This window comes from uncultured Lentibacter sp. (assembly GCF_937123735.1).
GTDB lineage: Bacteria > Pseudomonadota > Alphaproteobacteria > Rhodobacterales > Rhodobacteraceae > Lentibacter.
Genome location: NZ_CAKZKL010000010.1, coordinates 55,681 through 111,804 on the forward strand (window position 1 = coordinate 55,681; position 56,124 = coordinate 111,804).

Genomic DNA, 56,124 nt, shown 5'->3' on the forward strand with positions numbered 1-56,124 from the left:
TCGCCCTCCAGCGCGAGCCGTGCCCAGGAGGCGGGGCTGACAATCTGACGATAGCCGGCGGCGCGCAGGGCCGGGTGCGGGCTTTCGGCGTTGATCAGCCAGACTTTGTTGCGGGCCAGCGCCTCATAGTGTGCGGCGCCCTCGGGCGGGCGGCTGGCCAGAGAGAGGCCGAAGCGGCTGAGCACATAGCAGCTCTGCGCGCCAACCGAGAGGCGGCGGACCGGCTGCCCGAGCCGCAGGAGGGCGGTGTTGAACAGCTCGGACTGTTGAAGGGCAGGGGCCGGTTGCATGGGGCTGTTAAGCCAAAAGAAACCTAATGTGTGGTTAATGGGGCTATGAAGAAGCGCCTCTCCTCCGCTGGCCGAACGGTGTTTGGCCAACACATCCCCGCCCCGCGGCTGACCCCTTTGGGGGCTGCGCTACTGGCGTTGGCCTTGGCGCTGCCTGTTGGCGGGGGGCTTGCGCTCTTGGAGGCCCTGTTTTTCTAGGGGCCCCGCACGGGGGCTCAGTTGCTGTTGGCAGCTTTTTTAATGGCCTTTTTTGCGGGCTGGGCCGGTTTGGCCGGGCTGGCGGGGGGCGCTGCATTGGCGTCGATAAAATCCAGCACGAGGGGGCGGATGTTGTTGCGCCAGCTCTTGCCTGCGAAGATGCCGTAATGGCCCGCGCCCGGCTCAAGGTGAGAGGCTTTCTTGCTGTCAGGCAAGCCGGTGAGCAAATCCAGTGCCGCCACACATTGGCCCGGGGCGGAGATGTCATCTTCTTCGCCCTCCACTGTTTTGACGGCCACGGTGGTGATTTTGCCGATATCGACCTTATGCCCGTCAACGACAAAGGCATTTCGGGCAATTTCACCTTCTTTGAAGATGCGGTGCACGGTGGAGAGGTAAAACTCGGCGGTCATGTCCATGACAGCGAGATATTCGTCATAGAATTTGTTGTGCTTGTCCTGCTCAGATGATTCGCCGCGCGCGACACGGGTGATCTGATCCAGGAAGGCCTGGGAGTGTTTTTCGGCGTTCATCGACATGAAGGAGGTGAGCTGCAACAGGCCGGGATAGACCTTGCGGCCTGCGCCTTTGTATTTGAAGCCGACCCGCTGGATCATGCTCTCTTCGAGCTGGCCCATGGTGACACGGCGGCCGAAGTCTGTAACATCGGTGGGGGTTGCGTCTGGGTCGATCGGGCCGCCGATCAGGGTCAGCGAGCGCGGCTGCGCGGCCGGGTCTTGCTCGGCGAGGTAGGCCGTGGCGGCGAGGGTGAGCGGGGCGGGCTGGCAAACGGCGATGACATGGGTGTCAGGGCCAAGTTCGCGCATGAAGTCGACGAGATAGAGGGTGTAATCCTCGATGTCGAATTTGCCCTCGGACACGGGGATGTCGCGGGCATTGTGCCAATCGGTGATATAGACTTCGCAATCGGGGATCAGGCTGCGCACGGTGGAGCGCAAGAGCGTGGCATAGTGGCCCGACATGGGGGCAACGATGAGCACCTTGCGCGGGGCCTTGGCGCGGCCTGTCACATTGAAATGAATGAGGTCGCCAAAGGGGCGCGCGACGGTCTTCTCGACTTTGACGATATGGTCTTTGCCATCATCACAGGTGAAGGTGTCGATCCCCCAGGCGGGTTTGGCCACCATACGCTCAAAGCTGCGCTCGGTCACTTCGCCCCAGGCGGCCATCCACTGAAAAGCAGGGTTTGGCGTGAGCGCAAAAGCAGGGTAGGATGCAAAAGACTGGGCGGTTGCCCCGAGCCATTGGTTGGCGTTGCGAAACGATTCCATGAAGTCGTAGCTGGCCATATAGCGCATGTGGGCGTCCTTTGTTAAAGCTAAGCTGACCTAGGGTCAGTCAATTGGTCGCGTTGTGTGTTTTCTTACGGTGATTATGCTGCACCGCAGAAAAAGATAAAGGAATTTTGTTAAGATGACAACAAAAGATGATGTCGCAGGTGAGAATCTTGACAAAATGCAAGCAAATTTGAAGCGGGTTGAGGCGCTTACGGAGCGTTTGTTGCGGGTGGTTGGGGCGCGCAAGCCGGTCAATCCGGTGTTGAGCGGGCCGGGGCCGGAGCTGTTTGCGCAGGCGGCTATTGGCTATTGGGCCGAGATGGTGGAGAATCCGCAGCGTATTTATGAACACCAGCTGGAATATTGGGGCAAATCGGTGCAGCACTTCATGGAGGCGCAGGAAGCCTTTGTGAAAGACGGCTTCAAGGCCCCTGCCGACCACACCGAGGCGGACAAGCGCTTTGGCCATCCCTTGTGGCAGAGCCATCCTTATTTCAATTTTGTCAAACAGCAGTATCTGATCAACGCCCAAGCCCTGCGCAAGGCGGTGGAAGATGTGGACGATCTGAGCCCGAAAGACCGCCGCCGGCTGAGCTATTTTTCCGAACAGATCATCGCCATGTTGGCGCCGACCAATTTTTTGGGCACAAACCCCGACGCGCTGGAGCGGGCGGTGGAAACAGAGGGCGAAAGCCTTGTGCGCGGGCTTGAAAACCTGGTGGCCGATATGGAGGCCAATGACGGTGAGCTTTTGGTGAAGCTCTGTGACGACAGCGCTTTTGAGCTGGGCCGCAATGTGGCGACAAGCGCTGGCTCTGTTGTCTTTCGCAACGAGATGATCGAGCTGATCCAATATGAAGCGCGCACCGAAAAGGTGCATAAGACTCCGCTGATCATCTTCCCGCCGTGGATCAACAAGTTCTACATTCTGGATCTGAAAGAGCAAAACAGCCTGATCAAATGGATCACCGAGCAAGGCTATACGCTGTTTGTGGTGAGCTGGCGCAATCCGGGGCGCGCCGAGGGCCATTGGGGCATGGCTGATTATATCGAAACGGGCTTTCTGGAGGCCATTCGCGTGGCCAAAGAGATCACCGGCGAGGCGCAGGTGAATGCGGTGGGCTATTGCATTGCGGGAACGACGCTGCACCTGACGCTCGCGCATCTGAAGGCGAAGGGGGATAGCTCTGTCAAATCGGCCACCTTCTTCACGGCGCTGACGGATTTTGGCGAGCAGGGGGAGTTCACACCTTTCTTGCAGGATGATTTTGTCGATGGAATCGAGGCTGAGGTGGGCCACTACGGCGTGCTGCGTTCTTTGATCATGTCGCGGACCATGAGTTTTTTGCGCTCAAATGATCTGATCTACGGGCCGGCGATCAAATCTTACATGATGGGCGAGACCCCTCCGACCTTTGATTTGTTGTTCTGGAATGGTGACAGCACCAATTTGCCTGGCACGATGGTGATGGAATATCTGCGGGGCCTGTGCCAGCAAAACGCCTTTGTGGGCGAGGGCTATGAGCTCATGGGGGAGCGGTTGCATGTTTCGGATGTGGAGATTCCGATTTTTGCGGTGACATGCGAGACCGACCACATTGCCGCCTGGCGCGACTGTTACCGCGGGTTCGGGATGACCGGATCGCAGGACAAGACCTTTGTGGTGAGCCAGTCGGGCCATATTGCCGGCGTTGTGAACCCGCCGAGCAAGAAGAAATACGGCCATTACACCAACAGCGATCTGCCAGCAGAGGCGGAAGACTGGTGGCAGGGGGCCGCGTTCAACGAGGGGTCCTGGTGGCCCCGTTGGGAGAGCTGGTTAAAGGCGCGCTCAGGGCCAATGCGCGCGGCACGCCCGGTTGGCGGGGGCACGCACAAGGCGCTTTGCGCGGCACCGGGCACTTATGTGGTGGAAAAGCCAGTCGTCTGAAGCGGGCGGCCCATGCCTCAAGCCGTGTTTCAAGTTATGCCTGAACCTGTGCTTCAGCGTGCCTCAAGAAATGACGCGGCGCAGCATTTTTTTGCCTCAAGCCGTGAAATCTGGTGCATCTAGCCGTTTTTCAGGCTATTTTTCATCGTAAAATCAGATAATAAGCCGCTTTTTCACTGCTTATGCTGCATTGCAGAAAAAACACTTGAAATTCTGCATTGCAGCATGTATATCTTGTCTCAGGAACGCAAAACCCTTCGGGAGATAAGACCTCTGCCCGAGCAACCCAAAGGACTTATACCATGGCTAAAGCACAAGATTTCACAGCGACTCTCAAAGACATGATGGGCGCATTCCCTGTTGACACGTCGGCCTTTGATGGCGCGTTCAAAAACCAAGCCGAACTCGGCGAGAAATTCACATCCGTTGCTCTGGAAGCTGCTGAAAAGTCAGCCGCCATTTCAACAAAATGGACAAAAGACACGCTCGCCAAACTGGGCGATATGTCAAAAGCCAAAGCCGAGCCTGCCGATTATGCCAAAGCCATGACAGATTTCGCATCTGCACAAGCCGAAGTTGCCTCTGAAAACATGGCGGCTTTCGCGGAAGTTGCAAAAAAAGTTCAGCAAGAAACTGTTGAATTGATGATGGCCGCAGGCAAATCCGCTTCAGAAGAAGCCTCTGCCGCCATGAAAAAAGCGACAGAAGAAGTGACAACAGCTGCGAAAAAAGCAACTGCACCAGCAAAATAAGCTGACAGAGCGCACGGGTCTCCTCCCTGACCTGTTGTGCGTCGAGCCAGAGCGGGCCCCTGCGGCCCGCTCTTTCTTTTTGTGACAGCCTCGCCTAAGCTGCGGTGCAGCACGGCTCATTTGGGAGGATCACGGCGTGGACAACACTCAGAAACCTTTGTTGATTAAGAGGTATGCGAGCCGCCGGCTCTATAACACCGAGACCTCTGATTATGTGACCCTGGATGACATTGCCACGTTCATTCGTGAGGGGCGCGAAGTGCAGATTGTGGATCTGAAATCCGGTGATGATCTGACGCGCCAGTATCTGTTGCAAATCATTGCAGATCACGAGAGCCGCGGCGAGAACATGCTGCCGGTTTCTGTGCTCAACGATATCGTGCGCAGCTACACCAATCAGGCAACCCAGATGATGCCGGAATTTCTGCAAGCCAGCTTTGATATGCTGCGCGAGGGGCAGGAAAAGATGATGCAGAACATGGGCACCATTTCACCGATGGGTCAGATGCCCGGATTTGAGGCGCTCAAGGCCCAGCAGGAAGCGTTTCTCAAGGCGATGACAGGCGGGTTTGCAGCCAGCACAGGGGCCGCTAAAGCGCCAAGTGCGGAGAGCCGCGCCGCGCCGCAAAGTGGCGAAGACCTGGACGACATCAAGGCCGAGCTGGCAGCGCTTCAGGCCAAGCTTTCCAAGATGGGCAAGTAACCCCCCATGGCCGAGAATGCGGGGCGGATCACGCTGTGGGGGGTCGAGGTGTTTATTGCCACGGCAGAAGAGCGCTCGATCACCGCTGCGGCGCGGCGTTTGGGGGCCAGCCCTTCGGCGGTGAGCCAGCAGCTCACCAACCTTGAAGGCGCGATGGGGGTGACCCTGTTGCAGCGCAATGCGCGCCCTGTCTTGCTGACCCCGGCGGGTGAGATCTTCCGCCGTCGGGCGCAGAATATCATGAATGAAGCCGAGCAGGTGCGTGCGGAGCTGGCCATGAGCGATCTGCGCGCGCTCACACGGATGCGCCTTGGGATGATCGAGGATTTTGAAGCCGATGTGACCCCGCAGCTGCTCACCCATATGGCGGGAGAGCTGACCACCTGCCAGTTCTTATTGGAGACAGGCGCGAGCCATTTTTTGCACGACCAGCTTGATGCGCGCGCCCTAGATGTGATCGTTGCGGCAGAAATGGGCGAGGCGCTCAATGGGCTTGAGGTGCATCCGCTGTTGCAAGACGGTTTTGTGGTGGCGGCACCGAAGGGCGCGGTGGATCGCAAGGGCGATGTGTTGCGCCAGCTCAAGCGGATGCCGCTTATTCAATATACCTCGCGCCACCATATGGGGCGTTTGATCGCCAATCATCTCTCGCGGCAGAATTTGCGCTTGTCGCACCGCTTTGAGCTCGACAGCTACCATGCCATTCTCGCCATGGTCGGGCAGGGCGCGGGCTGGACGATCCTGACGCCGCTCGCGCTGATGCGTGCGCGCCGGTTTGCGCCGAAGATTGATGTGATGCCACTGCCGTTTGAGCCGCTTTCGCGGCGGATCAGCCTCATGGCCCGTGAGGGGATCTTGCAAGAAATGCCCCGTGGTATGGCCACAAATCTGCGCCCGATATTGCAAGACAGCATCGTGGCGCCAGCTCTGGCCGCCTATCCCGAAGCCGAGGGCGTTATCAGCCTGCTTTGAGCGCGGCCACGGGCTTTACCTCTGCGATGGCCGCCAGCAGGGCCTCCGCCACCGCATCCAGCGCGTCGCGCTCCAGCCGGGCCGGCAGGCGCACATCACAGGCGCGCATAAGCATGGCGCGGGTGCGGGGCAGCTCTGGCAACGGGCCGGGCATGAACTGCCAGTTCCAGAAAGCGCGGGCGTTGTCTGTGCTCATGCCAAAGACCTGCACCTTGACGCCACGGCGGGCCGCAGCAAGCGCAAAAGCTGTGGTTTGCTCATCGGTGAGGCCAATGAGGTTGAACTGGAGGCTGTCTGGTGCGCGGGCCTCGGGCGCCAGCTTTTCGGGCACGGCCATCCAGGGGCTTTGCACAAGTTTGGCCGCGACATAGTCGTGGTTGCGCCGCCCCTTGTGCACCCGCTCGGCCACCAGCGGCAGCTGCGGGCGGATGACGGCGGCGGACAGATTGCTCAGGCGCAGGTTGTAAAGCGGCAGCCTGTTTTGCCAGCGCGCAAAGGCGGCTTCAAGGGCCGTGTCCATCGCGCCATGCTTGCGCCAGTTGTGCTCATAAGCCCCTGACATGATCACGGCCTGGGCCAGCAGATCAGCATCATCGGTGATGAGAATACCGCCTTCGCCGGCGTTCACAAGCTTGTAGGACTGGAAGGAAAAACAGCCGATGCGCCCGAGGGTGCCAATGTTTTTGCCATGCCATGTGGTGCCCAGGCTATGGGCCGCGTCTTCGATGACGGGGATGTTTCGCGCATCACAGAGCGCCATGATGGCGTCCATATCCGAGGTGTGACCGCGCATATGGGAGATGATCACAGCGGCGATTTCCTCATCAAGCCGGGCCTCAAAAGCGGCCATGTCGATGCGGTAGTTTTCGCCAACGTCGCACAGCACAGGCACGCAATCAGCGTGCACCACCGAGGAGGGCACGGCCGCGAAAGTGAAGGCCGGGATCAGCACCCGGGCATCCCGGGGCAGGCCAAGGGCCTTGAGCGACAGAAAGAGCGCAGCCGAGCAGGACGACACAGCCAGCGCGTATTTTGTGCCCAGAAGCTCGGCAAACTCGCGCTCCAGAAGGGCCACAGGCGCATCTTCGGGGGCGGTGTAGCGGAAGAGATCACCCGAGGCGAGCAGCGCATCAATGGCTGTGCGGGCGGCTGCGGGGATGGGCTCGGCGTCGTAAACGGAGGGGAGAGATTTGCTCATGTTCAGAATTCCCGAATTTACTTTTCGGTATATCTAAACGAATTTCAGAAAAAGCAAACCCCCTTATGGGCAAGCATCCCCCAATGGACAGCTTGTCGCAGCTATGGGCTTTTTTCTTGTGGTAAATATTCTAGGGGGGTGTGGGGGGACAAAGTCCCCCCACCGGGTCGGATTTGCGAAGCAAATTCGAAAACCTAGAGCTGCGGCACACGCAATATCAGCCCGTCCAGCTCCGGGCTGGCGATGATCTGGCACGACAGCCGCGAGCTGGCCGACCGATCGGCCTCGGTGGCGTCCAGCATGGCGTCTTCAAAGTCATCAAGCGGGCCGGTTTTGTCAGCCCAGGCCGGGTCAACATAGACATGGCAGGTGGCGCAGGCGAGGCTGCCGCCACATTCGCCGATGACATTGGGCACGCTGTTGGCGACGGCGGCCTCCATCATGTTGCTGCCGTTGCGCACCTCAGCGGTGATCTCGCTGCCATCGGGCAGTTTCCAGGTGACCTGCATATCTGTCTTTCCTCATATATAGTGGACATAGAAGTCGCGCAGCGCGTCGCCTTCCAGATCGCGGGTTTTCTTCACTTCCTGCTCTTTCATATAGATGTGGTTGGCGCATAGGAGTTCGCCCACCGCGGCGCAAAGCGTTGTGTCGGCTTTCAGATCGGCGATGGCACCTTTGAGGTCGGGGGCGGTGCTCTCTTTGGCGTCGGTCTTCTCAAAGCCGTCGCCGGTTTCCATCGCGGGCAGGGCGTAGCCGTTTTCCACGCCCAGAAGCGCAGCTTGCAGCACGGCGGCTGTGGCGGTGTAGGGGTTTGAGGAGGCATCTGCCATGCGGTGTTCAAGGCGCGCTTTCGCCCCACCTTCCGAGCTGATGCGCGTGGTGACATTGCGGTGGTCGCCGCCCCAGTTCTTCCAGAAGCCTGAAAGCGAGCCGGGCTGCAGGCGCTGGTAGCTGTTGGCCGTGGGGGCAATGAGGCCGGCAAGCCCCTTGTGGTGTTCCAGCAGGCCCGCAAGGCAGCCGCGCGCCAGATCGTTCATATGGTCAGGCCCGCCACGCGCGCCCGAGGACAGCGCATTCTTGCCATCCTTGTCTGTGAAGGAGAAGTTTATGTGCATACCCGAGCCACCCGCCTCGGCCAGAGGCTTGGGCAGGAAGCTTAGCAACACGCCATGCTCCAGAGCAATTTCGCGCGCCATGAGGCGGAAAAGCACGATATCGTCGACCGCTTTCACCGCATCATCAAATGTAAGAACATATTCAAACTGCGGGCTGTCATATTCGGAGGTGATGACCTCCATGTTAAAGCCGAGGCGGTCGGCTTCTTCCCAGATGGCATCATTAAAGCGCAGCGGGTCCGAAAAGGGGCCGGTGCCATAGACCACGCCGCCGGGCGCGTCGTAAGGCACAATACGCCCCGTTTCATCAAGTTGAAGCGCAAAGCATTCCAGCTCGATGCCCACTTTCGGCGTGAGCCCCTTGGCCTCCCAGGCCGCCACGGCCCGCTTGAGCGCGCTGCGTGGGCACATCGGCAGCGGCGTGCCGGCGTCGTCATAGAGGTCGCCCAGAACGATCTTGGTGTGTTCATCCCAGCTGTCGCGGATCTCTTCGGCTTTCCAGAAAAGCTCCATGTCCGGCAGCCCCTCCATCATCATGGCGCCTGGGGCGGGAAGCAGGTCCTTGTCGTAATGCACCCCGAAGGTGGAGCGGCAAAAGCGCGTGCTGGCATCGGCGATTTTGCTGTTGGGCAGGTATTTGCCCCGTAGGATGCTGAGGTGGTCGCAAAACAATACGCGCAATCTGTCTTTCATATCTGTGTCTCCCTGATGGGGCTTTGCCCCTTGTTTTATGTGGCCTCAGGCGCGTTTGATGCGCACGGGCAAAGATTTGATCCCACCGACGAAGTTTGAGCGCAGGAATTCATGTGCGCCGTCAGCTTCGATGTGAGAGAGGCGTTTGGCAAGCTTTTGAAAGAGCACCCGCACTTCCAGCCGCGCCAGCCACATGCCAAGGCAGACATGCGGCCCGCCTTGCCCAAAACTCACATGGCGGTTGTTTTCGCGCGCCAGGTTAACGCGCATGGGCGTGTCAAAGGCGCGCTCGTCGCGGTTGCCAGAGCTCCACCAGAACAAGACCTTGTCGCCCTCGCGGATGGTTTTGCCGTGGGCCGCGTAATCCTGCATCGCCGTGCGGCGGAAGTAGAGCGCGGGCGTGGCCCAGCGGATGATCTCATCGGGTGCGGTGGCCCAGATATCATCGTGCTGCATCTGGCCAAGCAGCTCGGGCTGGTGGCACATGGCCTGAATGCCAGCGGCGATGGAGTAGCGCGTGGTGTCATTGCCTGCGGCGACAAGCAGGCAGAAGAAATTGCGAAACTCTTCCTCGGTGATGGTGTTGCCGTCTTTATCGGGCTGCAAGATCATATGCAGCACGCCCTCTGTGTCGCCCGCCGCTTCTTTTTCTGCCATCAGGTCTTTGGCGTAGAGGTAAAGCTCGGCCCCTGCGGGGGAGTTGAAAGGCATCATGCGAAATTCATCGGTCTGCATTTTGTCGAGCACATGGTCGGTGAAGTCGGGGTCGGTGTTGGCGATGAGCGCATCGCCCTTTTCCACGAGCCAGGGCAGGTCTTTTTCGGGCAGGCCAAGGATGCGCCCCAGCATCCGCATGGGCAGCTCGCGGGCGATGGTTTTGGTGGCATCAAAGCTGTCGACGCTCAGCGCCTCTGTAAGGATTTCGTCGCAGAGCTGACCGATCTCTTCCTCAAAGCGGGCGATCACGGGTTTGGAAAAGGCCTTGGCAACCTTGATCCGCGTGTGCATGTGCTCGGGCGCGTCGGTTTCCTGAAAGGTGCGGCGCGCGAGGTATTCCTCATAGGACTGATCTTCCATGCGGATGCCACGGGCAGAGGAAAACACGGCCGTGTTGCGGTTCATTTCCAGAATGTCGGCGTGGCGGGTGATAGACCAATAGTCTTCGCCGCCTGCGTAGGCTGTCCAGCTCACAGGGTCTTCATCGCGCAGGCGCTTGAAAGTGTTGTGCGGCGCGCCTCGGGCAAAGGTGTCGTGGCTGGAAAGGTCGGCATTGCCGTCATCCGTGGGTGTCCAGACAGTCATCGCGGCAGCTCCCGATCAGTTTCACTTGTTAAGTATATTATTAGGCGATATAAATATGTAAAGTGGAATCTTTCAGGAGCGGGCCATGCATATCGCGGTTCTGGTGACCAATACGGACGAAAGCGCCTTTGCCCAAGCTTGGCCCAAGGACGGCGAGAAGTTCCCGGCCATGATGCGCAAAGTGCGCCCGAACTGGCGCTTTACCAGCTATCAGGTGAAGGACGGTGTTTTTCCTAAGAGCCTTGACGGTATTGACGGTGTGATGATCACGGGCTCGCCGGCCTCGGTCAATTCGGACGCCCCCTGGGTGGCGCAACTCTTTGAGCTGATCCGCGAGATCTATGCCGCCGAGGTCCCCCTGGTGGGGGCCTGTTTTGGCCATCAAGCCGTGGCCAAGGCGCTTGGCGGTCTTGTCAGCCGCAACCCGGGTGGTTGGGTGCACGGGCTGGTGGACGTGGAGATGGGCGCGGATGTGCTGCCGCTCTATGCGAGCCATATTGAGCAGGTGAGCAGGCTGCCTAAGGGGGCGGAGGTGATCGCCCGGGGGCCGGGCTGCCCCGTGGGAGGCTTTCAGATCGGGCGGATCATGACCACGCAGTATCACCCCGAAATGGAGCCTGAGTTCATGGCGGCGCTGGTGGAGGAACTGGCCGCCGATTTGCCCCAAGAGGTCACGCAAGCCGCGCGCGCCTCCTTGGTAAAGCCAGCCGATATGGTGGGCATGGCCGAGCGTTTTGCACTTTTTTTGGAAGGAAAATCAGCCTAGTGCGGCCAGAAGATCAAGCGCTGTGACATGGTCAAAGCTCACATGGCGCTCCATCATCGCTTCGGCGGCTTCGGCATCGCGCGCCATGATCCGCTCCGCAATCGCGCGGTGCTCTTTGGCGGATGTGGCGATGACGCCCCTGTAGTGATAGCGCGCGCGGTAATAGGCCATGAGCTTGCGCGCATTGGTCTTGATCAGCTCCAAGAGATAGGGGTTGCCCGCCGCTTCGGCGACAATGCGGTGAAAATCCATATTGAGCTGGTAATAGGCATCCGGCGCCCCATCTCCGTGCTCTCGGGCATGGGCTTCACAGGCGCTCACAGCGGTTTCGAGTTTGTCCGAAAGGGGCGCCGAAAGCCTGCGCGCGGCCAGCCCGGCTGCTTGCCCCTCAAGCTTGGCATGAACCTCCAAAATGGCGAGAAACTGCTCGAGCGTGGGCTTGAACACTACCGCCCCCTTGCGCGCCACCCGCTCCACGAGGCCCGCGGTTTCCAGCTGAATGAGCGCTTCGCGCACCGGCGTGCGCGACACATCGTGGCGCGCCATAATCGCCCCATCTTCGATAAAATCGCCCGGGCGCAGCACGCCGCGCTCGATATCATCTAAAATTGCACCAATGATGGTGTCGGTTTGTCCAGCCATAGCCGCAAACTGGCCCAATCAAGCCAAGTTGTCCAGTCTCAGAATATTTAGACACCCTCTAAATATGCTTCTTCTGGTCAAAAATACCTTGGGGGGTGCGGGGGGCTAGCCCCCCGCCGGGTCGGATGGCACGCAGTGCCATTCGAAATCAGAGGCGCGCGCGCCAGTGGCTCTCCAGATCGCGGATCGCTTTTGCAAAAACGCCCACATCCACGCCCACAGCGAGGAACTGCGCTCCCCAGGCGGCGTAGTCCTGCGTTGCGGCCTCAGTCACGCCAAGGATGCCAGCGGCTTTGTCCGAGGCTGCGATACGCCCGAGCATATCCTTGATGGCGGCTTTCACCGGCTCGGCTCTTGAGTTGCCCGGAAAGCCCATATCTGCGGCCAGATCGGCGGGGCCGATGAACACCCCGTCCACGCCCTCCACCGCCAGAATGGCGTCGAGGTTGTCCATGCCACGCTTCGTTTCAACCTGCACCAGCAGGCAGACTTCGTCATTGGCGGTTTGCACATAATCGGCAATGCTGCCAAAGCCCGAGGCCCGCGCACCAGCCGCGCCTGCGCCGCGGATGCCGTGGGGCGGGTAGCGCATGGCGCGCACAAGGCCGGCGGCTTCTTCGGCGGTGTCTACCATGGGCACGAGCACGGTTTGCGCGCCCGCATCAAGCACCTGTTTCACCAGCCAGTCGTTGCCCGTGGGGATGCGCACCACGGCGTGGCTGTGTTTGCCTTCCAGCACTTGCAGTTGCGCGGTGATGGTTTGCAGATCGTTGGGGGCGTGTTCGCCGTCGATCACCACCCAGTCAAAGCCTGCGGTCGCCACCATTTCGATGGGGTAGGGGTGGGCAAAGCTTGACCAGACGCCGAGCTGCATTTTGCCCTCTTTCAGGGCGGCTTTGAACGGGTTGTGTGGCGCGGGCATTTTGTGGCTCCTCAAAGGGTGGCGGCAAGTTCGGTGATGACATCATATGCCATCACCACATCGTCGCGGGTGGCGTCAAACTGGCCTGCCTGAAAGCGGATGACAAGCGCGCCTTGGGTGCGGGTCTGGGTGATGTAGATGCGACCGTCGTCATTGACCGTATCGACAAGGCGTTGGTTGAGGGTGTCAAGATCGCTTGCGCCTCTGGGCGCGTAGCGGAAGGTGAAGAGCGAGAGCACGGGCGGGGTGATGATTTCGAAATCTGGCGTTTCACGCAAGCGCGCGCAGAGCTCTTCTGACCAGGCCACATGATTGCGCAGCATGGTGCGCAGCCCTTCAAGCCCATAGGTGCGGAAGAGGAACCAGAGCTTCAAAGCACGGAAGCGGCGGCCGAGGGGCACGGACCATTCGGAGTAGTTGATGATGCCGTCCTTGCCGTGAGTTTTGAGATACTCAGGCTGGATCGCCAGGGTGCGGGTGAGGTCTTCGGGCGCGCGCACGAAATGGGCGGAGAGGTCAAACTGCGTGCCCATCCATTTGTGCGGGTTGAGCACCACGCTGTCGGCTTTCTCGACCCCTGCCCAGAGCGTGCGGAATTCCTCGCAGAGCATGGCCGAGCCGGCCCAGGCGGCATCGACATGAGTGTAAAGCCCGTGGTCGGCGGCGACATCGCAGACGGCCGAAATGTCATCGCAGGCGCCTGTGCCTGTGCCGCCTGTGCAGGCAATCACCCCTGCAGGCGTGTGGCCCGCGGCGATATCGGCCTTGATGGCGGCGTCAAGTGCGGCCGGGTCCATGGCGCGCAAGGGGCCGTGGGTTGGGATGCGCACGAGGTTGTCCTGGCCGATCCCTGCGATCCAGATCGCCCGATCCACCGAGCTGTGCACCTCTTCAGAGGCATAGACGCGCAGGCGCGCTTGGCCCGAGAGGCCCTGCTGGTTGCCCGCCCAGTTGAGCGTGCGCTCGCGCATGGTGAGCACGGCGGCGAGGGTTGCGCCGCTGGCGCTGTCCTGAATGACCCCGTGGAAAGCCGTGGGCAGGCCGAGCGCGTCGCGCAGCCAGCCCATCATGCGGGTTTCCATTTCGGTGGCGGCGGGCGATGTCTGCCAGAGCATACATTGCGGGGCCATCACCGTGGTGAAAAAGTCGGCCAGCACAGCAGCGGGCGAGGCGTTGGAGGGGAAGTAGGCAAAGAAGCGCGGGTGCTGCCAGTGGGTGATGCCGGGCAGGACGATGCGCTCGAAATCGGCGATGACCTCTTCCACGGGTTGGCCCTGTTCGGGCGCGTTGGCGGCGAGCTGCGCGGCGATCTCGCCGGGTTTTGTCTGCGCGCGCACGGGGCGGGTGCGCAGGCCTGCATGATAGTCGGCGGCCCAATCGGCCACGTAGCGGCCCCATTTTGGAAAGTCTGTCCAGCGCATGTTTGGCTCCCTGCCGGTGTTGTTAACACGATAACAACACCCGAAGCGCTGGCAAGTTTAATCGTGTCGTTATCGGGAAGGCGAGGGGGCGGGCCGCGTCAGCGGCCCGCCCCCTTGAGCGATTTGGCGCAGCCAAAGCGCAAAACCTCTTTGAGGTCTCAGCCTTTGCGTTTGGCCGCCGTGATGGCATCAGAGAGCACGGCGCGGTCTCCGATGTGGTTGGCAAGAATAAGGATCAGCCGCGCGTTGTAGCTGTCACTATCTTCCTTGCTCAGGCCTTCGTGGGCGTTGAGCAGCTCTTCATAGAAGTCGTCGCCGCCTGCGATATTGGGCGTCAGGGTCACTGTGCTCATGGGCTCACTCCTTGCCTGTCGCGCGGCGCAGGGCGGCGCGGAAGAGGTTTTCATCAAAGTTCTCGCGGCGCGCGGCCACATGTTGGTCGGGGCGGATGAGATAGACGGCCGATTTGGCCTCGCCAAGGTAGCGCGCGGCCAGTGCGCCGGTTTTGTCATCTGCCGTATTGAGCGCGAGCCGTGTCACGGCAACGCCGCTTTCTTCAAAGCCCTCGGGGGCCTCTGCGTTGAGGGTGAGCAGCGTGAAGGTCCCGCCCAGTTTGGGCAGAAGGAAGCCCTCGCCCGGGGTTGCATCGGGGCAGGGCGCATCGGGGCAGGGTGCGCCCGGGCGTGTGCGCTCGGGGCCGTGGGGCAGGCCATCGGCGGAGTTGAGCGGTGAGCCATCGTAAACGCAGGGCAGCGAGAGGCGGCCCGAATTGACCAGCGGGCGGGCAAATTCATAATGCTCTGACAGCTCCAGCACCGCGTTGCGGAAGATATGGCTGGTTTCGCTTTTTGGCGTGATGAAGTCGGTCGCGCGGGTGGAGTTGAGGATGTTCTCGTCGGCCCCGTGGACGCGCTCGGTATTGTAGCTGTCCAGCAGGCTTTCGGGGGCTTGGCCGTTGATCACAAGGCCGAGTTTCCAGCCGAGGTTGTCAATGTCCTGCATGCCCGAGTTGGCCCCGCGCGCGCCAAAGGGCGAGACCTGATGCGCGGCATCGCCTGCGAAGATCACCGGGCCGTGGCGGAATTTCTCCATGCGTTTGCATTGGAACGTGTAGATAGAGGACCAGACCATCTCGTAGTCCACGTCCTCGCCAAGGAAGGCATCAAGGCGTTTGCGGATATTCTCTTCTTTCATTTCTTCCTTGCGGTCCACGTCCCAACCGATCTGGAAATCAACCCGCCAGACATTGTCTGGCTGGCGGTGCAAGAGGATCGAGGCCCCCGAGCTGCTGGTTGGCTCAAACCAGAACCAGCGTTCTGTCGGGAAATCGTCGTTGATCATCTTGATGTCAGCGATGAGGAAGCTGTCTTTGAAGACTTTGCCGGTGAAGTCATGGCCGAGCATCGTGCGCAGGGGCGAATTTGCGCCATCACAGCCGATGAGCCAGTCGGCTTCCATGGTGTAGGGGCCATCGGGGGTCATCACCTCAAGGACGACGTGGTCATCCTTGACGGTGACGCTGTCGACGCGGTTCTTGCCGCGAATTTCCACGGGTGCGCCTTGTTTTTGCATCTCATACAGCCGCTCGATCATGAAGCTTTCGAAATAGGGCTGCTGGAGGTTGATGAAGGCGGGGAACTCGTGACCCTCTTCAGGCAAGAGGTTGAATTCAAACACCTTATCGTCTTTGTGAAAGACTTTTCCGAGGTTCCAGACCACGCCTTTTTCAACCATCGGCTTGCCGGCACCGTAGCGGTTGGCGATTTCCAATGTGCGCTTGGCAAAACAGATCGCGCGGCTGCCCATGCCGACGCCTTCGTGGTCATCAAGCACCACGCAGGGGATGCCTTGCGCACCCAGATCAAGCGCGGTGGCGACCCCGACAGGGCCACCGCCCATGACCACGACGGGGTGGCGCACAGGTGTATCCTTATCCTGATCGGCATGGCGCGCGTAGGGGTAGAGGCGGTAGGCGAGTGTGTAACGGTCATCAAACATGTCAGTCTCCTCCTGTGACATGGGCGCGTGTTTTGGGTCGGGATCAGCTTTGCAGCTGCTCCCACATTTCGATGTCGCGCTTGTCGGTCCAGATGCGCGGGTGGTCGAGGCCGCGGGCTTCGTCATAGGCGCGGGCCACGTTGAAGGGCAGGCAGTGCTCATAGATCGCATAGTCGGCGAACTTGGGGTCACATTCTGCGCGGCAGGCGTCCCAGGCTTCTTTGAGCGAGCCGCCGCGCGCGGCCACCTTGGCCACGGGGCGGTAGGTGCTTTCCACGAAGTCGCGGGTGTTTTCGATGGCGGCGTTGACCATTTCCTTGCCCACCAGCGCATCACCTCGGCCCGGCGCGATGGCGTCCACATCAAACCAGGCGATATTGTCGAGCGTATTGCCCCAGTCAGAGAAGTGGCCATCGCCGCAGTAGCAGGCGGAGTGATATTCCACGATGTCACCTGTGAACATGACGTTCTGATCTGGCACATGCACCACGGCGTCGCCTGCCGTATGGGCACGCCCCAGGTGCATGATGTCCACACGGCGGTTGCCGAGGTAGACTGTCATGCTGTCGGAAAAGGTTGTTGTCGGATAGGTGAGGCCGGGGATGCTCTCGTGGCCTTCAAAGAGGCGGGGGAAGCGCTGGAACTCGCTGTCCCAGTCCTCCTGACCGCGCTCAACCACCATGGAGCGGGCCACATCGGACATGATCACCTGTTCAGCCCCATAGGCGGAGGCGCCCAGCACGCGGACGGCGTGATAGTGCGTCAGCACGAGATGGCTGATGGGCTTGTCGGTGACGGAGCGGACCTTTTCGATCACCTTGCCCGCGAGGCGGGGGGTGGCCTGCGCCTCGACGATCATCACGCTTTCGTCGCCGATGATCACGCCTGAGTTCGGGTCGCCCTCGGCGGTGAAGGCCCAGAGGCCCTCGCCGACTTCCTCGAAGGTGATTTTCTTTTCGCTCATGTCGCCTTGAGATGCGAATGCTTTTGCCATTGGGTCAGTCCTTTTTCGGTTCGGTTTGGTGCGCAGTGAATGCGCACCCTACGGTCTGGTTTAGCGTTTGTAAGGATCGGTTAGGGCCGGCAGAAGCGTGCCTGAGCAGGCCCCAAAGCCGATGGTGTAGCCCGCGCCCTTGGCTGCGCCGTGCAGGGTGAGCGTGTCTCCATCCTCAAGAAAGCTGCGGGTTTCGCCTGTCTCAAGCGTGATCGGCTCCTTGCCGCCCCAGCTGAGCTCCAGAAGTGCGCCGCGTTGGTGCTTCTCGGGGCCGGAGATGGTGCCTGAGCCCAAGAGATCGCCCGGGTTCATCGGGCAGCCGGATGTGGTGTGATGGGCGAGCTGTTGCGCGGAGGAATAATACATTTCCTTGTAGTTGGTGCGCGCGATGGTGCTGGCTTCTTTGCCCTCGGGGGCGAGGGTGACTTCAAGGTCGATGTCATAAAGCATCGGGCCGCAGTCTTTGAGGTGTGGCAGCAGCTCTTTTTCGCGCGCGGGCGTGTCTGTGCGGAAGGGCTCCAGCGCGGCTTTGGTGACAATCCACGGGCTGATGCTTGTGGCGGTCGCCTTGGCCTGAAACGGGCCGAGGGGCTGGTACTCCCAAGCCTGAATGTCGCGTGCGGACCAGTCGTTGAGCAGCACGTAGCCGAAGATCATGGCGTCGGCCTCGGCCACTGTGACGGGGCCGTCGGAGGCGGTTCCGACGATGGCGCCCATCTCAAGCTCCAGATCAAAGCGCGCGGAGGGCGCCCAGCGGGGGGCGTCATCATTTGGCCCCTTGAGCTGGCCCCAGGGGCGGCGGATATCGGTGCCGGACACGACCACGGAAGAGGCGCGGCCGTTGTAGCCGATGGGGATGTGCAGCCAGTTGGGAGGCAGGGCGTTTTCTGGCCCACGAAACATGGTGCCGACATTGGTGGCATGGTTTTTGGAGGCGTAGAAATCGGTGAACTCGCTCACAAGGAAGGGCAGGTGCATCTCGGCCTCGGCTTGGGGCACGAGCATGGCCTCAAGTTCGGCCTTGTCGGCTGATTCCTCTGCCAGAAGTTCGGTGAGCCGCGCGCGCAGGGCGGCCCAGAGCTCGGGGCCTTCTTCCATCACCTCGTTCCAGAAGGGCACATCAAAGAGCGGTGTTTCTGTGAGGGAAATCAGGCCCGCTTCCTCGGCCATGGCCATGTCGAGGATCTTATCGCCGATGGCGACGCCGCAGCGCGGGTCACGCTCGGCTGTGGAGAAGACGCCGTAAGGCAGGTTGTTGAGCGGGAAGGGGGCATCGGGCGTATTGGCCGAGGCGACCCATGATTTGAGAAGTGTCATGTCTTTGTCCTTTGATGGTGGTGCGCAATGAATGCGCACCCTACGGGGTGTGTGTAGGGTGCGCATTCATTGCGCACCGCTCCTGTCATTTCTTGCCGGGTGTGCCGTCAAATTTCTTTTCGATGTCGCTCCAGCAGTCAATGTAATCGTCCTGCAGCGGGGCCTCTTTGGCGGCAAAGCGCGTGAGGTGCTGGGGGAAGCGGGTTTCGAACATGAAGCTCATGGTGTTGTCGAGCTTTTCGGCCTTCAGCTCCGCATTGGACGCGCCTTCAAAGGCGTTTTTGTCAGGGCCGTGGGGCAGCATCATATTGTGCAGGCTCATGCCGCCGGGGATGAAGCCTTTTGGCTTGGCGTCATACTGGCCGTAGATGTTGCCCATCAGCTCGGACATGATGTTCTTGTGATACCAGGGCGGGCGGAAGGTATCTTCGGCGACCATCCAGCGCTCGCGGAACAAGACAAAGTCGATATTGGCTGTGCCCGCTTGCCCCGAGGGGGCGGTGAGCACGGTGAAAATGCTGGGGTCGGGGTGATCAAACAGGATCGAGCCGACGGGGCAATATGTGGTGAGATCGTATTTCACGGGCGCGTAGTTGCCGTGCCATGCGACCACATCAAGAGGGCTGTGGCCGATCTTGGTTTCGTGAAACTGGCCGCACCATTTGATTGTCACCGTTGAAGGCGCGTCGCGGTCTTCAAAGGCGGCCACGGGTGTTTTGAAGTCGCGGCGGTTGGCCATGCAGTTGGCCCCGATGGGGCCACGGCCGGGCAGCTCGAACTTCTGGCCGTAGTTTTCGCACACAAAGCCGCGCGCGGGGCCTTGCAGCACTTCGACGCGGTACAGCAGGCCACGCGGGATGATCGCGATTTCCTGCGGGGCGAGATCAATGATGCCCAGCTCGGTGGCGAATCTGAGGCGGCCTTCTTGGGGCACGATCAGAAGCTCGGAATCAGCCGAGTAGAAATAGGCGTCGACCATGCTCTCGGTGACGAGATAGATATGGCTCGCCATGCCGACCTGTGTGTTGACATCGCCTGCTGTTGTCATGGTGCGCATCCCTGTGAGCCATGTCAGCGCCTGATCGGAATGCGGCACAGGATCCCAGCGATATTGGCCGAGGCTTGTCACATCGGGGTCAACATTGGGGGCGGACTTCCAATAGGGCAGATCAATTTTTTCGTAGCGGTGGGAGTGTTTTACCGAGGGGCGGATGCGGTAGCACCATGTGCGCTCGTTCTGGTGGCTGGGCGCTGTGAAGGCCGTGCCGGAGAGCTGCTCGCCGTAAAGGCCATAGTTGCATTTCTGCGGTGAGTTCATGCCTTGGGGCAGAGCGCCCGGCAGCGCCTCGGTTTCGAAATCATTGCCGAATCCGGGCATGTAACCCGCATGTGTGCCGCTTTCGGAGGGGGCTATTGTGAAGCCTTTGGGGGAGGTTTGTTTGTTCATCGCGCGTCTCCAGTCGAATTTGGTTGCGTGATTAACAGTTGATTTTGTAACTAACAATGGAGGGAGGGGCGACGATGACAAAAAAAGATGACTTTGAGCTGCAGAATTTTCTACCTTACCTGCTGAACCAAGCAGCAGAGGAAAGCAGCCTTGCGTTTCAGAATATTTACAAAGACCGCTACGGGATGCTGCGCACCGAGTGGCGGGTGCTGTTTCACCTCGGGATTTATGGCCGCATGACCGCCAAGGAGATTTGCGAGCGCTCCAAGATGCACAAGACCAAGATCAGCCGGGCAGTGGCGCGTCTGGAGGCGCGGCGCTTTCTCACCCGCGAGCGGGGCGCCGATGACCGCCGGCTGGAGTATCTGGAGCTGACACCTGCGGGGCGCAAAGCCTATGACGAGCTGCGCGCCGTGGCGATGGATTATGATGCACAATTGGCCGAGGCTTTCAGCCAAGAGGAGGTGGCAGTTTTGCGCAAGCTGTTGACCCATTTGGCCAAGCTATGAGTGACCAAATGAAAGGGCTGCTCATCACCTTGATGGGCGTGTTGTTTGTTGTGCCGGACAGCCTGTTTATCCGCCTGATTGATGTGCCGCCTTTGGAGATATCCTTCTGGCGCGGGCTGGGCACGGGGCTTATCGTGCTGGCCTATGTGCTGCTCAGCTCTGGTGCGCGCTCGGTGGGGGCGGCGCTGAGGGGCGGGCCTTACGCCTATGTTTACCTTGTGGCGATGAGTGGCACGGGCATCTTGTTTACCCTTGCTGTGAGCCACACGAGCGTGGCGAATGTCGTTTTCATCATCGCTTCCATGCCGGTTTTTGCCGCGATTCTGAGCTTTCTTGTGATGGGGGAGCGGATGAGCCTGCGCATGATGTTGACCATGCTGGCGGTGTTTGTGGGCCTTGGCATCATCACCTATGGCTCCGGGGAGACCCATGGCGCGAGCCTGACAGGTGATTTGATGGCTGTCTGCGTATCGTTTGTCTTTGCTGTCGCGCTCACAGCTGCGCGGCGGGTGCGCTCTGTTTCGATGGTGCCGATGTTGCCGGTGGCCTATTTGCTCTCGGCGCTTTGCCTTTTGCCCTTTGTGCAGCCTCTCCAGCTCGGGGTGGACCAATTTTATCTTGTGGCGCTGCACGGGCTGTTCATTGCGATCAGCTCTGTCGGGCTGGCGCTGGGGCCGCGCTATATTCCTTCTGCGGAGGTAGCGCTGCTGATTTTGCTGGAGTCGGTGCTTGCGCCCTTGCTTGTGTGGTTTGCCTTGGGCGAGGATCCGGGGGGCTACGCGCTTGTGGGCGGCACGATTGTGATCGGGGCGCTGGCGCTGTCAAACCTTGTGGTGCTGATGCGCCGGCGGCCTAGAGCGGCCCCGACTGGTAAAGGCGCACCTTGAGCCCGCCGTGGGGCACATAGGGGCCAGCAGAGAGGGTAAGCCCTGTGGCTTTGGCAAGGGAGGCCTCTGTCGTGATGATGGCCACGCGCCAGCCTTTGAACTCGGCCTTGAGCTTTGTGCCCAGAGCGGCGTGGAGCGCAAAGAGCGGCTTTTTGTTTCCGATGCGCCCGCCGTAGGGCGGGTTGATGATCACGAGGCCCGCGGGGCCATCGGGGCGCTTCAGATCTGAAATGGATGTGCAGGTGAAGGTGGTATGGGCTGCGACGCCCGCCGCCTCGGCATTGCGGGTGCTCATGGTGATGGCGCCTTGGTCACGGTCAGAGCCGTAGAAGTGCTGTTCTGTCTCTTTGGGTGTGACGGCATCGCGCAGGGCTTGCCAGGCTTCAGGGTCAAAGCTGGCGAGGGTTTCAAAGGCGAAGCTGCGCGCGCGCCCCGGGGCGAGGCCCATGGCGATTTCGGCGGCCTCTATGGGAAAGGTGCCAGAGCCGCACATGGGGTCGAGCACGGGCTCGGACCCGGTATAGCCCGCCTCGCGCAGGAAGAGGGCGGCGAGCGTTTCACGCATGGGGGCTTTGTTGACCGCCTCTTTGAAGCCGCGCTTGTGCAGGCTTTCGCCCGAGCTGTCGAGGCTGAAGGTGACGAGGTTATCGTCAATCCGCGCCTTGAGGGTGAGGGCGGCCTCAGCGCTTATGGGCGCGCCGAGGGATTCTTTGATGGCGGTTTCGATGCGCTGGGCGGCGGCGCCTGCGTGGTAGATTTTGGAGCGTTTGTTGGTGGTGACCTCGACGCGCAGAGGCACATCGGGGCGCAGGAACTCGGCCCAGGGGAACTTGCGCGCGCGCTTGTCGAGCTGGGCGAGGTGAAAGGCGCGGAAAGACCCGATGCGCACGAGCACGCGCACAGCGCCGCGCAACAAAAGGTTGGCGCGCCAGACCTCGGGCCAGCCACCGGTGATGTCGACGCCGCCGTTGACAGGGCGTGCAGGCTGAAAGCCGTGCGCCTGTGCCTCGGCGGCAAGTGCTTTTTCAAGCCCCGGAGGGCAAATCAGAAAAATATCCAGTGGATCAAGTCCTTAGAAGTCAATGCTGACGCCGGGCAGCCTGAGGGATTTCATCATCTCCCGCAGCTCCTGACGCGCGGCAATGTTGGAGATGTTGAGCTTTTGCACGCCCACGTCTCGCAGATCAAGCAGGGTGAGCCCGCGCGGGAACAATTCCCTGAAAATCACCCGCTCGTTGAAGCCCGGAGCGACGCGAAAGCCGATCCGCGCCGCCAGCTTGTCAACCGCGCGCTCCATCTTTTCTTTGTTGACCATGCGTTGCGCGCCAAGGCGGTTGCGCATCACGATCCAGTCAATCGGCTTTAGCCCCGCTTGGGCGCGCAGCTGGCGGGCTGACCAGACCATCTCGGAATAGACCGAGGGCGCAAGGATTTTCTCGCCATCGGCATCAATCTGCGCCAGCAGGTCAAAATCAATGAAGCTGTCGTTGAGGGGCGTGACCAGCGTGTCGGCGAGGCTGTGGGCCACCTGGCTGAGCCGCGTGTGGCTGCCGGGGCAGTCGATCAGGATAAAGTCGTTGTCAGGCTCCAGTGCCGCAACAGCCGCCGACAAGCGGTGATCATAGATGTTTTCACCCGGCTGAAGCGCGGATTTGTCGATCTCGGGCAATTCGTGATATTCGGGGGTTGGCAGATCAAGCCCGGCCTTGCGGCAAAAACTGACCCGGTTTTCAAGGTAGCGGCCAATGGTTTTCTGACGCAAATCCAGATCCAGCACGGCTGTTTTGTGGCCGAGGCGCGCCAAAGCGGTTGCGATGTGCATGGACACGGTGGATTTCCCCGCGCCGCCTTTTTCGTTGCCGACAACGATAATATGAGCCATGGCGCTTACCTCTTGAAGTCTCGTTAAAGCTCTGGCGCCTGGCGCCGATGTCACTGAGCGCATTTATAGGTGCTGATCCGCCAAAGGGGAAGCGCAAGAAAAACGGAACGTTCCAAATGGGCAGGGCTTGGCATCTTGTGATGTTACCGCTAGCGTCTGGGTGGGCAGCCACAACCGACAGAGCTGCAAAAAGGGAGAACGACAATGAACACAGTTGCAAAACTGGCGGCTGCCGCTGTTGCGGTGAGCTTTGCCACAGAGGCTGCGGCCACAGAATGGAATGTCTCGGTCTGGGGCAAGCGCCGCGCGTTTACCGAGCATGTTGAGAAGCTGGCCGAGCTTGTGAGCGAGAAAACCGGCGGCGAATTCACCATGAATATCAGCTATGGCGGCCTGTCCAAGAACCGTGAAAACCTTGACGGTATTTCGATCGGCGCTTTTGAGATGGCCCAATTCTGCGCGGGCTATCACCGGGACAAGAACCGCGCAATCACCGTGTTGGAGCTGCCCTTCCTGGGGGTCAACACGCTGGCCGAGGAAGTGGCGGTAAGCCACGCTGTCTATGAGCACCCGGCGGTGATTGACGAAATGGCCCAGTGGAACGCCAAGATCATCATGACCTCACCCATGCCGCAATATAATATCGCCGGCACCGGCGAGCCGCGCGATGAGCTGGCCGAGTTCGCGGGGATGCGCGTGCGCGCAACCGGCGGCATTGGCGAAGCCTTCAAGGCTGTGGGCGCGGTGCCCACATCGGTCACCTCGGCAGAAGCCTTTCAGGCCATGCAGTCCGGTGTCGTGGATACGGTGGCCTTTGCCCAGCACGCCCACCTGAGCTTTGGCACCATCAATGAAGCAACATGGTGGACCGCCAACCTCAACCCCGGCACGGTCAACTGCCCGATTGTGGTAAACATCGACGCTTATGAGGCCCTGTCAGACAAGGAACGCGCAGCGCTTGACAGCTCGATCCCTGAGTCCATCGACCACTACCTGGCAAACTACGGTGAGCTTCTCAAAAAATGGGACGGCATCCTCGCCGAGAAAAATGTTGCGAAAGTCGAGATCAGCGAAGCCGAGATTGCGGCGTTCCGCAAGGTGGCCGCCGATCCGATCCGTGAGAAATGGATTGCCGACATGACAGCACAGGGTTTGCCAGCGCAAGAGCTTTATGACCTCGTGGTCAGCTCGCTTGAGAAGGCCCGGATGGGCAACTGATCTTCCGCTGCGAAGCATTTGCGGGGCACATGAAGATGTGCCCCGCAACTCACTCATAAAAAGGCGAAAAACATGGCAGGTGCATCACCCGTCTTGGAGGATGGCTCATGGCTGAGCCGTCTTGACAGAGGCTTGTTGAAATTGGAACGGCTGATGGCGCTTGTCGCCGGTTTGGCGATTTTCTCGCTCATGCTTCTGGCGGTGCGCTCTGTTGGCGGGCGTGTGGCGCTGAATGCCCCCTTGTCGGGCTATGTGGACTGGATCATGCAACTGATGCCTGTGCTCGCCATCTTTGCGGTCTCTTTTGCGCAACGGGACGGCACACACATCCGGATGGATATTTTGGTGAGCCGCCTCGGCGGGCGGGCGATCTGGCTGTTTGAGCTGATCTCGGTCTTGTTGATCTTTGCGCTGATGATGTTTCTGCTGTGGGGCAGTTGGGCACATTTTCAGCGTTCGTTTGATTTTGGCGTGCCGCTCTGGAGCCGTGATTCGACGATTGACATCGGACTGCCGATCTGGCCGGCAAAGCTGGTTGTGCCGGTGGCCTTCGCCGTTTTGGGGCTGCGGCTTCTGATCCAGATTTACGGCTACGGGCGCGCCTTTGTGCGGGCAGATGCGGCGCCTGTGGCAGTGCCTCTGGTGCTGAGTGCTGCGGAAGTTGCAGCTGCGGAAGCGCGGATACTTGAAGAAGGAGGCCGCAATGGAGCCGATTGATATTGGCCTTTGGGTCACAAGCGGGCTTCTTGTGCTCGTTGTCTTGGGAATGCGCGTGGCGTTTGCAGCCGCGCTGGCCGGGCTTGTGGGGTTGTTTCTGATCTTCTGGTCCAAGAAGGGATTTGACCCAGAAGACATTGGCTGGGCGATCACGGTTGCCGCAAAGACAGCGGGGCAGGTGCCCCATTCCAAGGTGGCCAGCCATGAGCTGAGCCTTATTCCGACCTTCATTCTGATTGGCTATCTGGCCTATTATGCTGGGCTCACCCGTGCGCTTTTTGAGGCGGCCAAACGCTGGGTGGCCTGGGTGCCCGGGGGGCTGGCTGTGAGCACGGTGTTTGCGACCGCCGGCTTTGCGGCTGTGTCGGGGGCCAGCGTGGCGACGGCGGCTGTGTTTGCGCGGATTGCCATCCCTGAGATGTTGAAGATTGGTTACAACAAGCAGTTCGCAGCCGGTGTTGTGGCCGCAGGGGGCACATTGGCAAGCCTTATCCCGCCCTCTGCCATTCTGGTGATCTATGCGATCATCGTGGAGCAAGACGTGGGCAAGTTGCTGCTTGCCGGGTTCATTCCGGGAGCTTTCTCGGCGATTGTCTATGCTTTGATCATCATCGGCATTGCGCTTGTCTTCAAGAACGTGGGCCCGCCGGTGTCTGGGTTTACATGGCGTCAGCGGTTTGAGAGCTTGCCAGCTGCGATGCCGATTTTTGCGGTTATTTTCATTATTATCTGCTTTGTTTACAACCCCTTCGGCGAAAAAGCCTGGGGCACCCCGACAGAAGGGGGCGCGCTTGGGGCGTTTATTGTTTTCTTAATGGCGCTTTACCGCGGAATGCGCTGGCCGCAGCTCAAGGCGGCCCTGCTGGAGACTGCCAAGCTCACGGTGATGATTTTCACGATCATCTGGGGGGTGCTCATTTATGTGCGCTTCTTGGGTTTTGCCGATCTGCCCGGGGCCTTTTCCGATTGGATCACCTCGCTGGCCATGTCGCCCATGGTAATCTTGGTGTGTATCCTGCTGGCCTATGCTGTGCTGGGTATGTTCATGGATGCGATCGGGATGCTGCTGCTGACGCTGCCTGTGGTTTACCCTGCTGTCATGGCCTTGAATGGCGGTGAAAACGTGGCCGCTGCGGACAGCGCCTTTGGCATGTCCGGCGAAATGTGTGCGATCTGGTTTGGTATTTTGGTGGTGAAAATGGCAGAGTTCTGCCTGATCACCCCGCCGATTGGGCTCAACTGCTTTGTGGTGGCCGGCGTGCGGGATGACCTGACCGTTCAGGATGTTTTCAAAGGGGTCACGCCCTTTTTCATCGCGGATGCGCTGACGATTGCGGGGCTTGTGGCCTTCCCGGCCATTGTGCTGTGGCTGCCGTCGCTGGCGTAATATGTATGGACATATTATTGTGAACTGGGTAACTCTCCCGTCAGATTGACGGGGGAGATGTCTATGGGCAGGCTTGTGCTACGGCCTATGTTTGTTGGGCTTGATGAGCTGGAAAGGCTTTATCGCGAGGGCGGGCCGGTGCAGTTGGACCGGGCCTGCGAACCGCTTGTTGCGCAGGCGGCGGCGCGTATTGCGCAAGCGGCGGCGGGGCAGGACGCGGTTTATGGTGTGAACACGGGCTTTGGCAAGCTGGCCTCCGTGAAGGTGGCGCCAAAAGACACTGCGCAGCTTCAGCGCAATCTTATCTTGAGCCATTGCTGCGGCGTGGGCGCGCCTGTGCCGGAAGCGGTTGTGCGCTTGATGATGGTGCTCAAGCTGATCTCTTTTGGGCGCGGGGCGTCCGGGGTTCGCTGGGCGCTGGTGGAGCTGCTGGAGGAGATGCTGGCGCGCGGGGTGATCCCTGAGGTGCCGGCGCAGGGCTCGGTCGGCGCGTCGGGCGATCTTGCGCCGCTTGCGCATATGACGGCGGTGATGATCGGGGCCGGGCAGGCCCGTTTTGAGGGGGTTTTGATGCCCGCGAAAGCGGCGCTCAAGCGGGCCGGATTGCGCCCTGTGGTGCTTGGCCCCAAGGAGGGGTTGGCCTGTATCAACGGCACACAATTCAGCACCGCTTATGCTTTGGCGGGCCTCTTTGACGGCTGGCGCGCCGCGCAATCTGCGCTGGTCATTTCGGCCTTGTCGACCGATGCGATCATGGGGTCAACAGCTCCGTTAATGGAGGAAATTCATGCGCTTAGGGGCCATTCTGGCCAGATAGAAGCGGCGGCGGCCATGCGGGCGCTGCTGGCGGGTTCGCAGATCCGGGAGAGCCATCGAGAGGGCGATCTGCGGGTGCAGGACCCCTATTGCATCCGCTGCCAGCCGCAGGTGACGGGGGCGGCGCTGGATGTGTTGCGCCAGGCGGCGCAGACCCTGCTGACCGAAGCCAATGCGGCGACGGACAACCCGCTGGTTCTGACCGGGGCCGGCGAGATTGTTTCGGGAGGCAACTTTCACGCTGAGCCGGTGGGCTTTGCCGCCGATATGATTGCGTTGGCGCTGTCAGAGATCGGGGCCATCGCCCAGCGGCGGGTGGCGCTGATGGTAGATCCGACGCTCAGTTTTGATCTGCCTCCCTTTCTCACACCGGCCCCGGGGTTGAACTCGGGCTTGATGATCGCTGAGGTGACGACAGCTGCTTTGATGAGTGAAAACAAGCACTTGGCAAACCCGACAGTGACCGATAGCACTCCGACGTCGGCCAACCAGGAAGACCATGTGAGCATGGCGGCCCATGGTGCCCGCCGGTTGATGCAAATGGTGTCCAACCTTGAGCATATCCTGGGCGTGGAGCTGCTTTGTGCGGCCCAAGGCGTTGAATTCAGGGCACCTTTGCGCACAAGCGCGGCGCTTGCGCAGGTGATTTCAGAGCTGCGCAAGGGCATCGCGACACTGGATGAGGACCGCTACATGGCCGATGATCTGGCCCGGGCCGCCGCACTGGTGCGCAGCGCTGCCGTGATCAGGGCCACGGGCCAGGTTTTGCCAAAGCTTGGCTGACGCACAAAGGCGGGCGCTGCGCCCCAGAGCGGCGCACGGTGGGGTTAACGGCGCGCCAAGGCGGTCAAACCGGGGGGGTGACATGCGTGCACCCCCCGTGCACAAAGCGTGCACCGCAGGTTTGTTAAGCTTTGGGCAACACTTCAGGTTAAGGCGGCGTGCGCTGGTTCAGATGACGGCGCTTTCGCGGATCGGACGGTTGGCGAGGATGCGCCCATAATGAAAGGGTGACAGATCGAGGCTGCGGTAGGCCCCATAAGTAAGCCATTCTGCGGTGCCGCGGCCCATGGCCGGAGACTGTTGCAATCCGTGTCCGGAAAATCCGTTGAGGAATAAAAAATTGCTGATCTCTGGATGCGGCCCTGTGATGGCGTTCTGATCGAGCGTGTTGTAGGCATAATGCCCGGCCCATTCGGTTGTGACCTTGATCGCCTCGAACTGCGGAATGCGCGTGGCGATGACGGGCCAGACGTGCGCCTGCCAGAAGCTGTGATCCATGGTGAAGTCGTCAAACTCTACGGCGGGGTCATGCTCGGTATGGCCGCCCGCCTGATAGATGCCGCCGCCGACCTCGCGCACATGCACCCCTGTCGGGTCGATGGTGAGAGGGAGAGGGCGGTCCAGCGGCTTGGCGGCGGAGAACATCCAGGTGAAGCGTTTGCGCGGCTCCACGGGCAGTGCGATGCCAGCCATGGCGGCCGTGCGCGCGGCGCGCGGGCCTGTGGCGTTTACAAGCTGGCCGCAGGAGAGCACCTCGCCCGTGGCGAGCGTGACGCTTTCGATGCGGTTGCCTGCGGCGTTCTTGGTGAGGGCGATGACCTCGCCTTTGATATATTCAACGCCCGCCTCGCGGCTGATACGGCGCTGCCAATCAAACACGGCCTGCCCGTCAAAGAAGCCTTCATCCACGGTGTTGATGGAGCCAAGGAGGATGTCGTCAAGCTGATAAAAAGGATAATCTGCGGCGATTTCATCGCGGCTCAGAAGCCGGGTGGCGGCCCCGGCCGCTTTTTGCACCGCATGGTTGGCGCGCAGGGTTTGGGCCATTTTTTCATCGCCGGCGAGATACATGTAGCCGAAATTCTGGATGGAGAGCGCAGGCACGCGGGCATCTGCGAGATAGGTGCCGAGGTTTTTCACATAGTCGGCGGCAAACTGCGAGATTTTCACGTTGAGGGATGTGGAAAATTGCTGGCGCATACAGGAATTGGTGTGGGACGTGGAGGCAAACTCATAGCTCGGGTCGCGCTCGACCACCAGGACCTTGCCCTGAAAGTCTTTGTTTTGGCTTAGAAAACAGGCCGTTGACGCGCCCATGATGCCACCGCCGATGATGATAACGTCATATGAGGTGGCGCAGGGTGTTTCTTGGGTCATGGGTGATCTTCGCTGTGGGCTGGGGTGCAGGCTGGGAGGTAGGATGGGGCAGGCTGGCAAAATGCAGGTGGCCGAGGTTTGGCGCGCCTTCGCTAGGGGCGCGTCTCTGTGGGGGGCTGGGGGGCAGCCTCCAGCACCTTGCGGGCTGCGCGGAAGCACTCCAGGGCCTGGGGCACGCCACAATAGATGCCGATCACATGAATGATGGCGCGCAGCTCGTCTTGGGTGACCCCGTTGTTGAGCGCGCCACGGCAGTGCAGCTCCCATTCGTGCATCTTGCCCAGAGCGCCGATCATTGCGAGGTTCATCATGCTGCGGGTCTTGGCGTCGATCACCTCATCACCCCAGCCAAAGCCCCAGCACCAGGCTGTCATGGCCTCCTGAAAGGGGCGGGTGAAGTCGTCAGCGGCGGCCAGATTGTTCTCGACATAGTCTGCGCCGAGGGTGGCTTTGCGTTGGGCCAGCCCTTTGAGAAAGAGGTCTTCATCAAATGTGCTCATGAGGGGTCCTGTTTTTGGGGCCAGTTTTTGAAGGCTATGCCGACGTGATTGCCCGCGACTTTGGCGCGCAGGCGGCGGGGCGTCAATGGCTCTTTGGGGCCCCCAGATGGCAGCCGCAGGGCAGGGCTGGACGATGGGGGCGGCTGTGCAGTATGTCTGCGGCGCGCAAGGGCCCAAAGGCGGGCTTTGCGGCCCCTGCGCTGAGGCGGCGCGCGCGCCGATGAGAGGAGAGACCGATGCCCCAGACCCCAGCCCCTAAAGGTGCCAGCCCGCTGAGGCATGGTGGGGCCGTTGCCGGGGGCGGTGCGGACCCTGTCGCGGGTGCGGCGCGGCTTTCGATTGCGCCGATGATGGATTGGACGGACAGGCATTGCCGGTTTTTTCATCGGCTTATGTCGCGCGAGAGTTTGCTTTACACCGAGATGGTGACCGCGCCTGCTTTGGTGCGCGGGCGGGCGTTGCATTTGCTGGCGTTCAGCCCGCAGGAGCACCCTGTGGCGCTGCAATTGGGCGGCTCTGACCCGAAAGAGCTGGCCGAGGCGGCAAAATTGGGGGCCGAGGCGGGCTATGACGAGATCAACCTCAATGTCGGCTGCCCCTCAGACAGGGTGCAGTCGGGCACCTTTGGCGCGGTCTTGATGCGCAGCCCCGATTTGGTGGCCGAATGCTGTGCGGCGATGATTGCGGCGGTGGATGTGCCGGTGACGGTGAAATGCCGTATTGGCGTGGATGATCAGGAGCCAAGGGAGGTCTTGCCCGATTTTCTGGCGCGGGTATCGGGCGCGGGGGTGACGCGATTTGCGATCCATGCGCGCAAGGCGTGGTTGCAGGGGCTGAGCCCCAAGGAGAACCGCGATATTCCGCCGCTCGATTATGAGCTTGTCTATGATATGAAAGCTCAATTTGAGCATCTGCACCTCTCGCTCAATGGCGGTGTGGCCACGCTTGAAGAGGCCGAGGCGCATCTGGCGCGGGGCATGGACGGGGTGATGATTGGCCGGGCGGGCTACCATCAACCCTGGGATATTCTGGGCGCGGCGGATGCGCGGATTTTTGGCGCGCAGGCCCCGCTTGCGGACCCTGTGGAGGCGGCCGAGGCGATGCTGGCGTATATTGCGGAGCATGTTGCCGCGGGGGGGCGTCTGGGGCAGATCAGCAAGCATATGCTGGGGCTTTTTGCCGGCCAGCCGGGGGCGCGGCTCTGGCGGCGGGTGCTTTCGGAGGGGGCGCATAAGCCCGGCGCGGGCGTGGCCTTGGTGCAAGAAGCGCTGGACGCGGTGCGCGGCGCGCGCGAGAGTGCAGAGGCCGCGCGAAGAGAAGGAATATCACATGCCTGAAACGGCTTTGCTCCTCCAGATGCTGGTGATGCTGATGGCCATTGGCGCGTTTGCGGGTGTGCTCGCGGGGCTGTTGGGCGTGGGTGGCGGTATTGTGCTTGTGCCTGCTTTTTTCTATGCCTTCCAGACACTTGGATATGACGGGCCGCAGCTCATGCAGGTCTGTCTGGCGACCTCTCTGGCGACCATTGTGGTCACTTCGGTGCGCTCTGTTTTGAGCCATAACAAGAAGGGCGCGGTGGACTGGGATATCCTGCGCGGCTGGGCGCTTGGAATCGCTTTGGGCGCGGTTGTGGGGATGCTGGTGGCCGCGAGCCTGCGCTCGGTGACCTTGCAGGCAATCTTTGGCTGTCTGGGCGTTGTGATCGGGCTTTACATGGGCTTTGGGCGCAGCGCGTGGCGGTTGGGCCAAGAGATGCCCAAGGGTGTGAAGCGGGCTGTGCTTTCGCCCTTGATGGGCTTTCTTTCGGTTTTGATGGGCATTGGCGGGGGGAGTTTTGGTGTGCCGCTGATGAGCCTTTTCAACACGCCCATTCACCGCGCTGTCGCCACAGCGGCGGGCTTCGGGGTGATCATCGCTGTGCCGGCGGTGATCGGATTTCTCTTTGTCAGCATCGAGGGCGCACCGCCCTTTACCATTGGTGCGGTGAACCTTGTGGCCTTTGGTGTTATTGTGTCGATGACGCTGATCACAGCGCCTTACGGGGTGAAGCTGGCCCATGCGATGGACCCCAAGCCGCTGAAGCGGGTGTTTGCGGTTTTCCTTACGCTGGTGGCGTTAAATATGCTGCGTAAGGCATTGGGATATTGAGAGAATACCTTGAAAAAGGCTGGGTGAAATTCCCTTATGATACCCGCCTCGCAGACTGGGTTAAGGCCGTGCGCGCCCCGGCTTGGGAGGCCGTTCACGCGCCTCAGAATGCCCATTGGCACCAATGTGAGGGCACATGGTTTGTGGGTGTGGATGCGCTGGCCAATGATGCGCGCGGCGCTCTGGCAGGCGTAAGCGGGCCGCTGACAGGCACAGCTTTTGCGGCCGCTGAAAGCCTTTTCGGGCCGCTGCCCTTGCACAGAGCGCAGCTTTCGGTGATCTCTCCCGGATACCCGCGCCCCAGAGAGGGCGAGAGCGCCGCGGCAGGGCGCTACCGGCGCAAGCGTGATGCGGCGCATCTGGATGGGTTGAAACCGGAGGGGCCGGAGCGGCTCAGGCGCATGGGGGAGTATCACGGCTATATCCTTGGCATTCCGTTAAGCGAGAGCACGGCCAGCCCCATGGTGATCTGGGAGGGGAGCCATCTGCGGCTTGCCGCCATGCTGCGCGCGGCCTTTGAGGGCGTGCCGCCCGAGCGCTGGCCTGCGATTGACCTCACCGCGCGCTACCAAGCAGCGCGTGCGGAGATTTTTGAAACATGTCAGCGGGTTGAGGTCCAAGCTTCATGTGGAGAAGCCTACCTGACGCACCGCTTTGCGCTGCATGGTGTGGCCCCTTGGCAGGGGCAGGAAACGGCGGCGCGGATGATTGCCTATTTCCGCCCCGAAGTGACCGACCGAGCGCGCTGGCTGGCGGCGGAGTGAGCCAGAAATTACCCCTCTGTGAGCCCGCCGCACAGCACGGTTAACGGCGACGGCGCAGGCCGAATCGGGGGGGTGATATGCGTGCACACCTCGTGCACAAAGCGTGCACCGCCCAAAGGTTAATTTCCGGTCGCGAAATGGGTTAAGGCGGCGTGCGGTGCGCAGAGATTGCGCACCGGGCACCAGGAGAGCGCGGGGTGTAGGCAGAGCGCAGCGTGAGGCCCGCAAACGGGTGTGGTGCGCAGAGATTGCGCACCCTACGGGCGACAGAGGGGTGCGGCGCGCAGAGATTGCGCACCGGGCGCCTGAAGAGCGCGGGGCGCTTGGAGCTCATGTGGGATTTGGATATTTGAGGCAATAAGAAAGGGCATAGCGCGGCGTGCTGCCTCATGGGCCGTTCGCCTTGGCGCAGCTTATTCGCGCGTGAGGCGGGCCATGCGGCCACCGCGGCGGCCTGTGGGGGCAGCGGAGCGCGCGGGCAGCTCGGCCATGATGCTTTGGCGCTCATCGGCGCTCATGCGAGACCAGCGCCCGATTTCATCAATCGAGCGCGCACAGCCTGTGCAGAGGCGGGTTTCGGGATGCACGACGCAGATCTGGATGCAGGGGCTGTCTATTTCGGCGCGTTTCCAGACGGTGGGTTTGGCTTCAGTCATCGCGTGTCACTTTCATATGGGCCAATCTGTCGAGCAGCCCTTGAAGGATATAGGAGGCGGCGACATGGTCGATCACCTCTGCGCGACGTTTTCGGGACGTATCCGCCTCCAAGAGCGCTTTTTCGGCGGCCACTGTGGAGAGGCGTTCGTCCCAATAGGTGATGGGCAGCTCTGTCATCCGGGTGAGGGCGCGGGCAAAGGCGCGGGTGGATTGGCAGCGCGCGCCTTCGCTTCCGTCCATATTGCGCGGCAGGCCGAGGACCAGCCCCTGGATGCCGCGTTCTGTGGCGAGGGCGAGCATCTCTGTTGCGTCGGGCGTGAATTTCTTGCGCCGTATGGTTTGCAGGGGCGAGGCGGCGCTGCGGAAGCTGTCGGAGACGGCGAGGCCGATGGTTTTGTCGCCCAGATCGAGCCCCATGAGCGCACCCTGTGGCGGCAGGGCGGCGAGGAACTCCTCGGTGGTTTCGCAGATCATTGATCGACGCCGGCGCGCTGTGCGCCGCGGCGCACGGTTTCGAGCGCATCGGGCGTGTTGGCAAAGCGCTCTTGCGCCTCGCGCCAGATGGCCAGGGCGCGGGAGCTGTCGCCCAATGCGCCCAGCGAGGAGATCAGGCGGGACCATTCTTCGGGCGTGCCGCCTTCTGTGGCCAGGCGGGTGCTGAGGTTTTCGACCATGCCGCGGATCATTTCGAGGCGCTCTTGTTGGGTCATGCTGCCGGCGTTTTCGATGTCTTCTGCGGTGGGGCCGCGCAGCGGGGCGCTGCCGGCCTCGGGCGCGGTATACTCGATGCCCGCGAGCCAGGCGATGTCTTCGATGCCTTCGCGGATCGGGGCGATCCAGGGGGCCTCGGCGGGGCCTTCCTCAAGCAGGCGCGACCAGAGGCCGAAGGTGCGGTCGGGGCGGTCGTTTTGCAGCCACATCTGGCCGAGGAAATAGCGCGCGACCGGGTTGGCGCGGTCGGCCCTGAGGGCGGCGCGCAGGGCGGCCTCGGCTTCGGGGGCGACATAGCCCTGTGCTTCGGTGATGTAGAGCTGCGCCAGCGTCACATGGTCTTCGGCGGTGGCCGCCGCGCCCTTGAGGCGGATGAGCGTGCTTTGGGCGGCGCGGGCGGCGGCAAAATTGCCAAGGCGGGCTTCGTTTTGGGCAAGGAACTGCTGGCCTTGAAGATCGTCAGGTTTGCTGGCGACAGCCGCGCGCAGGCGGGTGATCAGCTCAGCATAGGCGGCGTCGGGCTCGGCCTCGGGGCGGGCTGGCAGGCGGGCCAGAAAGGCGGCCTGGCTGTCGCGGCTCTGGTAGAGCTCTTGGGCGGTGGCCAGGCGGGCTTGATGGGGCAGATCGGCGAGGCCGCTGGCACCGAGCTGGCTGTAGATGAAACCGCCGCCGCCCAGCAGGGCCAGCCCGATCAGCGCGGCGGTGAAGAGGGTGAGCGGCGCAGGCTGGGCCCCGGTGCGGGCGGCTGTGGCCAGCTGGGCATCGGCGGTGAGCACACGCCGGCCCACCTCGGTGCGGATGCGCTCGGCGTCGGCCTCGCCGATGACACCGCGGGCGAGGTCGCGCTCCACTTCTTTGAGCTGGTCGCGGTAGATGCGCAGATCATAGGTGGCGGGATGCACTTCATCGGTGCGGCTGCGCAGCAGCGCGAGCGCAAAGAGGGCGGCGAGCAGGAGGGCCAGGGCGGCCGAGATGATCCAGAACAACATGGGGCACATTTAGGCAGGCGGGGGCGCTGAGGGAAGAGGAAAACGCATGGATGGGCGCGCATGTCGCAATCGTGAGGGATAGTGGCGGAAAAATGGGGGGACGCGGCTGCGCATTGGGCCACATAGGGGCAGCACCTAACTGGATCGGATTTGGCCATGAGACGGTATTCTGCATTTGCTGTGGCGCGCGAGGCGGCCCGCTTTCACACGGGATGGGAGCGCGCCTGGCGCAGCCCTGCGCCCAAGAAGAAATACGATGTGATCATCGTGGGCGCGGGGGGGCATGGACTCGCCACGGCCTTTTACCTTGGCAAGAACTACGGAATCACCAATGTGGCGATTCTGGAAAAGGGCTGGCTGGGCGGCGGCAACACCGGGCGCAACACCACGATCATTCGCAGCAACTATCTGCAAGACCCTTCGGCGGCTTTGTATGAGAAGGCGCGCTCGCTTTATGAGACCATGTCGCAGGATCTCAATTACAACGTGATGTTCTCTCCGCGCGGGGTGATCATGCTGGCGCAGACCGAGCATGAGGTGCGCGGCTACAAGCGCACGGCTCATGCGAACATGTTGCAAGGCGTTGAGACGCGCTTTATCGGGCCCGAAGAGGTGAAGAAGCTTGTGCCGATCATCAACTTGGCCGGGCCGCGCTACCCTGTCTTGGGTGGGCTCTATCAGGCGCGCGGCGGCACGGGGCGGCACGATGCTGTGGCCTGGGGCTATGCGCGGGCCTGCTCGGACATGGGCATGGACATCATCCAGCAGTGCGAAGTGACAGGCGTGCGCTCAAGCGGCGGCAAGGTCACGGGGGTGGACACCACGAAGGGGGCGATTGATTGTGACAAGCTGGGGCTTGTTGTGGCGGGCAACTCGGGCGCGCTGGCGAATATGGCGGGCTTTCGTCTGCCGATTGAATCCGTGGCGCTTCAGGCGCTGGTGAGCGAGCCGATCAAGCCCTGTATGGATGTGGTTGTCATGGCCAACACGGTGCACGGCTATATGAGCCAGTCTGACAAGGGCGAGATGGTGATTGGCGGCGGCACGGACGGGTTTAACAACTACACGCAGCGCGGCTCTTTCCACCATATCGAGGAGACGGTGAGGGCACTTGTGGAGACCTTCCCGATGGTGAGCCGGCTCAAGATGCTGCGCCAGTGGGGCGGGATTGTGGATGTGACCGGCGACCGCTCACCCGTGATCGGCAAGACGCCATTGGGCAACTGCTTTATCAACGCGGGCTGGGGCACGGGGGGCTTCAAGGCCATTCCGGGCGGCGGCTGGGCGACGGCGGAGCTGATTGCCAAGGGCGAGCCGGGGCCGCTTGCGGCGGAGTTTGGTATGGAGCGCTTCATTGAAGGGCGCTTTATTGACGAGAGCGTTGCAGCTGGAGTGGCGCACTGATGGTGCGGTCTTCTCCCATTTTTTTGCAAAAAAATGGCCCGGAAAATTCGAATTTTCCGGTGGCCCGCGCCGCGCCCCGCCCTGTGCATTTGCGACGCGGATGCGATGTTGCTGTTCAAAACAATCATGCCTGCCCTTTGGGCATGAGTTTCCCTCAAATCCATGGAGGTGCGCTATGCTGATCCTTGAATGCCCGTATTGCGGGGTCAAAGGCGAAGAGACGGAATTTCACGCAGGCGGCGAGGCGCATTTGAAGCGCTTTGGGCCTGGCTCGAGTGATGCGGATTTCGAGACCTATCTGTTCATGCGCGAGAACCCCAAGGGGGTGCATCTGGAGCGTTGGCGCCATGCCAATGGCTGCGGCAAGTGGTTTCATGCCGCGCGCTGCACGATGACGCTGGAAGTGTTTGGCACCTACAGCGCGCAGACCTATGAGCCGCCCCAAGAGATTAAGGACATCCTGACGGCCAAGCGCCCGGGATGGAGCTGGAGGAACTTCAAATGAGCACACGTCTCACACAGGGCGGGCGGCGGATTGACCGCAGCAAGCCCGTTACATTCAGCTTTAACGGCACGCGGCTGAAGGGCTATCAGGGCGACACGCTGGCCTCGGCCTTGCTCGCCAATGACCAGATGATGATGGGCCGGTCTTTCAAGTATCACCGCCCCCGTGGCGTTGTGGCCTCCGGTGCGGAAGAGCCGAACGCCTTGATGAACATGGGCGAGGGCGGCAAGTTTGAGCCAAACCAGCGCGCGACGACGACCGAGATTTTTGATGGCCTCAGCGCGGGCAGCCAAAACCACTGGCCAAGCCTTGAGTTTGATATTGGCGTGGTGAACAACGCTTTTGCGCGCTTCTTGCCCGCCGGGTTCTATTACAAGACCTTCCTTTTCCCGCGCTTTGCGTGGAAGCATATTTACGAGCCGTTTATCCGCCAGTCCGCGGGCCTTGGAAAGGCGCCTGACAAAGAGACGCTGGATGCGGACACCTACGAGCACTTTTACTTCTTTGCCGATATCGCCGTGATTGGCGGCGGGCTTGCGGGCCTTCAGGCGGCCAAGACAGCGGCGCTGAGCGGTGCGAAAGTCTTGCTGATGGAGCAAGACCCGCATTGGGGCGGGCGCAGCATGGTGGATGGCGGCGAGCTGGATGGCAAGCCAGCGGCCGAGTATATCGCGGCGCTTGTGGCCGAGCTTGAGGGCATGGAGAATGTCACGCTGCGCACCCGGATGATGGGCGCGGGGGTTTATGACCACGGCTATCTCTTGGGCTATGAGCGGCTGCGCGACCACGCGCCAGCGCTGGTTGGCCCACGCCACCGGCTCTGGAAGATCCGTGCGGGGCAGATCATCACCGCGACGGGGGCGATTGAACGGCCCCTGAGCTTTGCAGGCAACGACATTCCCGGTGTGATGCTGGCGGGGGCTGTGCGCGACTATATCGCTGACTATGGCGTGAGCGCGGGCGACCGTGTGGTTGTTGTGACCAACAACGACGATGCTTACAAAACCGCGCTGGCCGTGAAGGCGGCGGGGCTTGATGTGCCCGTGATCCTTGATGCGCGCGCCGAGGGCGGCGGGGCCATTGCCGCAGAGGCGCGGGCCATGGGCATCCGGGTGGAAAACGGCAAGGGGATTGCCAAGGTCACCGGTGGCAAGCGTGTGAAATCGGTCAAGATTTGCGCGCAGGCCGGTGAGGGCGCGGTGCTTGAAGAGATCGCCTGTGATGCGGTGGCCATGTCGGGCGGTTGGAGCCCAGTTGTGCACCTCTGGAGCCATTGTGGGGGCAAGCTTCTTTGGGATGAGGAGCACGCGATGTTCCGCCCTGACGAGACGCGCCCGCCCTTGGGCGCAGACGGTGCGGGGTTTGTGATCCCCGCGGGCGCGGCCAATGGTGTGATGGATATGGGCGTGGGGCTGGCCGATGCCGACCACGCGGCGCGCAAGGCTGTGGAGGCTTTGGGCCTCACGCCTGTGGATGTGAGCCTGCCCGGTTTTGAGCAGGCGGCAGAAGCGCCGTTGCAGCCTGTCTGGATGATGCCGCAGGGCGCGGGGCCAAAGCTGCGCATGAAGGCGTGGCTGGATTATCAGAACGATGTGAAGGTCTCTGATGTGCAGCTTGCGGCGCGCGAGGGCTATGAGAGTGTCGAGCACACCAAGCGCTACACCACGCTGGGCATGGCGACAGACCAGGGCAAGTTGAGCAATATCAACGGCTTGGCTGTGCTTTCGGAAACGCTTGGGCAGGCAATTCCTGCGACGGGGACAACCACCTTCCGCCCGCCTTACACGCCGATTTCGATGGGCTCCATTGCGGGTGAGGCCCGCGCGGAGGTGTTCCAGCCCTTGCGGCGCACGCCGATGCACGACTGGCACGAAGCCAACGGCGCGCATTGGGAGCCTGTGGGCCAGTGGCGGCGCGCCTATGCCTACCTGCGGGGCGGCGAGAGCGTGCATGAGGCGGTGAACCGCGAGATATTGGCGACGCGCGAGAGCCTTGGCTTGCTGGATGCCTCCACCTTGGGCAAGCTCATTGTGAAGGGGCCGGATGCGGGCAAGTTCCTTGATATGCTCTACACCAATATGATGAGCACGCTGAAGCCCGGCAAATGCCGCTATGGGCTTATGTGTTCGGAAAACGGCTTTCTCAGCGATGACGGCGTGGTTGTGCGGCTCGATGAGGAGACCTTCCTCTGCCACACCACCACGGGGGGCGCTGAGCGCATCCATGGCCATATGGAAGAGTGGTTGCAGACCGAATGGTGGGACTGGAAGGTCTATGTGACCAATGCAACCGAGCAGTGGGCGCAGATCGGCGTGGTTGGGCCAAACTCGCGCAAGGTCCTGGAAAAGCTCGGCGGTGTCGATGTTTCCAAGGAGGCGCTTGGCTTTATGGAGTATACCAGCGGCAAGCTCGGCGGGTTTGATGCGCGCATCTTCCGGATCTCCTTTGCGGGCGAGCTGTCTTATGAAATTGCTGTGCCGGCGAGCCAAGGCGCAGCACTTTGGGACACCCTCTTTGAGGCGGGGGCGGAGTTTAACGCGACCGCCTACGGCACGGAGGCCATGCATGTGATGCGCGCCGAGAAGGGCTTTATCATGATCGGGGATGAGACCGACGGGACCATCATTCCGCAGGACTTGGGCCTGTCGTGGGCGATTTCCAAGAAGAAGGAAGACTTCCTTGGCAAGCGCGCGCAGGAGCGGGAATTTATGGTCAACCCCGAGCGCTGGCAGCTTGTGGGCCTTGAGACGGTGGATGGCTCTGTCATCCCCGACGGGGCCTATGCTGTGGCCGAAGGCGAGAACGCCAATGGCCAGCGCAATGTGCAGGGGCGCGTGACCTCGACCTATTATTCGCCCACCTTGGGCAAGGGCATTGCCATGGGCCTCTTGCACAATGGGCCAGAGCGGATGGGCGAGACGGTGGATTTCCCCGGAACCGACGGCAAGACCTATACCGCCAAGGTTGTCAGCCCCGTATTTTATGACCCTGAAGGGGAGAAGCAAAATGTCTGAAGCAAGAAGTGCACTCGCAGGCGCGCGCTTTGCGGGCATCGCCCATGTTGAGGAGGCCGGGCTTGTCGGCATGATCAGCTTTCGCGGTGATCTGGGCCATGCCAAGGTCAAATCGGCGGTGAAAGCTGTGGCCGGCGCGGCCATTCCAAAGCCGCGCGGTGTGGCGCTGGCGGGGGCGACGGGGGTTGCCTGGATGAGCCCGGATGAGCTTTTGATCCTCGTGCCGCACGCTGAGGCGGATGCGGTGGTGGCCAAGCTCTCCACCGCGCTCAAGGGGCAGCATTTCATGGCCGAGAATGTCTCGGATGCGCGCGCGGTGTTCACGGTCACAGGGCCACATGCGCGCGAGGTGATCGGCAAGCTCGCGCCTGTTGACATGAGCCGTTTCGCTGAGGGTGAAATCCGCCGCACGCGCCTTGCGCAGGTGGCCGCAGCCCTCTGGATCTCGGCACCAGACAGCATCACGGTGGTCTGCTTCCGCTCGGGCGCGCAGTATATGTTCGACCTTTTAAGCGCTGCGGCCCAAGAGGGCAGCGCCGTCGGCGTCTATTGAGCGCCAAGAGCCCGCGCGCTTCAGGCTCCTGCATGTTGCGGGGGCCTTTTGCGGTGTGAAAGGCTTTTCTTCAGTCAAAAGCCGTATTACCTATAGGCCATGAAACAGGACACCCCACAGCGCCGGCCGGTTGTCGGCATTATTGGCAACCAGCATCTGATCAACGAAACCTACCTCACCCATGGGGGCGGGGTGATGAACACCGAGGCCGTGTCTCAGGTGTCAGGCTGTTTGCCGTTGCTCATCGCAGCGGATCCGCGCTTTGTGAGTGTGCAAGAGCTGCTGGAAACCTGTGATGGCTTTTTGCTCACCGGCGGGCGGCCCAATGTGCACCCCGCCGAATATGGCGAGGCCGAAACCGAGGCGCATGGCGAGTTTGACCGCGCGCGCGATGCGATCACCCTGCCGCTGGTGCGCGCCTGTGTAGAGCGCGGCCAGCCGTTTTTCGGCATCTGCCGGGGCTTTCAGGAAGTCGCCGTCGCCTTTGGCTCGACACTGCACCCCGAAATCCGCGATCTGCCGGGGCGCAGCAACCACCGGATGCCGCCCGAAGGCACGCTGGAAGAGAAATTCGAGCTGCGCCATGAAGTCCGCTTCACCAAAGGCGGACGCTTTCATCAGCTTCTGGGCGCGCAAGCCGTCATGACCAACACGCTCCACGGGCAAGGCATCTGCAAACCCGGCCCACGGGTGGTGATCGAAGGCCATGCGCCCGATGGCACGCCGGAGGCGATCTACATCAAAGACGCCAAGGGCTTCACCCTCTCTGTGCAATGGCATCCGGAGTGGAACGCGGCCAATGACCCTGTCTCGCGCCCGCTGTTTGAAGCCTTCGGCGCTGCCGTGCGGGCCTGGGCCGAACACAAAGCCCAACCTGCTGAACACGCCCGCGCCTAGCCCTTTTTTATTGCTTCAAATATCCCAGGGGGTGCGGGGGACTGGTCCCCCGCTTCGGTCGGATTTTTCCGAAGGAAAAATTCGAAATCAAGTCACAGGCTTCAGGTAACCGCCGCACGCGCGTGGTATTCGGGCCTGTCCCAAAGCGCCCCCGTCATCACCTCTTCGATGATGTCACAGGCGCTGAGCACGTCGCCTTCGTCGATAAACAGCGGCGTGAAGCCGAAACGCATGATATCAGGCGCGCGGAAGTCGCCGACAACGCCGCGCGCGATCAGCGCCTGCATGGCGGCGTAACCGTTTTCAAAGGCAAAGCTCACTTGCGAGCCGCGCGCTGCGGCCGCGCGCGGGCTGGCGAGGGTGAGCATGGGGCAACGCGCCTCCACCTCCTCCAGAAACAGCTGGGTGAGGCTTTGGGAGCGCGCGCGCAGCGCGGCCATATCCACGTTTTCCCAAGCGTCCAGGGCGGCCTCAAGCGCGGCCAAGGCCAGGATCGGCGGCGTGCCGACGCGCATCCGCTCGATGCCTGCGCCCGCGCGGTAGCTGAGATCAAAGGCGAAGGGCGCTTCATGGCCGAGCCAGCCCGACAGGGCGGGGCGCACCGTGTCGGCGTGGCGCGGGGCGACATAGATGAAGGCGGGCGCGCCGGGGCCGCCGTTGAGGTATTTATAGGTGCAGCCGACGGCGAAGTCGGCTTTGCATTCGGCAAGCTTCACATCGGTGGCGCCTGCGGTGTGGGCCAGATCCCAGATCGTCAGCGCGCCGACGCTCTGGGCCTTGGCGGTGAGCGCTTTCATGTCATGCAGCCGCCCTGTGCGGTAATCGACTTCGGTGATCAGCGTCACGGCGACCTCTTCGGTGATATGCGCTTCAACCTCCTCGGGGGCGACAATGCGCAGCTCGTGGCCTTGGCCGAGCGATTTGATGAGCCCTTCGGCCATGTAGAGATCGGAGGGGAAGTTGCCGCTGTCAGAGAGGATGACTTTGCGCTCCGGGCGCATTTCGAGGGCTGCGGCCAGCGCCTGATAGACCTTAATGGAGAGCGTGTCGCCCATGACCACATGGCCCGCCTCGGCCCCGATGAGCCGCGCGACACGATCGCCCACCTCGGTGGCCTTGGCCATCCAGCCCGCCTTGTTCCAGCCGGTGATGAGCATTTCGCCCCATTCGTCGGTCATGGTGCGGGCGACGCGGGCGGGTGCGCTTTTGGGCAGGGGGCCCAGCGAGTTGCCATCCAGGTAGATCATGCCCTTTGGAATGTGAAACAGGGCTTTTGTTGCGGCGAAATCGGTCATGGCAGTCTCTTTTCGGGTGTTGGGCGTCTTGGTCAAACTGTCGCGCGGGCTGGCGGATTGCAAGCGGTGGTGCGAAATGGATTAGACATTCATGCAGGTGAATGTGTAAGGTGCGCGGGAAGGATTTAGGAGGGGATAGGATGTCACGATTTTCCAGCGGTCTGGCGGGCGCGGCTTTGGCCGCTGTTCTGGGCGCAGCCGCCTTTGCGAGCGAGGATATTGCCGATCAATATCCGCAGAGCGAGCTCTATTCCAAGCCCGTGGAAGTGATTCCGCATGTCTTTTCGGCCATCGGCGCGACAGCTCCGCCCACCTATGAAAACGCCGGACACAACAACAACCTCAGCTTTGTTGTGACGCCGGGGGGGGTTGTTGTGGTCAACGGGGGCGCCTCGGCGCGGCTGGCGGCGGCGCTGCATGAGGAGATCAAGGCGGTCACCGATCTGCCTGTGAAGCTTGTGATCAATGAAAACGGGCAGGGCCATGCTTTCCTGGGCAACTCCTATTGGGCCGATCTGGGGGTGGATATTCTCGCCCATGAGGACGCCATTCACGAGACCGAGGAGAACGGCCATTTTATCCTGGAAGGGATGAAGGGCTACAACCGCGACCGCGCCGAGGGCACGCGCGCGGTGAGCGCCAATCTGAGCTTTTCGGACACTTATGCCTATGAGCTGGGCGGTGTGACATTCGAAATTCTGCATCTTGGCCCTGCGCACGGGCCGGGAGACACGCAGGTTTGGATCCCTCAGTGGGACATCATGATTGCCGGCGATATTGCCTTTCACGAGCGGATGCCGCCGATTTTTGGCGATACCTGCACGAGCTGCTGGATCGAGACCTGGGAGAGCAAGCTTGAACCGATGGCGCCGACCTATGTGATTCCCGGGCATGGCCACCCCACCAATATGGCGCAGGTGCGCCGCTATACGCATGATTATCTTGTTGATCTGCGCGAGAAGATCGGTGCGCATATTGACGCGGGCGGCGACCTTTCGGGCGCGTATTATGTGGATCAGTCAAATTGGGAGATGCTGGACACTTTCGAGGAGCTTGCCACGAAAAACGCAGGCCGGGTGTTTGAGGAAATGGAATGGGAATGAGACTGAAACTCGCTCGGTCAGCCCTGTTGGGCTGGCTCGCTTTGAGCGCACCTGTCTTGGCTGAGGACACCGCTGTGGCCGAGGCTGTGCAGGGCTATATGGATTTTGCCACCTATGAGCAGGGGATCATCTTGCCCCAGCAGATTGATGCGGAGGTCTTTGCGGCGGCCACGTTCATTGACACCCGGGATGCAGCGCAATTTGCCCAGGGGCATATTGCGGGCGCACGCCATATCGAATGGCGTGAGGTGCCGGCCCGGTTGGGGGAGTTGCCGCAAAGTGGCATGGTCATTTTCTATTGCAACACTGGCTCGCTGAGCGCGCAGGCCACCTTTGCCGCGCGCCTTTTGGGGCATGAGAATGTGCTTGTCTTGCAGTCCGGATACACCGGGTGGCAAGAGACGGCGGCTTACAAGCCATGACCCCATGGGGAGATCTGGCACCAGCGGGCGCGCCCTTGGCCTTGGTTGAAAGACTTGGTTGAAAAACGTGGTTGAAAGAAGAGACGCGGCGTTGGCTTTGACTTTTTGCCGCGTCGCAGCGTAACATTTGAAATCCTTGCGTGATGGTTTGCGCAAGAAACAGAAAAGAAGGGGGATACTCAGGTGATCATCGGAACACCAAAAGAAGTGTTTGCAGGCGAGGCCCGTGTGGCCATGACGCCGGCTTCGGCACGGGATCTGCAAAAGCTCGGCTATGAGTGCATGATCGAAACAGGCGCAGGCGCGCTGGCGGGCTATTCGGACGCCGATTACAAGGCCGCGGGCGTCACTGTCAAAAAGACTGCCGCGGCGCTTTGGAAGGATGCCGATATCATCGCCAAGGTGCGCCAGCCCGAAGCGGCGGAGCTCAAGCAGCTCAAAGCAGGCAAGACCCTGATTTCATTCTTTAACCCAGCGGCAAATGACGCGGGTATGGACGCGGCGAAAGCCAAGGGCGCGAATGTCATCGCGATGGAAATGGTCCCCCGGATCAGCCGCGCGCAGAAGATGGATGCGCTCAGCTCCATGGCCAATATCGCCGGCTACCGCGCGGTTATCGAGGCGGGCAACAACTTTGGCCGCTTCTTCACCGGCCAGATCACGGCGGCGGGCAAAGTGCCGCCCGCCAAGGTTCTGGTTGTGGGCGCGGGCGTGGCGGGGCTTGCCGCGATTGGCACATCCACCAGCCTTGGCGCTGTGACCTACGCCTTTGACGTGCGCCCCGAAGTGGCCGAGCAGGTCGAATCAATGGGGGCCGAGTTTGTTTACCTCGACTTTGAGGAAGAGCAGCAGGACGGCGCGGCGACGGGCGGTTATGCCTCTGTCTCCAGCCCCGAGTTCCGCGAAGCGCAGCTGGCGAAGTTCCGCGAGCTGGCGCCTGAGGTGGATATCGTCATCACCACGGCGCTTATTCCCAACCGCGAGGCGCCCGAGCTTTGGACCGAGGATATGGTCAAGGCGATGAAGGCGGGCAGCGTGATTGTGGACCTTGCGGCCGAAAAGGGCGGCAACTGCAAACTCACCGTGATGGACGAGAAGATCGTGACCGAGAATGGCGTGACCATCATCGGCTATACCGATTTCCCCAGCCGCATGGCAACGCAGGCCTCAAACCTCTATGCCACCAACATCCGCCATATGATGACCGATCTGACGCCCGAAAAAGACGGCCAGATCAACCACGACATGGAAGATGATGTCATTCGCGGCGCGACCGTGGCCTTTGAAGGTGAGATCACCTTCCCGCCACCGCCCCCCAAAGTGGCGGCGATTGCCGCCAAGCCCAAGGCCGAAGTAAAAGAGCTGACGGCGGAAGAGAAGCGCGCCGCAGAGGTGGCGGCCTTCAAGGCGCAGACCAAGCAACAGGTGACCTTGCTGGGTGTTGGCGCGGTGCTGCTGCTGGGGGTGGGGCTTGTTGCGCCGGCCAGCTTCATGCAGCATTTCATCGTCTTCGTGCTGGCCGTTTTCGTGGGCTTCCAGGTGATCTGGGGTGTGGCGCATAGCCTGCACACGCCGCTCATGGCGGTGACCAATGCGATCAGCTCGATCATCATTCTGGGCGCGCTCATGCAGATCGGCTCCGGGAGCTTTTTGGTGATCCTGCTCTCGGCGCTCGCGGTGTTCATGGCTGGGATCAACATTTTTGGCGGGTTCCTCGTCACACGGCGAATGCTCGCCATGTTCCAGAAATCTTAAGGGGGGCTGACTAATGGATTATGGTTTCACCACAGCGGCTTATGTGGTTGCTGCGATTTTGTTCATTCTCTCGCTGGGCGGCCTTTCGGGGCAGGAAAGCGCCAAACGCGCGGTTTGGTATGGCATTGCCGGTATGGCGCTGGCGATTTTTGCCACGCTGATCGGCCCCGGCGCGGGGCTTTGGCTTTTGTCGCTGGTTCTGATCGCTGCGGGCGGTTTGATTGGCTATCAGCTTGCCACACGGGTGCAGATGACCCAGATGCCGGAGCTGGTGGCTGCGATGCACTCTCTTGTGGGGCTTGCGGCTGTCTTTGTGGGCTTTAACGCCCATATCGAGCTGGGCCGGGTCCTGGCGATGGATGACACGGCACGCAAGGCGCTTGAGGGCTTTGCCGCGCTTCTGGCCAAGAAGGACGCGGTGGAGATTGCGATTTTGCGGGTTGAGCTGTTTCTCGGGGTCTTCATCGGCGCCGTGACCTTTACCGGCTCGGTTGTGGCTTATGGCAAGCTGGCCGGTCGTGTGACTTCGGCGGCCGAGAAGCTGCCGGGCGGACATGTGCTCAACGCGGCGGCGGCGGGTATTTCCGTGCTCACGCTGATCTGGTATTTCAACAGTGGTGGCTTTTTGCCGCTCTTTATCATGACCCTTGCGGCGCTGTTTATCGGCTACCACCTGATCATGGGGATTGGCGGGGCGGATATGCCCGTGGTTGTTTCCATGCTGAACTCCTATTCCGGTTGGGCTGCTGCGGCCATCGGTTTCAGCCTTGGCAATGATTTGCTGATCGTTGTGGGGGCGCTTGTCGGCTCCTCCGGTGCGATTTTGAGCTACATCATGTGCAAGGCGATGAACCGGTCGTTCATCTCGGTTATTCTGGGGGGCTTTGGCGGCCCGGCGGGTGAGCAGATGGCGGTGGAAGGTGAGCAGATCGCCATTGAGGCCGAGGGCGTTGCCACGGCCTTGAACGAGGCGGATTCTGTGATCATCATCCCCGGTTATGGCATGGCTGTGGCGCAGGCGCAGACAGGTGTGGCCGAGCTTGTGCGCAAGCTGCGCGCCAAGGGCAAGAACGTGCGCTTTGCCATTCACCCTGTTGCGGGGCGTTTGCCGGGGCATATGAACGTGCTCTTGGCCGAGGCCAAAGTGCCCTATGACATCGTGATGGAGATGGATGAGATCAACGAGGACTTTCCGGATACGGATGTGGCCATCGTGATCGGCTCCAACGACATCGTGAACCCTGCGGCACAGGATGACCCCAACTCGCCCATCGCCGGGATGCCGGTTCTGGAGTGCTGGAAGGCGAAACAGGTGTTTGTTTCCAAGCGCGGCCAGGGCACGGGCTATTCGGGGATCGAGAACCCCTTGTTCTTCAAGGAGAACACACGGATGTTTTATGGCGACGCGAAGGCGAGCTTGGACAAGCTTCTGCCGATGATCGACTGATCTTTTCGGCTTGTGATAGGGAAAGGGCGCTCCGGTTGGGGCGCCCTTTTTCTTTGGTTTCACCCTGTGTGTCTTGGCGCTAGCATGGGGCCATGACACATCTTCTGATCATCTATCACAGCCGCACGGGCGGGGCGCGGCAGATGGCCGAGGCAGCTTACAGCGCGGCTGCGGCTGAGGGCGCAGTGCGGCTTTTGCGGGCCGAGGAGGCGGGTGTGGAGGATGTGCTCGCGGCGGCGGGCTATCTCTTTGCCGCACCTGAGAACCTTGGGAGCCTCTCCGGCGCAATGAAGGAATTTTTTGACCGCTGTTATTATCCTGTGCTCGGGCAGATCGAGGGGCGGGCCTATGCGCAGATGATATGCGCGGGCAGCGATGGGACGGGCGCGGCGCGCCAGCTGACGCGGATTGCCACGGGCTGGCGGCTCAAGGAGGTGCAGGAGGCGCTGATTGTGAACACCCGCGCGCAGACGGCGGAGGCGATTTTGGCCGAAAAGCACTTGAGCACAGCCGCGCTTGCGCCGTGCCGCGAGCTGGGGGCGGCTTTGGGCGCGGGGCTGGCTCTGGGCGTGTTTTGAGGCGCTTGGTATACAAAGGTATCCCATTAAGCCTCTGATTTTGCGACAAAAAGAGCGTTTACTTCTGCTGCTGGCGCGCTAGGGTGGGCCGCAGAACAGGAGGCCGCCATGCGCGCTTTAGAAGACCATCCGCTGCGCTATGAGCTGGCCAACGAGCTCCATGCGCGCCCCTTTCCCAGCCTGACGGCACCGGCGAGCGCGGTTTTTGTGGCGCTCAGGCCCAAGCACAATGCGGCCGGGCGCAACCGTGCGGCAGACCTTGCGCATTTGTGCGCGCTCTTGGACCGCTACGGCGCGGCGCACCCGGCACCGGAGGCCACGCATTACTCGGGGCAGATCGGGCGGCATATGCTCAAATGGGAGAGCCATACCGAGTTTGTGACCTATACCGCCTTTTGCGCGGGGGCGGGGGAGCGGGCGTTTGACGGGGCGGATTTTGATATTTTCCCGGTCGATTGGCTCGCGGCTTCGGGCATGGAGCGGGTGACGAGCGCGCTTTTGCGCGTGGAGCTGATGCCGGAGCCTGCGGCGCTGCGCACGGCGGTGAGCGCGTGGTTTGTGCCGGAGAGCGTGGCGGTGTCTTACGCATTGGACGAGGCGGCGGTGATTGCGGGGGATTTTCACATCGACCCCAACGGGCACATGCGCTTTGCCGTTTTTGTGGCACCCGAGACAGGGCCGCAGCGCACGGGGCGGATTGTGCAGAGGCTCTGCGAGATCGAGACCTATAAGACTCTTTCCATGCTGGGCTTTGCGCGGGTGCGCAGCCTTGCGCCGCAGCTGGCCAAGTTTGATGCGCAGCTCTCTGGCTTGATGGAAGATATGACCCTTTCAGAAACCCCCGCAGAGGCGACGCTGGATGCGCTTTTGAGCGTCTCTGCTGAGCTCGAGGCGCTTTCGGCGTCTGTTTCTTTCCGCTTCGGGGCGACGCAGGCCTATGAGGCGCTGGTGCATGAGCGGATTGCTGTTTTGCGCGAGACCCGCTTTGAGGGGCGCCAGAGCTTTGGCGAATTCATGATGCGCCGCTATGATCCTGCGATGCGCACGGTGGCCGCAACGCGTGCGCGCCTCAGCAAGATGGCGGATCGCGCGATGCGGGCGGGCGAGCTGCTGCGCACGCGGGTGGAGGTGGAGCGCTCTGCGCAGAATGGCGCGCTGCTCAAGAGTATGAACAAGCGGGCCGATTTGCAGCTTAGGTTGCAGCAGACGGTTGAGGGGCTCTCGGTTGTGGCGATCAGCTATTATGCGGTGAACCTTGTCACCTATGCGCTTTATCCCTTTGCCAGAGGGCTTGGCGGCCTTGACAAAGGGATGGTGAGTGCGCTGGTCACTCTGCCGGTTGTAGGGCTTGTTTGGTGGCTTGTGCGCCGGATACGGAACCGCTTTCATTGAGCAGGCGGGCGGCGAGCTTGGCCCCAACGAGGATGGCGGCGAGGGCGAGGAAGGCGGCAAAGCCCAGTGTCGGCACGCCGGAGAGGCCCGCGCCGAGGGTGCAGCCACCCGCCAGCACACCGCCCACACCCATGAGCAGCGCGCCGAGGGCGTAGCGGCCTGTCTGGGCAGGGGAGTCAAAGCTCACCCAAGCGAAGCGCTTGAACAGCAGGGCCGAGGCGAGAGCCCCCGCGAGGATGCCGCCGATGAGGCCCACGCCAAAGCCCGGGGTGATTGCGGTGCTGGCAATTGCCCAGAACAGGGTTGCTGTGGCCGGGGCCGTCAGGCTGAGGCTTTCGGCCATGATCGGGTCAAACGCGTCATAGAGCACAAAGCCCGTTCCCAGCCATGCGGCGGGCACAAGCAGGCCGATGAGCGCGGCAAGCGTGAGCATCTTGAGGCCCGCACCAGAGCGCAGGGCAAACACCAGCGCGCCAAGCGCCAGAACGGGCGCGGCGATGGCGGGCAGAGCGCCACCGAAGGGCACTGTGACGGCGGCCAGCGCCGCAGCGAGCGGCGCGAACACGCCCTTGAGCGTGGCATGGGCCGCGATGGCGAAGAGCACGAGCACGCTGGCGGCGCGCAGATTGCCAGAGGCCGACAGCACCGCGAGGCGCGAGGCGCAGCCCCGCGTGAGCACCATGCCTGCGCCAAAGGCGAGGCCGCCCAGCACGATGGCCAGCGCGGGAATATCAGAGGCCAGGTAGCGGTGGGCCTCAAAGTTGATGAGGCCCGCACCCACGCCGGCCTGTGTGCCGACAAGCGCCACGGCCAGCGCCATGAGCCAGACGCCGCCGGCGGCGCGGCGGTCTTGCGCATCGGTGCTTGTGAGGGCGCGGCGCAGGCAGAAGCGGGTGATCTCGGCGAGCACCCCGAAAGCCACGCCGATGGCGAGGGCCAGGTAGAGGCTGGCTGTGACGGGGGTGAGGGTTTCAAAACCGAATGATTCAAACATGGCAAGGCTCCGGACACGAGTGGGCTTTGCGCTTAGGTGGACGGGTTTTTGCCGCGCGGCAAGGGGTGCGGGCTGTGCTGCGCCGGTTGTGGCGGGGAGGATGTTCTTGGCGCGCCGCGCAAAGAGAGGGCTGTTCTTTGCGTTGCTGTCGCTCAGGACAAAAGACCAAACGCGCGCCCTTGGACAGGACGCGCGTTTTTATTTCGCTTTTGGCGCTGCGTGGGGCTCAGCGGCCACGAATGCGCGGATCCAGCGCGTCGCGCAGCCCGTCGCCGAGGAAGTTCACGGCCAGAACGGTGAGCGAGATGGCCACCCCGGGCAGCATCACGCGTTCGGGGAATTCCTGCATCCTGTCAACCGAGTCTGCCAGCATCTTGCCCCATGTGGGGAAATCGGAGGGAAACCCGACCCCGAGAAAGCTGAGCGCGCTTTCTGTGATGATGGCCGTGGCGAGGCCGAATGTGGCGGAGACCACGATGGGCGAAATCACGTTGGGCAGAAGATGGCGTGTGATGATGCCCCGGCTTGTTGTGCCTGCCGAGCGGGCGGCGAGCACAAATTCACGCTCCTTGAGCGCGAGCACATCGCCGCGCACGATCCGGGCGGTGTGCATCCAGGAGGTGAGGCCGATCACCCCGACAATCAGGATGAACATGCCGCCTTCGGGGCCGAAATTGGCCCTGAGGGGCTGTCGGAACAGGGTGACGGCCACCAGCAGCATTGGCAGGATCGGCAGCGAGAGAAACAGATCGGTGAGGCGCATGAGCGGCCCGTCAAGGCGCTTGAAATAGCCCGCCATGACGCCGATGAAAGCCCCCAGAAACAGCGAGAGCAGCATGGCCGCCCAGCCCACCGCCAGCGAGGTGCGCCCGCCGGCGATCATATTGGCCAGCCCGTCACGGCCCAGCTGGTCGGTGCCGAAGGGGTGTTTCCAGCTCGTCTTTGCGTCGCTGTCCCAGAGGGCGGTGTAGATCGGGCGGTGGTCTTTGGCGCGGATGTCAAGCTTGCCGGGGTCCAGATCCCAGATCAGCGCTCCGAAGAGCACCGCAAAGGTGATGAACAGCAAGAAGCCGCCCCCCAGCAGGGCGCCCTTATGCTGGCGGAACTGGAGCCAGACCTCGGCCAGTTGCGAGCGGTGTGGCGCGAGCGGTGCGTTGTCTTGCAGCGCCTCGATGGCTTGGATGTCATCAGTCATAACGGATCCTTGGGTCGAGCACGCCATAGAGCACATCGGCAATGATGTTGGCCATCACAATGAGAAAGGCGAAAATGAAGGTCAGGGTCATCACCATGGGCATGTCATTGGCAAAGAGCGCGGTGATCAGCAGTTGGCCGATCCCGTTGACCTTGAAGACCACCTCGGTGATGATGGAGCCCCCGAAGATCCCCGGGATGGCCAGCGCGATGACGGTGACCACGGCGATCATTGAGTTGCGCAGCACATGGACCAGCAACACGACCCGCTCTGGCAGGCCCTTGGCGCGGGCGGTGCGCACATAATCTTGCTTGAGGTTGTCCAGCATCGAGGCGCGCATGAAGCGGCTGATCTGGGCGGTGATTTGCAGCGCCAGCACCATCACCGGCATGATCATCTGTTTGAGCTGCACCACAAAGCTGTCCCAGTCATTGACCACATGGGTGGTGTCATAGATCGAGGGGAACCAGCCAAGGGAGACCGAGAATATCACGATCATCAGCGGGCCTGTGAAGAAGGGCGGCACCGAGAAGCCGATCATGGTGATGAATGTGCCGGCCTGATCGAAGGTCGAATATTGTTTGTAGGCCGAGTAGATGCCGATCGGGATCGCGATGAGGAAGGCCAGCAGATAGGCCATACCCACAACCCAGAGCGTCTGGGGCAGGCGCTGGAGCACGATGTCCATCACGGGGGAGCGGGTCTGCCAGCTGATAACCCGCTGGTCACGCACCATGATTTCGGTTTGGCCTGCCACTTCGCGCAGCAGCCCTTCCTGGCGCAGGCTTTCAAGCGTGGCCGACACGGGCAACTCGAGCGGCACTTCCCAATGCCAGGCAAAGCGGGTGCCAAAGAGATAATCAATCAGCACCTGCGGCTCGATCCAGAACATCTGCACCAGCCATTTCCAGAACTGCACATACCACGGCGCTCCGAGGCCGAGCGCCTCGCGCATTTTCTGTTTCACTTCCGGCGGCACGGTGAGCGGCACCTGGGCCATCGGATCGCCCGGGGCGAGCTGCAACAGAAGAAAGATGATAAGAGCGATAAACAAAAGCACCGGAACAGAAAGGATCAAGCGACGGAGGGTATATGTCAGCATGAAGGGTGCCTTGGGTTATGGATCTTTTGGGGTGACGTTTGGGTCATCTGCGGGCGAGAGCGAAGCGCCCCGCAAAAACGCGGGGCGCTTCAGGGCAAGAGCCCTTACTTGATGCGATACCACTCGGCGGCATCCCAGAGCTCGGAATCCCACACGTTGAGAACATGTCCGCCCAGAGAATTGGCCTGGCCAGACACACGCCCGCGGTGAACAAGGCCGACAATCGTGTGGCTGTCCTTGGTGAGCATGTTGTTCATCTTGATGGCGATTTCGCCGCGCTTGGCGATGTCGCCGGTGCGGGCCAGCTCGTCGATCAGGGCATCATAGGCCGGATCGCAGAACCGGTTGATGTTTTCACCCTGCCACTGGCTTGACGGCTTGGGCTCGTTGCCACAGCGATAGGCCGCAAGATATTGCTGCGGGTCTGTGCCGTTGAAGGTGTTGGCATACATTTCCACGTCTGCGTAGAACTTCTGGAAGGTGTCGGGCGAGCCGGGATCACCGCCAAAGAAGACCGAGGCATTCAGGTTGCGCAGCTCTGTTTCCACGCCGATCTCTTCCCACCACTGTTTGATCAGGGCCTGAAAGTCCTGACGCACGGCGTTGGTTGAGGTTTGATAGAGGATCGACAGTTTCTTGCCATCCTTGTCGCGCACACCGTCGCCATCGGAATCAACCCAGCCTGCTTCGTCCAGAAGCGCGCGGGCGCGGTCCATGTCCTGGGTCAGGCAAAAGGTGTTGTTGGCGGCATAGTTGTCCGGTGATGGCACCAGATCACAGGTGGGGCGGCCTGCCTTGCCATAGCCGACTTCCACCAGCAGCTCGCGGTCGATCGAGATCGAGAGCGCTTCGCGCACGCGGGCATCTGACAGGAAGGGGTGCGGATGCGCCACTGTGGAGCGCTCGCCTTCGGGCAGATCGGGGGAGGGGTCTGTGAGGTTCATCTCAAGACGCTCAACCAGCGGACCGAAGCCGGCCACGGCCTTGCCCTTGCCGCCTTCTTCAAACTTCGCGATCACATCGGGTGCGAGCTGGAGGTTCCAGGCGTAATCCATTTCGCCGGTCTCAAACACGGCCCGCGCCGCGCCTGTGGCGTCACCGCCGCCCTTGAGGGTCATGGTGGCAAATTTGGGCTTGCCAGCCTCGCGGTAGTTGGCATTGGCCGAGAAGGAGATCACGTCATTGGGCTTGAACTCGTCCACCACGAAGGGTCCGGTGCCGATCGGATTGAAGTTTGCTTCGGTGCATTCGGGCGCTTTGGCTCCGAGGCAATCGGCAAACTGGGCCGCCTGGATCACCGGGGATTGGCCCCCCACAAGCGGACCATAGGGGTTTGGCTTGGGCTGGTTGAAGGTGATTTTGAGCGTCATCGTGTCGAGCACGTCAATGCTCTGGACACCGTCAAAGAAAGCCGCCTGCGCACAGCCGCCTTCCGGGTGCATACAGTATTCTGCGGTGAATTTTGCGTCGTTGGCGGTCACAGGGGTGCCATCGGACCACAGGATGCCGTCGCGGATTTTCCAGGTGATGGAGGTCAGATCGGCGCTCACGCCGCCATTGGCCACGGTTGGAATTTCGGCGGCGATGTAAGGCACCAGGGCGCCCTTGTCGTCATAGCGCGCCAGAGGCTCGATCACCAGCGAGGCCGCTTCCACGTCTTTTGTGCCACCCGAGAGATAGGGGTTCAGGATCGACGGCGCTTGCCAGTAGATCACATTGACATGGCCGTCAGAGCCACGCTCGGCCATGGCCATCGGCGCCATAGCAAAGGAGGCCGCTGCGCCAAGCAGAAGGGATTTCATTTTCATGTTTTACTCCGTGTTGGGCGAGGGGCTGCCCCGCCTGAGCTTATCCGCTTGTCGCGGCTTTTCTGGTGAGAGCGGATTGCAGTTCTGCACCATCCGTGAACCGGATGTGCGGACCTTGGCAGCGCCCCCACGACCCGCCCATTCGAAACAGAGATTCGCCAAAATGCAAGCCCTTTGACAGCCGGCCGTTGCGTGAGCCGGCAAATTTTTGGGTCGCGGCCTGCTGGTTGGGCAACGCGGAAGCGCGGCAGGTAGCGAGACAGGCAGCGCACGGTAAGGGGGCAGCAACGGGCGCGGTAAGCGCACGGCAAGGGCAAAGGCGCGGCCCGCGCAGGGACAGCGCAGGGGTATGACAGGGTTTGACAGTCTTGCCTTGCTCTCTGTAGCGTGGGGCCAATTGCAGTTTCTGGATGGACCTCCCCCAATGCTTGACCAACCGCTTGCCAAGATCGAAAACCTGCGTGTCGCCTTCCAGACCAAGGACGGCCCCGTGGTGGGGGTAAAGGATGTGTCCTTTGAGGTGCGCGCAGGCGAGACCGTCTGTATTGTTGGGGAATCCGGCTCGGGCAAATCGGTCTCTTCGCTGGCTTTGATGCGGCTGATCGAATACGGCGGCGGCGAGATTGCCGGTGGCAAGATCCTGTTTGAGCGGGGGGCAGAGCAGGCCCAGGGGCAGGCGGTTGACCTGGCCCAGGCCGACCAGAGCCTGATGCGCACGATTCGCGGCAATGAGATCGGCATGATCTTTCAGGAGCCGATGACGGCGCTTAACCCTGTCTTCACCGTGGGCCGCCAGCTGACCGAGGGGCTGCGGCTGCACAAGGGGCTGAGCAAGCCCGAGGCCGAGGCGCGCGCGCTTGATTTGCTCAAGCAGGTGCGCATTCCCGAGCCCGAGCGGCGGCTGAAGCAATTTCCGCACGAGCTGTCGGGCGGGATGCGCCAGCGGGTTGTGATTGCCATGGCGTTGGCCTGTGAGCCGCGTCTGTTGATTGCGGATGAGCCGACGACGGCGCTGGATGTGACCATTCAGGCCGAGATTCTGGCGCTGATGGACCGCCTCAAGCGCGAGACCGGCACGGCGGTGATGTTCATCACCCATGACATGGCGGTGGTGGCGCAGATGGCGGACCGGGTGGTTGTGATGTTTCGGGGCGAAAAGGTGGAGGAGGGGCCTGTCGAGGAGATCTTTGAGGCCCCCAAGCACAATTACACCAAGGCGCTTCTTGCCGCGGTGCCCAAGCTGGGCGAGATGCGGGGCAAGGCCTATCCTGAACCCATGAAGCTGCTGGGGCGCAAGGCGCAGAACCTGGACCCGATCGCGGGCAGCGAAGAGGTGTTGTTGCGGGTTGAAAAC

The 56,124-nt window shown here is 61.5% G+C and carries 52 protein-coding genes (2 of these 52 cut by a window edge); 26 read left to right on the forward strand and 26 right to left on the reverse strand.

All coding sequences use genetic code 11. From position 1 onward, the window contains the following. Together Q0478_RS02290 and phaZ are read right to left on the reverse strand one after the other, a co-directional pair. A protein-coding gene (locus tag Q0478_RS02290) for a GNAT family N-acetyltransferase (protein ID WP_298675817.1) crosses the window boundary here: on the reverse strand, positions 1-290 show its 5' portion. Its footprint begins 517 nt before the window's first position; only the first 290 of its 807 coding nucleotides appear in the window; the start codon lies at positions 288-290; the stop codon falls past the left edge of the window. Between the two features lie 215 nt (positions 291-505). Then, a complete protein-coding gene (gene phaZ, locus Q0478_RS02295) occupies positions 506-1,807 on the reverse strand; it encodes a polyhydroxyalkanoate depolymerase (protein ID WP_298675819.1) in 1,302 nt (433 codons plus the stop codon). A gap of 115 nt (positions 1,808-1,922) precedes the next feature. On the opposite strand from phaZ, the gene phaC reads away from it, so the two are divergent. The 4 genes from phaC (at position 1,923) to Q0478_RS02315 (ending at position 6,143) form a co-directional block, all read left to right on the forward strand. Next, entirely contained in the window at positions 1,923-3,716 is a 1,794-nt protein-coding gene (gene phaC / locus Q0478_RS02300) for a class I poly(R)-hydroxyalkanoic acid synthase (RefSeq protein WP_298675820.1), read from the forward strand. 302 nt (positions 3,717-4,018) lie between these two features. Next, entirely contained in the window at positions 4,019-4,468 is a 450-nt protein-coding gene (locus Q0478_RS02305; protein ID WP_298675822.1) for a phasin family protein, read from the forward strand. A 136-nt stretch (positions 4,469-4,604) separates the two neighbouring features. Then, positions 4,605-5,171: a polyhydroxyalkanoate synthesis repressor PhaR gene (gene phaR, locus Q0478_RS02310; protein WP_298675824.1), complete on the forward strand. Its 567-nt coding sequence runs from the start codon at positions 4,605-4,607 to the stop codon at positions 5,169-5,171. A gap of 6 nt (positions 5,172-5,177) precedes the next feature. Further along, positions 5,178-6,143 carry a LysR family transcriptional regulator gene (locus Q0478_RS02315; protein ID WP_298675826.1) on the forward strand — a complete coding sequence of 322 codons (966 nt, stop codon included), beginning with the start codon at positions 5,178-5,180 and terminating at the stop codon, positions 6,141-6,143. On the opposite strand, the gene Q0478_RS02320 is transcribed toward Q0478_RS02315, so the two are convergent. From Q0478_RS02320 to Q0478_RS02335, 4 genes are all read right to left on the reverse strand, one after another. Then, positions 6,130-7,341 carry an aminotransferase class I/II-fold pyridoxal phosphate-dependent enzyme gene (locus Q0478_RS02320; protein ID WP_298675828.1) on the reverse strand — a complete coding sequence of 404 codons (1,212 nt, stop codon included), beginning with the start codon at positions 7,339-7,341 and terminating at the stop codon, positions 6,130-6,132. The two genes, Q0478_RS02315 and Q0478_RS02320, sit on opposite strands and share 14 nt — an antisense overlap. A 194-nt stretch (positions 7,342-7,535) precedes the next feature. After that, positions 7,536-7,850 carry a 2Fe-2S iron-sulfur cluster-binding protein gene (locus tag Q0478_RS02325; RefSeq protein WP_298675830.1) on the reverse strand — a complete coding sequence of 105 codons (315 nt, stop codon included), beginning with the start codon at positions 7,848-7,850 and terminating at the stop codon, positions 7,536-7,538. 12 nt (positions 7,851-7,862) lie between these two features. After that, positions 7,863-9,152 (reverse strand): glutamine synthetase family protein, encoded by a 1,290-nt coding sequence (locus Q0478_RS02330; protein ID WP_298675831.1) that lies wholly within the window; start codon positions 9,150-9,152, stop codon positions 7,863-7,865. A gap of 45 nt (positions 9,153-9,197) precedes the next feature. Next, complete coding sequence (locus Q0478_RS02335; protein ID WP_298675833.1) at positions 9,198-10,454, reverse strand: cytochrome P450; 1,257 nt, start codon at positions 10,452-10,454, stop codon at positions 9,198-9,200. Positions 10,455-10,539: 85 nt separating this feature from the next. On the opposite strand from Q0478_RS02335, the gene Q0478_RS02340 reads away from it, so the two are divergent. Further along, complete coding sequence (locus Q0478_RS02340) at positions 10,540-11,220, forward strand: type 1 glutamine amidotransferase (RefSeq protein WP_298675835.1); 681 nt, start codon at positions 10,540-10,542, stop codon at positions 11,218-11,220. On the opposite strand, the gene Q0478_RS02345 is transcribed toward Q0478_RS02340, so the two are convergent. The 8 genes from Q0478_RS02345 to hmgA all read right to left on the reverse strand — a co-directional run bounded on the left by Q0478_RS02345 (position 11,212) and on the right by hmgA (position 19,961). Then, positions 11,212-11,862 (reverse strand): GntR family transcriptional regulator, encoded by a 651-nt coding sequence (locus Q0478_RS02345; protein ID WP_298675837.1) that lies wholly within the window; start codon positions 11,860-11,862, stop codon positions 11,212-11,214. The genes Q0478_RS02340 and Q0478_RS02345 overlap by 9 nt on opposite strands. 148 nt (positions 11,863-12,010) lie before the next feature. Further along, a complete protein-coding gene (locus Q0478_RS02350; RefSeq protein ID WP_298675839.1) occupies positions 12,011-12,784 on the reverse strand; it encodes an HpcH/HpaI aldolase/citrate lyase family protein in 774 nt (257 codons plus the stop codon). A gap of 11 nt (positions 12,785-12,795) precedes the next feature. Further along, entirely contained in the window at positions 12,796-14,205 is a 1,410-nt protein-coding gene (locus Q0478_RS02355; protein ID WP_298675841.1) for a pyridoxal-dependent decarboxylase, read from the reverse strand. 158 nt (positions 14,206-14,363) lie between these two features. Beyond that, a complete protein-coding gene (locus Q0478_RS02360) occupies positions 14,364-14,558 on the reverse strand; it encodes a DUF2783 domain-containing protein (protein WP_298675843.1) in 195 nt (64 codons plus the stop codon). Between the two features lie 4 nt (positions 14,559-14,562). Continuing rightward, positions 14,563-16,203: an FAD-dependent oxidoreductase gene (locus Q0478_RS02365; RefSeq protein ID WP_298675844.1), complete on the reverse strand. Its 1,641-nt coding sequence runs from the start codon at positions 16,201-16,203 to the stop codon at positions 14,563-14,565. A gap of 43 nt (positions 16,204-16,246) precedes the next feature. Continuing rightward, a complete protein-coding gene (locus Q0478_RS02370) occupies positions 16,247-17,197 on the reverse strand; it encodes an MBL fold metallo-hydrolase (protein WP_298675846.1) in 951 nt (316 codons plus the stop codon). Between the two features lie 60 nt (positions 17,198-17,257). Continuing rightward, a complete protein-coding gene (gene fahA / locus Q0478_RS02375) occupies positions 17,258-18,514 on the reverse strand; it encodes a fumarylacetoacetase (protein ID WP_298675847.1) in 1,257 nt (418 codons plus the stop codon). Positions 18,515-18,599: 85 nt separating this feature from the next. Further along, positions 18,600-19,961 carry a homogentisate 1,2-dioxygenase gene (hmgA, locus tag Q0478_RS02380; protein WP_298675848.1) on the reverse strand — a complete coding sequence of 454 codons (1,362 nt, stop codon included), beginning with the start codon at positions 19,959-19,961 and terminating at the stop codon, positions 18,600-18,602. 74 nt (positions 19,962-20,035) lie between these two features. Between hmgA and Q0478_RS02385 the strand changes: the two genes are divergently transcribed. Beyond that, on the forward strand, positions 20,036-20,470 hold the full coding sequence (locus tag Q0478_RS02385) for a MarR family transcriptional regulator (protein ID WP_298675849.1): 435 nt from the start codon (positions 20,036-20,038) through the stop codon (positions 20,468-20,470). Beyond that, complete coding sequence (locus Q0478_RS02390; protein ID WP_298675851.1) at positions 20,467-21,357, forward strand: DMT family transporter; 891 nt, start codon at positions 20,467-20,469, stop codon at positions 21,355-21,357. The genes Q0478_RS02385 and Q0478_RS02390 overlap by 4 nt, the downstream gene beginning before the upstream one ends. Here Q0478_RS02390 and Q0478_RS02395 read toward each other — a convergent pair. Together Q0478_RS02395 and Q0478_RS02400 are read right to left on the reverse strand one after the other, a co-directional pair. Further along, positions 21,323-22,417, reverse strand: coding sequence for a class I SAM-dependent RNA methyltransferase (locus Q0478_RS02395; protein ID WP_298676139.1), 1,095 nt, complete (start codon positions 22,415-22,417; stop codon positions 21,323-21,325). The genes Q0478_RS02390 and Q0478_RS02395 overlap by 35 nt on opposite strands. A gap of 12 nt (positions 22,418-22,429) precedes the next feature. Further along, complete coding sequence (locus Q0478_RS02400; RefSeq protein ID WP_298675853.1) at positions 22,430-23,239, reverse strand: division plane positioning ATPase MipZ; 810 nt, start codon at positions 23,237-23,239, stop codon at positions 22,430-22,432. Between the two features lie 204 nt (positions 23,240-23,443). Here Q0478_RS02400 and dctP point away from each other — a divergent pair, with 204 nt between their 5' ends. From dctP to hutH, 4 genes are all read left to right on the forward strand, one after another. Continuing rightward, entirely contained in the window at positions 23,444-24,457 is a 1,014-nt protein-coding gene (gene dctP, locus Q0478_RS02405; protein ID WP_298675855.1) for a TRAP transporter substrate-binding protein DctP, read from the forward strand. 72 nt (positions 24,458-24,529) lie between these two features. Further along, entirely contained in the window at positions 24,530-25,174 is a 645-nt protein-coding gene (locus tag Q0478_RS02410; RefSeq protein WP_298675857.1) for a TRAP transporter small permease subunit, read from the forward strand. Continuing rightward, on the forward strand, positions 25,161-26,561 hold the full coding sequence (locus Q0478_RS02415; protein ID WP_298675859.1) for a TRAP transporter large permease: 1,401 nt from the start codon (positions 25,161-25,163) through the stop codon (positions 26,559-26,561). The genes Q0478_RS02410 and Q0478_RS02415 overlap by 14 nt, the downstream gene beginning before the upstream one ends. Before the next feature lie 63 nt (positions 26,562-26,624). Then, positions 26,625-28,160 (forward strand): histidine ammonia-lyase, encoded by a 1,536-nt coding sequence (gene hutH, locus Q0478_RS02420; protein ID WP_298675861.1) that lies wholly within the window; start codon positions 26,625-26,627, stop codon positions 28,158-28,160. A 168-nt stretch (positions 28,161-28,328) separates the two neighbouring features. Here the strand turns inward: hutH and Q0478_RS02425 are convergent, their stop codons facing one another. Beyond that, entirely contained in the window at positions 28,329-29,537 is a 1,209-nt protein-coding gene (locus Q0478_RS02425) for an FAD-binding oxidoreductase (protein WP_298675862.1), read from the reverse strand. A gap of 92 nt (positions 29,538-29,629) precedes the next feature. After that, entirely contained in the window at positions 29,630-30,037 is a 408-nt protein-coding gene (locus Q0478_RS02430; RefSeq protein ID WP_298675864.1) for a carboxymuconolactone decarboxylase family protein, read from the reverse strand. A 236-nt stretch (positions 30,038-30,273) separates the two neighbouring features. Between Q0478_RS02430 and dusA the strand changes: the two genes are divergently transcribed. The 3 genes from dusA to Q0478_RS02445 are packed head-to-tail and all read left to right on the forward strand — an operon-like array spanning position 30,274 to position 32,949. Beyond that, positions 30,274-31,374: a tRNA dihydrouridine(20/20a) synthase DusA gene (dusA, locus tag Q0478_RS02435; protein WP_298675866.1), complete on the forward strand. Its 1,101-nt coding sequence runs from the start codon at positions 30,274-30,276 to the stop codon at positions 31,372-31,374. Next, positions 31,367-32,185, forward strand: a complete 819-nt coding sequence (locus tag Q0478_RS02440) for a sulfite exporter TauE/SafE family protein (RefSeq protein ID WP_298675868.1) — start codon at positions 31,367-31,369, stop codon at positions 32,183-32,185. The genes dusA and Q0478_RS02440 overlap by 8 nt, the downstream gene beginning before the upstream one ends. After that, positions 32,182-32,949: a hypothetical protein gene (locus tag Q0478_RS02445; protein WP_366914884.1), complete on the forward strand. Its 768-nt coding sequence runs from the start codon at positions 32,182-32,184 to the stop codon at positions 32,947-32,949. Before Q0478_RS02440 ends, Q0478_RS02445 begins: the two co-directional genes overlap by 4 nt. Positions 32,950-33,362: 413 nt before the next feature. Here Q0478_RS02445 and Q0478_RS02450 read toward each other — a convergent pair whose 3' ends face one another. The 3 genes from Q0478_RS02450 to ccmI are packed head-to-tail and all read right to left on the reverse strand — an operon-like array spanning position 33,363 to position 35,306. Continuing rightward, positions 33,363-33,605 carry a DUF1289 domain-containing protein gene (locus Q0478_RS02450; RefSeq protein WP_298675870.1) on the reverse strand — a complete coding sequence of 81 codons (243 nt, stop codon included), beginning with the start codon at positions 33,603-33,605 and terminating at the stop codon, positions 33,363-33,365. Further along, positions 33,598-34,080 carry a Holliday junction resolvase RuvX gene (ruvX, locus tag Q0478_RS02455; RefSeq protein WP_298675872.1) on the reverse strand — a complete coding sequence of 161 codons (483 nt, stop codon included), beginning with the start codon at positions 34,078-34,080 and terminating at the stop codon, positions 33,598-33,600. Before ruvX ends, Q0478_RS02450 begins: the two co-directional genes overlap by 8 nt. Further along, a complete protein-coding gene (gene ccmI / locus Q0478_RS02460; RefSeq protein WP_298675874.1) occupies positions 34,077-35,306 on the reverse strand; it encodes a c-type cytochrome biogenesis protein CcmI in 1,230 nt (409 codons plus the stop codon). Before ccmI ends, ruvX begins: the two co-directional genes overlap by 4 nt. Before the next feature lie 156 nt (positions 35,307-35,462). Between ccmI and Q0478_RS02465 the strand changes: the two genes are divergently transcribed. The 5 genes from Q0478_RS02465 (at position 35,463) to Q0478_RS02485 (ending at position 41,679) form a co-directional block, all read left to right on the forward strand. Further along, entirely contained in the window at positions 35,463-36,710 is a 1,248-nt protein-coding gene (locus Q0478_RS02465) for a sarcosine oxidase subunit beta family protein (RefSeq protein ID WP_298675876.1), read from the forward strand. Between the two features lie 175 nt (positions 36,711-36,885). Then, positions 36,886-37,215 carry a sarcosine oxidase subunit delta gene (locus Q0478_RS02470; RefSeq protein ID WP_298675877.1) on the forward strand — a complete coding sequence of 110 codons (330 nt, stop codon included), beginning with the start codon at positions 36,886-36,888 and terminating at the stop codon, positions 37,213-37,215. Continuing rightward, positions 37,212-40,229 (forward strand): sarcosine oxidase subunit alpha family protein, encoded by a 3,018-nt coding sequence (locus Q0478_RS02475; protein WP_298675879.1) that lies wholly within the window; start codon positions 37,212-37,214, stop codon positions 40,227-40,229. Before Q0478_RS02470 ends, Q0478_RS02475 begins: the two co-directional genes overlap by 4 nt. Next, positions 40,222-40,782 carry a sarcosine oxidase subunit gamma gene (locus Q0478_RS02480; RefSeq protein ID WP_298675881.1) on the forward strand — a complete coding sequence of 187 codons (561 nt, stop codon included), beginning with the start codon at positions 40,222-40,224 and terminating at the stop codon, positions 40,780-40,782. The genes Q0478_RS02475 and Q0478_RS02480 overlap by 8 nt, the downstream gene beginning before the upstream one ends. A gap of 99 nt (positions 40,783-40,881) precedes the next feature. Continuing rightward, complete coding sequence (locus tag Q0478_RS02485; protein WP_298675883.1) at positions 40,882-41,679, forward strand: gamma-glutamyl-gamma-aminobutyrate hydrolase family protein; 798 nt, start codon at positions 40,882-40,884, stop codon at positions 41,677-41,679. Positions 41,680-41,780: 101 nt separating this feature from the next. Here the strand turns inward: Q0478_RS02485 and kynU are convergent, their stop codons facing one another. Continuing rightward, the gene (gene kynU / locus Q0478_RS02490) at positions 41,781-42,974 is read right to left on the reverse strand and encodes a kynureninase (RefSeq protein ID WP_298675885.1); all 1,194 of its coding nucleotides are present in this window, start codon (positions 42,972-42,974) and stop codon (positions 41,781-41,783) included. 140 nt (positions 42,975-43,114) lie between these two features. Between kynU and Q0478_RS02495 the strand changes: the two genes are divergently transcribed. The 6 genes from Q0478_RS02495 (at position 43,115) to Q0478_RS02520 (ending at position 49,671) form a co-directional block, all read left to right on the forward strand. Beyond that, positions 43,115-44,077: an MBL fold metallo-hydrolase gene (locus Q0478_RS02495; protein WP_298675887.1), complete on the forward strand. Its 963-nt coding sequence runs from the start codon at positions 43,115-43,117 to the stop codon at positions 44,075-44,077. Next, positions 44,074-44,499: a rhodanese-like domain-containing protein gene (locus Q0478_RS02500; RefSeq protein WP_298675889.1), complete on the forward strand. Its 426-nt coding sequence runs from the start codon at positions 44,074-44,076 to the stop codon at positions 44,497-44,499. Before Q0478_RS02495 ends, Q0478_RS02500 begins: the two co-directional genes overlap by 4 nt. Positions 44,500-44,682: 183 nt before the next feature. Beyond that, positions 44,683-46,254, forward strand: a complete 1,572-nt coding sequence (locus Q0478_RS02505) for a Re/Si-specific NAD(P)(+) transhydrogenase subunit alpha (RefSeq protein WP_298675891.1) — start codon at positions 44,683-44,685, stop codon at positions 46,252-46,254. A 13-nt stretch (positions 46,255-46,267) separates the two neighbouring features. Beyond that, complete coding sequence (locus Q0478_RS02510) at positions 46,268-47,701, forward strand: NAD(P)(+) transhydrogenase (Re/Si-specific) subunit beta (RefSeq protein WP_298675893.1); 1,434 nt, start codon at positions 46,268-46,270, stop codon at positions 47,699-47,701. A gap of 92 nt (positions 47,702-47,793) precedes the next feature. Next, on the forward strand, positions 47,794-48,279 hold the full coding sequence (locus Q0478_RS02515; RefSeq protein ID WP_298675895.1) for an NAD(P)H-dependent oxidoreductase: 486 nt from the start codon (positions 47,794-47,796) through the stop codon (positions 48,277-48,279). A gap of 108 nt (positions 48,280-48,387) precedes the next feature. After that, the gene (locus tag Q0478_RS02520; RefSeq protein WP_298675897.1) at positions 48,388-49,671 is read left to right on the forward strand and encodes a DUF3422 family protein; all 1,284 of its coding nucleotides are present in this window, start codon (positions 48,388-48,390) and stop codon (positions 49,669-49,671) included. On the opposite strand, the gene Q0478_RS02525 is transcribed toward Q0478_RS02520, so the two are convergent. The 4 genes from Q0478_RS02525 to Q0478_RS02540 all read right to left on the reverse strand — a co-directional run bounded on the left by Q0478_RS02525 (position 49,607) and on the right by Q0478_RS02540 (position 54,770). Next, complete coding sequence (locus tag Q0478_RS02525; protein ID WP_298675899.1) at positions 49,607-50,665, reverse strand: YeeE/YedE thiosulfate transporter family protein; 1,059 nt, start codon at positions 50,663-50,665, stop codon at positions 49,607-49,609. The two genes, Q0478_RS02520 and Q0478_RS02525, sit on opposite strands and share 65 nt — an antisense overlap. 226 nt (positions 50,666-50,891) lie before the next feature. Then, a complete protein-coding gene (locus Q0478_RS02530) occupies positions 50,892-51,860 on the reverse strand; it encodes an ABC transporter permease (protein WP_298675901.1) in 969 nt (322 codons plus the stop codon). Next, positions 51,853-52,962 (reverse strand): ABC transporter permease, encoded by a 1,110-nt coding sequence (locus Q0478_RS02535; RefSeq protein ID WP_298675903.1) that lies wholly within the window; start codon positions 52,960-52,962, stop codon positions 51,853-51,855. Before Q0478_RS02535 ends, Q0478_RS02530 begins: the two co-directional genes overlap by 8 nt. Positions 52,963-53,066: 104 nt before the next feature. Continuing rightward, a complete protein-coding gene (locus tag Q0478_RS02540) occupies positions 53,067-54,770 on the reverse strand; it encodes a peptide ABC transporter substrate-binding protein (RefSeq protein WP_298675905.1) in 1,704 nt (567 codons plus the stop codon). Between the two features lie 424 nt (positions 54,771-55,194). Between Q0478_RS02540 and Q0478_RS02545 the strand changes: the two genes are divergently transcribed. Continuing rightward, positions 55,195-56,124, forward strand: partial view of an ABC transporter ATP-binding protein gene (locus Q0478_RS02545; protein ID WP_298675906.1) — the 5' portion only. It continues 903 nt past the right edge of the window; only the first 930 of its 1,833 coding nucleotides appear in the window; it begins with the start codon at positions 55,195-55,197; its stop codon lies beyond the right edge, outside the window.

Bases quoted from the DNA above. Each gene is read 5' to 3' on its own strand.
- phaZ (WP_298675819.1), bottom strand. From the start codon at position 1,807: ATGCGCTATATGGCCAGCTACGACTTCATGGAATCGTTTCGCAACGCC.
- phaC (WP_298675820.1), top strand. From the start codon at position 1,923: ATGACAACAAAAGATGATGTCGCAGGTGAGAATCTTGACAAAATGCAA.
- Q0478_RS02305 (WP_298675822.1), top strand. From the start codon at position 4,019: ATGGCTAAAGCACAAGATTTCACAGCGACTCTCAAAGACATGATGGGC.
- Q0478_RS02315 (WP_298675826.1), top strand. From the start codon at position 5,178: ATGGCCGAGAATGCGGGGCGGATCACGCTGTGGGGGGTCGAGGTGTTT.
- Q0478_RS02320 (WP_298675828.1), bottom strand. From the start codon at position 7,341: ATGAGCAAATCTCTCCCCTCCGTTTACGACGCCGAGCCCATCCCCGCA.
- Q0478_RS02325 (WP_298675830.1), bottom strand. From the start codon at position 7,850: ATGCAGGTCACCTGGAAACTGCCCGATGGCAGCGAGATCACCGCTGAG.
- Q0478_RS02330 (WP_298675831.1), bottom strand. From the start codon at position 9,152: ATGAAAGACAGATTGCGCGTATTGTTTTGCGACCACCTCAGCATCCTA.
- Q0478_RS02335 (WP_298675833.1), bottom strand. From the start codon at position 10,454: ATGACTGTCTGGACACCCACGGATGACGGCAATGCCGACCTTTCCAGC.
- Q0478_RS02340 (WP_298675835.1), top strand. From the start codon at position 10,540: ATGCATATCGCGGTTCTGGTGACCAATACGGACGAAAGCGCCTTTGCC.
- Q0478_RS02345 (WP_298675837.1), bottom strand. From the start codon at position 11,862: ATGGCTGGACAAACCGACACCATCATTGGTGCAATTTTAGATGATATC.
- Q0478_RS02350 (WP_298675839.1), bottom strand. From the start codon at position 12,784: ATGCCCGCGCCACACAACCCGTTCAAAGCCGCCCTGAAAGAGGGCAAA.
- Q0478_RS02355 (WP_298675841.1), bottom strand. From the start codon at position 14,205: ATGCGCTGGACAGACTTTCCAAAATGGGGCCGCTACGTGGCCGATTGG.
- Q0478_RS02360 (WP_298675843.1), bottom strand. From the start codon at position 14,558: ATGAGCACAGTGACCCTGACGCCCAATATCGCAGGCGGCGACGACTTC.
- Q0478_RS02365 (WP_298675844.1), bottom strand. From the start codon at position 16,203: ATGTTTGATGACCGTTACACACTCGCCTACCGCCTCTACCCCTACGCG.
- Q0478_RS02370 (WP_298675846.1), bottom strand. From the start codon at position 17,197: ATGGCAAAAGCATTCGCATCTCAAGGCGACATGAGCGAAAAGAAAATC.
- fahA (WP_298675847.1), bottom strand. From the start codon at position 18,514: ATGACACTTCTCAAATCATGGGTCGCCTCGGCCAATACGCCCGATGCC.
- hmgA (WP_298675848.1), bottom strand. From the start codon at position 19,961: ATGAACAAACAAACCTCCCCCAAAGGCTTCACAATAGCCCCCTCCGAA.
- Q0478_RS02385 (WP_298675849.1), top strand. From the start codon at position 20,036: ATGACAAAAAAAGATGACTTTGAGCTGCAGAATTTTCTACCTTACCTG.
- Q0478_RS02390 (WP_298675851.1), top strand. From the start codon at position 20,467: ATGAGTGACCAAATGAAAGGGCTGCTCATCACCTTGATGGGCGTGTTG.
- Q0478_RS02400 (WP_298675853.1), bottom strand. From the start codon at position 23,239: ATGGCTCATATTATCGTTGTCGGCAACGAAAAAGGCGGCGCGGGGAAA.
- dctP (WP_298675855.1), top strand. From the start codon at position 23,444: ATGAACACAGTTGCAAAACTGGCGGCTGCCGCTGTTGCGGTGAGCTTT.
- Q0478_RS02410 (WP_298675857.1), top strand. From the start codon at position 24,530: ATGGCAGGTGCATCACCCGTCTTGGAGGATGGCTCATGGCTGAGCCGT.
- Q0478_RS02415 (WP_298675859.1), top strand. From the start codon at position 25,161: ATGGAGCCGATTGATATTGGCCTTTGGGTCACAAGCGGGCTTCTTGTG.
- hutH (WP_298675861.1), top strand. From the start codon at position 26,625: ATGGGCAGGCTTGTGCTACGGCCTATGTTTGTTGGGCTTGATGAGCTG.
- Q0478_RS02425 (WP_298675862.1), bottom strand. From the start codon at position 29,537: ATGACCCAAGAAACACCCTGCGCCACCTCATATGACGTTATCATCATC.
- Q0478_RS02430 (WP_298675864.1), bottom strand. From the start codon at position 30,037: ATGAGCACATTTGATGAAGACCTCTTTCTCAAAGGGCTGGCCCAACGC.
- dusA (WP_298675866.1), top strand. From the start codon at position 30,274: ATGCCCCAGACCCCAGCCCCTAAAGGTGCCAGCCCGCTGAGGCATGGT.
- Q0478_RS02440 (WP_298675868.1), top strand. From the start codon at position 31,367: ATGCCTGAAACGGCTTTGCTCCTCCAGATGCTGGTGATGCTGATGGCC.
- Q0478_RS02450 (WP_298675870.1), bottom strand. From the start codon at position 33,605: ATGACTGAAGCCAAACCCACCGTCTGGAAACGCGCCGAAATAGACAGC.
- ruvX (WP_298675872.1), bottom strand. From the start codon at position 34,080: ATGATCTGCGAAACCACCGAGGAGTTCCTCGCCGCCCTGCCGCCACAG.
- ccmI (WP_298675874.1), bottom strand. From the start codon at position 35,306: ATGTTGTTCTGGATCATCTCGGCCGCCCTGGCCCTCCTGCTCGCCGCC.
- Q0478_RS02465 (WP_298675876.1), top strand. From the start codon at position 35,463: ATGAGACGGTATTCTGCATTTGCTGTGGCGCGCGAGGCGGCCCGCTTT.
- Q0478_RS02470 (WP_298675877.1), top strand. From the start codon at position 36,886: ATGCTGATCCTTGAATGCCCGTATTGCGGGGTCAAAGGCGAAGAGACG.
- Q0478_RS02475 (WP_298675879.1), top strand. From the start codon at position 37,212: ATGAGCACACGTCTCACACAGGGCGGGCGGCGGATTGACCGCAGCAAG.
- Q0478_RS02480 (WP_298675881.1), top strand. From the start codon at position 40,222: ATGTCTGAAGCAAGAAGTGCACTCGCAGGCGCGCGCTTTGCGGGCATC.
- Q0478_RS02485 (WP_298675883.1), top strand. From the start codon at position 40,882: ATGAAACAGGACACCCCACAGCGCCGGCCGGTTGTCGGCATTATTGGC.
- kynU (WP_298675885.1), bottom strand. From the start codon at position 42,974: ATGACCGATTTCGCCGCAACAAAAGCCCTGTTTCACATTCCAAAGGGC.
- Q0478_RS02495 (WP_298675887.1), top strand. From the start codon at position 43,115: ATGTCACGATTTTCCAGCGGTCTGGCGGGCGCGGCTTTGGCCGCTGTT.
- Q0478_RS02500 (WP_298675889.1), top strand. From the start codon at position 44,074: ATGAGACTGAAACTCGCTCGGTCAGCCCTGTTGGGCTGGCTCGCTTTG.
- Q0478_RS02510 (WP_298675893.1), top strand. From the start codon at position 46,268: ATGGATTATGGTTTCACCACAGCGGCTTATGTGGTTGCTGCGATTTTG.
- Q0478_RS02515 (WP_298675895.1), top strand. From the start codon at position 47,794: ATGACACATCTTCTGATCATCTATCACAGCCGCACGGGCGGGGCGCGG.
- Q0478_RS02520 (WP_298675897.1), top strand. From the start codon at position 48,388: ATGCGCGCTTTAGAAGACCATCCGCTGCGCTATGAGCTGGCCAACGAG.
- Q0478_RS02525 (WP_298675899.1), bottom strand. From the start codon at position 50,665: ATGTTTGAATCATTCGGTTTTGAAACCCTCACCCCCGTCACAGCCAGC.
- Q0478_RS02530 (WP_298675901.1), bottom strand. From the start codon at position 51,860: ATGACTGATGACATCCAAGCCATCGAGGCGCTGCAAGACAACGCACCG.
- Q0478_RS02535 (WP_298675903.1), bottom strand. From the start codon at position 52,962: ATGCTGACATATACCCTCCGTCGCTTGATCCTTTCTGTTCCGGTGCTT.
- Q0478_RS02540 (WP_298675905.1), bottom strand. From the start codon at position 54,770: ATGAAAATGAAATCCCTTCTGCTTGGCGCAGCGGCCTCCTTTGCTATG.